The 55,209-nt window shown below is 73.2% G+C and carries 54 protein-coding genes (2 of these 54 running past the window's edge); 19 read left to right on the forward strand and 35 right to left on the reverse strand.

Annotated features, from left to right (window positions below):
• Nucleotides 1-301, forward strand: the end of a protein-coding gene (locus ACFVGW_RS22390) for a PP2C family protein-serine/threonine phosphatase (RefSeq protein ID WP_383224849.1). It extends 824 nt beyond the left edge of the window; the window shows 301 of its 1,125 coding nt (coding positions 825-1,125); its start codon lies off the left edge, out of view; it ends in the stop codon at nt 299-301.
• Here ACFVGW_RS22390 and ACFVGW_RS22395 read toward each other — a convergent pair.
• The 3 genes from ACFVGW_RS22395 to ACFVGW_RS22405 all read right to left on the reverse strand — a co-directional run bounded on the left by ACFVGW_RS22395 (nt 277) and on the right by ACFVGW_RS22405 (nt 2,784).
• Nucleotides 277-540 carry a hypothetical protein gene (locus tag ACFVGW_RS22395; protein WP_385853216.1) on the reverse strand — a complete coding sequence of 88 codons (264 nt, stop codon included), beginning with the start codon at nt 538-540 and terminating at the stop codon, nt 277-279. The genes ACFVGW_RS22390 and ACFVGW_RS22395 overlap by 25 nt on opposite strands.
• Before the next feature lie 145 nt (nt 541-685).
• A complete protein-coding gene (gene rox, locus ACFVGW_RS22400; RefSeq protein WP_385853217.1) occupies nt 686-2,113 on the reverse strand; it encodes a rifampin monooxygenase in 1,428 nt (475 codons plus the stop codon).
• Between the two features lie 239 nt (nt 2,114-2,352).
• On the reverse strand, nt 2,353-2,784 hold the full coding sequence (locus ACFVGW_RS22405; protein ID WP_385853218.1) for a helix-turn-helix transcriptional regulator: 432 nt from the start codon (nt 2,782-2,784) through the stop codon (nt 2,353-2,355).
• A 33-nt stretch (nt 2,785-2,817) separates the two neighbouring features.
• On the opposite strand from ACFVGW_RS22405, the gene ACFVGW_RS22410 reads away from it, so the two are divergent.
• The 4 genes from ACFVGW_RS22410 (at nt 2,818) to ACFVGW_RS22425 (ending at nt 6,780) form a co-directional block, all read left to right on the forward strand.
• On the forward strand, nt 2,818-3,606 hold the full coding sequence (locus tag ACFVGW_RS22410; RefSeq protein ID WP_385853219.1) for a YqjF family protein: 789 nt from the start codon (nt 2,818-2,820) through the stop codon (nt 3,604-3,606).
• A gap of 65 nt (nt 3,607-3,671) precedes the next feature.
• Nucleotides 3,672-4,217, forward strand: a complete 546-nt coding sequence (locus ACFVGW_RS22415; protein ID WP_385853220.1) for a hypothetical protein — start codon at nt 3,672-3,674, stop codon at nt 4,215-4,217.
• A 122-nt stretch (nt 4,218-4,339) separates the two neighbouring features.
• A complete protein-coding gene (locus ACFVGW_RS22420; protein ID WP_385853221.1) occupies nt 4,340-5,941 on the forward strand; it encodes an ABC-F family ATP-binding cassette domain-containing protein in 1,602 nt (533 codons plus the stop codon).
• A gap of 95 nt (nt 5,942-6,036) precedes the next feature.
• Nucleotides 6,037-6,780 (forward strand): DUF2071 domain-containing protein, encoded by a 744-nt coding sequence (locus tag ACFVGW_RS22425; RefSeq protein WP_385853222.1) that lies wholly within the window; start codon nt 6,037-6,039, stop codon nt 6,778-6,780.
• Here the strand turns inward: ACFVGW_RS22425 and ACFVGW_RS22430 are convergent.
• The 3 genes from ACFVGW_RS22430 to ACFVGW_RS22440 form a co-directional block, all read right to left on the reverse strand.
• Nucleotides 6,707-7,924 (reverse strand): methyltransferase, encoded by a 1,218-nt coding sequence (locus ACFVGW_RS22430; protein WP_385853223.1) that lies wholly within the window; start codon nt 7,922-7,924, stop codon nt 6,707-6,709. The genes ACFVGW_RS22425 and ACFVGW_RS22430 overlap by 74 nt on opposite strands.
• Nucleotides 7,925-8,021: 97 nt before the next feature.
• On the reverse strand, nt 8,022-8,597 hold the full coding sequence (locus ACFVGW_RS22435) for a histidine phosphatase family protein (protein ID WP_385853224.1): 576 nt from the start codon (nt 8,595-8,597) through the stop codon (nt 8,022-8,024).
• A gap of 248 nt (nt 8,598-8,845) precedes the next feature.
• The gene (locus tag ACFVGW_RS22440; protein WP_385853225.1) at nt 8,846-10,282 is read right to left on the reverse strand and encodes a PLP-dependent aminotransferase family protein; all 1,437 of its coding nucleotides are present in this window, start codon (nt 10,280-10,282) and stop codon (nt 8,846-8,848) included.
• Between ACFVGW_RS22440 and ACFVGW_RS22445 the strand changes: the two genes are divergently transcribed.
• Together ACFVGW_RS22445 and ACFVGW_RS22450 are read left to right on the forward strand one after the other, a co-directional pair.
• Entirely contained in the window at nt 10,281-11,204 is a 924-nt protein-coding gene (locus ACFVGW_RS22445; protein ID WP_385853226.1) for a DMT family transporter, read from the forward strand. The two genes, ACFVGW_RS22440 and ACFVGW_RS22445, sit on opposite strands and share 2 nt — an antisense overlap.
• 113 nt (nt 11,205-11,317) lie before the next feature.
• On the forward strand, nt 11,318-11,512 hold the full coding sequence (locus ACFVGW_RS22450) for a DUF1918 domain-containing protein (RefSeq protein ID WP_352186468.1): 195 nt from the start codon (nt 11,318-11,320) through the stop codon (nt 11,510-11,512).
• Nucleotides 11,513-11,522: 10 nt separating this feature from the next.
• Here ACFVGW_RS22450 and ACFVGW_RS22455 read toward each other — a convergent pair whose 3' ends face one another.
• Complete coding sequence (locus ACFVGW_RS22455) at nt 11,523-12,797, reverse strand: glycoside hydrolase family 10 protein (protein ID WP_385853227.1); 1,275 nt, start codon at nt 12,795-12,797, stop codon at nt 11,523-11,525.
• A gap of 170 nt (nt 12,798-12,967) precedes the next feature.
• Here ACFVGW_RS22455 and ACFVGW_RS22460 point away from each other — a divergent pair, with 170 nt between their 5' ends.
• A complete protein-coding gene (locus tag ACFVGW_RS22460; protein ID WP_352186466.1) occupies nt 12,968-13,828 on the forward strand; it encodes a 3-hydroxybutyryl-CoA dehydrogenase in 861 nt (286 codons plus the stop codon).
• 81 nt (nt 13,829-13,909) lie between these two features.
• Here ACFVGW_RS22460 and ACFVGW_RS22465 read toward each other — a convergent pair whose 3' ends face one another.
• From ACFVGW_RS22465 to infC, 13 genes are all read right to left on the reverse strand, one after another.
• Nucleotides 13,910-14,440 carry an NUDIX domain-containing protein gene (locus tag ACFVGW_RS22465; RefSeq protein WP_385853228.1) on the reverse strand — a complete coding sequence of 177 codons (531 nt, stop codon included), beginning with the start codon at nt 14,438-14,440 and terminating at the stop codon, nt 13,910-13,912.
• A gap of 51 nt (nt 14,441-14,491) precedes the next feature.
• A complete protein-coding gene (locus tag ACFVGW_RS22470) occupies nt 14,492-15,832 on the reverse strand; it encodes a transcriptional regulator (protein ID WP_385853229.1) in 1,341 nt (446 codons plus the stop codon).
• Between the two features lie 267 nt (nt 15,833-16,099).
• Entirely contained in the window at nt 16,100-17,179 is a 1,080-nt protein-coding gene (locus ACFVGW_RS22475; RefSeq protein ID WP_385853230.1) for a PP2C family protein-serine/threonine phosphatase, read from the reverse strand.
• Nucleotides 17,180-17,398: 219 nt separating this feature from the next.
• Nucleotides 17,399-17,806 (reverse strand): tetratricopeptide repeat protein, encoded by a 408-nt coding sequence (locus ACFVGW_RS22480; RefSeq protein ID WP_385853231.1) that lies wholly within the window; start codon nt 17,804-17,806, stop codon nt 17,399-17,401.
• A 27-nt stretch (nt 17,807-17,833) separates the two neighbouring features.
• On the reverse strand, nt 17,834-18,955 hold the full coding sequence (locus ACFVGW_RS22485; protein ID WP_385853232.1) for a flavin-containing monooxygenase: 1,122 nt from the start codon (nt 18,953-18,955) through the stop codon (nt 17,834-17,836).
• Between the two features lie 100 nt (nt 18,956-19,055).
• Nucleotides 19,056-20,714, reverse strand: a complete 1,659-nt coding sequence (locus ACFVGW_RS22490; protein ID WP_385853233.1) for a LuxR C-terminal-related transcriptional regulator — start codon at nt 20,712-20,714, stop codon at nt 19,056-19,058.
• Between the two features lie 164 nt (nt 20,715-20,878).
• Complete coding sequence (gene pheT, locus ACFVGW_RS22495; RefSeq protein ID WP_385853234.1) at nt 20,879-23,407, reverse strand: phenylalanine--tRNA ligase subunit beta; 2,529 nt, start codon at nt 23,405-23,407, stop codon at nt 20,879-20,881.
• Complete coding sequence (gene pheS / locus ACFVGW_RS22500) at nt 23,407-24,534, reverse strand: phenylalanine--tRNA ligase subunit alpha (RefSeq protein ID WP_137990416.1); 1,128 nt, start codon at nt 24,532-24,534, stop codon at nt 23,407-23,409. Before pheS ends, pheT begins: the two co-directional genes overlap by 1 nt.
• 138 nt (nt 24,535-24,672) lie before the next feature.
• On the reverse strand, nt 24,673-25,821 hold the full coding sequence (locus ACFVGW_RS22505; protein WP_352186458.1) for an ATP-binding protein: 1,149 nt from the start codon (nt 25,819-25,821) through the stop codon (nt 24,673-24,675).
• 82 nt (nt 25,822-25,903) lie between these two features.
• Complete coding sequence (locus ACFVGW_RS22510; RefSeq protein ID WP_385853235.1) at nt 25,904-26,743, reverse strand: TrmH family RNA methyltransferase; 840 nt, start codon at nt 26,741-26,743, stop codon at nt 25,904-25,906.
• A gap of 121 nt (nt 26,744-26,864) precedes the next feature.
• Complete coding sequence (rplT, locus tag ACFVGW_RS22515) at nt 26,865-27,251, reverse strand: 50S ribosomal protein L20 (protein WP_030493496.1); 387 nt, start codon at nt 27,249-27,251, stop codon at nt 26,865-26,867.
• Nucleotides 27,252-27,358: 107 nt separating this feature from the next.
• On the reverse strand, nt 27,359-27,553 hold the full coding sequence (gene rpmI / locus ACFVGW_RS22520) for a 50S ribosomal protein L35 (protein ID WP_019884943.1): 195 nt from the start codon (nt 27,551-27,553) through the stop codon (nt 27,359-27,361).
• 122 nt (nt 27,554-27,675) lie between these two features.
• Nucleotides 27,676-28,332, reverse strand: a complete 657-nt coding sequence (gene infC, locus ACFVGW_RS22525; protein ID WP_352186621.1) for a translation initiation factor IF-3 — start codon at nt 28,330-28,332, stop codon at nt 27,676-27,678.
• Between the two features lie 379 nt (nt 28,333-28,711).
• Between infC and ACFVGW_RS22530 the strand changes: the two genes are divergently transcribed.
• Nucleotides 28,712-29,071, forward strand: a complete 360-nt coding sequence (locus tag ACFVGW_RS22530) for a DUF1844 domain-containing protein (RefSeq protein WP_352186456.1) — start codon at nt 28,712-28,714, stop codon at nt 29,069-29,071.
• Here the strand turns inward: ACFVGW_RS22530 and ACFVGW_RS22535 are convergent.
• Nucleotides 29,068-29,811 carry an SseB family protein gene (locus ACFVGW_RS22535; RefSeq protein ID WP_383224802.1) on the reverse strand — a complete coding sequence of 248 codons (744 nt, stop codon included), beginning with the start codon at nt 29,809-29,811 and terminating at the stop codon, nt 29,068-29,070. The genes ACFVGW_RS22530 and ACFVGW_RS22535 overlap by 4 nt on opposite strands.
• 160 nt (nt 29,812-29,971) lie before the next feature.
• Between ACFVGW_RS22535 and ACFVGW_RS22540 the strand changes: the two genes are divergently transcribed.
• A complete protein-coding gene (locus ACFVGW_RS22540; protein ID WP_385853236.1) occupies nt 29,972-30,700 on the forward strand; it encodes a hypothetical protein in 729 nt (242 codons plus the stop codon).
• Here the strand turns inward: ACFVGW_RS22540 and mycP are convergent.
• Both mycP and ACFVGW_RS22550 read right to left on the reverse strand, forming a co-directional pair.
• Entirely contained in the window at nt 30,675-31,856 is a 1,182-nt protein-coding gene (gene mycP / locus ACFVGW_RS22545; protein ID WP_385853237.1) for a type VII secretion-associated serine protease mycosin, read from the reverse strand. The genes ACFVGW_RS22540 and mycP overlap by 26 nt on opposite strands.
• Complete coding sequence (locus ACFVGW_RS22550; protein ID WP_385853238.1) at nt 31,853-33,376, reverse strand: hypothetical protein; 1,524 nt, start codon at nt 33,374-33,376, stop codon at nt 31,853-31,855. The genes mycP and ACFVGW_RS22550 overlap by 4 nt, the downstream gene beginning before the upstream one ends.
• 126 nt (nt 33,377-33,502) lie before the next feature.
• On the opposite strand from ACFVGW_RS22550, the gene ACFVGW_RS22555 reads away from it, so the two are divergent.
• Nucleotides 33,503-34,705 (forward strand): amino acid deaminase/aldolase, encoded by a 1,203-nt coding sequence (locus ACFVGW_RS22555; protein WP_385853239.1) that lies wholly within the window; start codon nt 33,503-33,505, stop codon nt 34,703-34,705.
• A gap of 103 nt (nt 34,706-34,808) precedes the next feature.
• Here ACFVGW_RS22555 and ACFVGW_RS22560 read toward each other — a convergent pair whose 3' ends face one another.
• From ACFVGW_RS22560 to ACFVGW_RS22575, 4 genes are read right to left on the reverse strand one after another with little or no spacing between them, the layout of a single operon-like run.
• A complete protein-coding gene (locus ACFVGW_RS22560) occupies nt 34,809-35,723 on the reverse strand; it encodes a DUF2510 domain-containing protein (protein ID WP_385853240.1) in 915 nt (304 codons plus the stop codon).
• 30 nt (nt 35,724-35,753) lie between these two features.
• Nucleotides 35,754-36,545: a 3-oxoacyl-ACP reductase gene (locus ACFVGW_RS22565; RefSeq protein WP_385853241.1), complete on the reverse strand. Its 792-nt coding sequence runs from the start codon at nt 36,543-36,545 to the stop codon at nt 35,754-35,756.
• Nucleotides 36,542-37,915 carry an aldehyde dehydrogenase family protein gene (locus tag ACFVGW_RS22570; RefSeq protein WP_385853242.1) on the reverse strand — a complete coding sequence of 458 codons (1,374 nt, stop codon included), beginning with the start codon at nt 37,913-37,915 and terminating at the stop codon, nt 36,542-36,544. The genes ACFVGW_RS22565 and ACFVGW_RS22570 overlap by 4 nt, the downstream gene beginning before the upstream one ends.
• A gap of 8 nt (nt 37,916-37,923) precedes the next feature.
• Entirely contained in the window at nt 37,924-39,288 is a 1,365-nt protein-coding gene (locus ACFVGW_RS22575; protein ID WP_385853243.1) for a glutamine synthetase family protein, read from the reverse strand.
• 79 nt (nt 39,289-39,367) lie between these two features.
• Between ACFVGW_RS22575 and ACFVGW_RS22580 the strand changes: the two genes are divergently transcribed.
• From ACFVGW_RS22580 to ACFVGW_RS22590, 3 genes are all read left to right on the forward strand, one after another.
• Nucleotides 39,368-40,096 (forward strand): FadR/GntR family transcriptional regulator, encoded by a 729-nt coding sequence (locus tag ACFVGW_RS22580; RefSeq protein ID WP_385853244.1) that lies wholly within the window; start codon nt 39,368-39,370, stop codon nt 40,094-40,096.
• A gap of 159 nt (nt 40,097-40,255) precedes the next feature.
• Entirely contained in the window at nt 40,256-41,698 is a 1,443-nt protein-coding gene (eat, locus tag ACFVGW_RS22585; RefSeq protein ID WP_383224784.1) for an ethanolamine permease, read from the forward strand.
• Nucleotides 41,699-41,727: 29 nt separating this feature from the next.
• On the forward strand, nt 41,728-42,405 hold the full coding sequence (locus tag ACFVGW_RS22590; RefSeq protein ID WP_385853245.1) for a gamma-glutamyl-gamma-aminobutyrate hydrolase family protein: 678 nt from the start codon (nt 41,728-41,730) through the stop codon (nt 42,403-42,405).
• A 16-nt stretch (nt 42,406-42,421) separates the two neighbouring features.
• On the opposite strand, the gene ACFVGW_RS22595 is transcribed toward ACFVGW_RS22590, so the two are convergent.
• Both ACFVGW_RS22595 and ACFVGW_RS22600 read right to left on the reverse strand, forming a co-directional pair.
• Nucleotides 42,422-43,084: a response regulator gene (locus ACFVGW_RS22595; protein WP_383224781.1), complete on the reverse strand. Its 663-nt coding sequence runs from the start codon at nt 43,082-43,084 to the stop codon at nt 42,422-42,424.
• Complete coding sequence (locus ACFVGW_RS22600) at nt 43,081-44,208, reverse strand: sensor histidine kinase (RefSeq protein ID WP_385853246.1); 1,128 nt, start codon at nt 44,206-44,208, stop codon at nt 43,081-43,083. Before ACFVGW_RS22600 ends, ACFVGW_RS22595 begins: the two co-directional genes overlap by 4 nt.
• A 219-nt stretch (nt 44,209-44,427) precedes the next feature.
• Here ACFVGW_RS22600 and ACFVGW_RS22605 point away from each other — a divergent pair, with 219 nt between their 5' ends.
• A complete protein-coding gene (locus ACFVGW_RS22605) occupies nt 44,428-44,787 on the forward strand; it encodes a DUF6223 family protein (protein ID WP_385853247.1) in 360 nt (119 codons plus the stop codon).
• Nucleotides 44,788-44,927: 140 nt separating this feature from the next.
• Here ACFVGW_RS22605 and ACFVGW_RS22610 read toward each other — a convergent pair whose 3' ends face one another.
• Nucleotides 44,928-45,863 carry a LysR family transcriptional regulator gene (locus ACFVGW_RS22610; RefSeq protein WP_385853248.1) on the reverse strand — a complete coding sequence of 312 codons (936 nt, stop codon included), beginning with the start codon at nt 45,861-45,863 and terminating at the stop codon, nt 44,928-44,930.
• 70 nt (nt 45,864-45,933) lie between these two features.
• On the opposite strand from ACFVGW_RS22610, the gene ACFVGW_RS22615 reads away from it, so the two are divergent.
• Nucleotides 45,934-47,091, forward strand: a complete 1,158-nt coding sequence (locus tag ACFVGW_RS22615; RefSeq protein ID WP_385853249.1) for a TDT family transporter — start codon at nt 45,934-45,936, stop codon at nt 47,089-47,091.
• Here the strand turns inward: ACFVGW_RS22615 and ACFVGW_RS22620 are convergent.
• From ACFVGW_RS22620 to ACFVGW_RS22635, 4 genes are all read right to left on the reverse strand, one after another.
• Nucleotides 47,018-47,749 carry a helical backbone metal receptor gene (locus ACFVGW_RS22620; protein ID WP_385853250.1) on the reverse strand — a complete coding sequence of 244 codons (732 nt, stop codon included), beginning with the start codon at nt 47,747-47,749 and terminating at the stop codon, nt 47,018-47,020. The genes ACFVGW_RS22615 and ACFVGW_RS22620 overlap by 74 nt on opposite strands.
• Nucleotides 47,746-48,297 (reverse strand): cupin domain-containing protein, encoded by a 552-nt coding sequence (locus ACFVGW_RS22625; RefSeq protein ID WP_352186440.1) that lies wholly within the window; start codon nt 48,295-48,297, stop codon nt 47,746-47,748. Before ACFVGW_RS22625 ends, ACFVGW_RS22620 begins: the two co-directional genes overlap by 4 nt.
• Before the next feature lie 159 nt (nt 48,298-48,456).
• Nucleotides 48,457-50,262 carry an ABC transporter permease/substrate binding protein gene (locus tag ACFVGW_RS22630; RefSeq protein ID WP_385853251.1) on the reverse strand — a complete coding sequence of 602 codons (1,806 nt, stop codon included), beginning with the start codon at nt 50,260-50,262 and terminating at the stop codon, nt 48,457-48,459.
• Nucleotides 50,255-51,328 carry a glycine betaine/L-proline ABC transporter ATP-binding protein gene (locus ACFVGW_RS22635; RefSeq protein WP_385853252.1) on the reverse strand — a complete coding sequence of 358 codons (1,074 nt, stop codon included), beginning with the start codon at nt 51,326-51,328 and terminating at the stop codon, nt 50,255-50,257. Before ACFVGW_RS22635 ends, ACFVGW_RS22630 begins: the two co-directional genes overlap by 8 nt.
• A 273-nt stretch (nt 51,329-51,601) precedes the next feature.
• On the opposite strand from ACFVGW_RS22635, the gene ACFVGW_RS22640 reads away from it, so the two are divergent.
• Both ACFVGW_RS22640 and ACFVGW_RS22645 read left to right on the forward strand, forming a co-directional pair.
• Complete coding sequence (locus ACFVGW_RS22640; RefSeq protein WP_385853282.1) at nt 51,602-52,507, forward strand: 5'-3' exonuclease H3TH domain-containing protein; 906 nt, start codon at nt 51,602-51,604, stop codon at nt 52,505-52,507.
• Nucleotides 52,508-52,579: 72 nt separating this feature from the next.
• On the forward strand, nt 52,580-53,416 hold the full coding sequence (locus ACFVGW_RS22645) for a siderophore-interacting protein (RefSeq protein ID WP_385853253.1): 837 nt from the start codon (nt 52,580-52,582) through the stop codon (nt 53,414-53,416).
• Between the two features lie 97 nt (nt 53,417-53,513).
• Here the strand turns inward: ACFVGW_RS22645 and ACFVGW_RS22650 are convergent, their stop codons facing one another.
• Nucleotides 53,514-54,146, reverse strand: a complete 633-nt coding sequence (locus ACFVGW_RS22650) for a MerR family transcriptional regulator (RefSeq protein WP_385853254.1) — start codon at nt 54,144-54,146, stop codon at nt 53,514-53,516.
• Between the two features lie 114 nt (nt 54,147-54,260).
• On the opposite strand from ACFVGW_RS22650, the gene ACFVGW_RS22655 reads away from it, so the two are divergent.
• Nucleotides 54,261-55,209 carry the 5' portion of a hypothetical protein gene (locus ACFVGW_RS22655; protein WP_385853255.1) on the forward strand. The gene runs 23 nt beyond the window's last position, so 949 of the gene's 972 nt are visible here — the first part of the coding sequence; its start codon is at nt 54,261-54,263; its stop codon lies beyond the right edge, outside the window.

Here is a 55,209-nt window from a genome sequence, read left to right on the forward strand (position 1 = left end):
CAGCCTCGCGGAGCTGATCGGGGATCACTACAGCGTCGACACCTTCGACTTCACCCCCGGCGACCTGCTGCTCCTCTACACCGACGGGGTCGCCGAGACCCGCGCCCGCGACGGGGAGTTCTTCCCGCTGGCGGCCTGGATGCGCCGGCAGCCGCCGACGCCGCCGGGCGAGCTGCTCACGGCGCTCCACCGCGACCTCCTCCGGCACAGCAGAGGACGTCTCGACGACGACATCGCCGCGCTCGCGGTACGCCTGCGTGAGCCCGGCCCCAAGCCCTACGCCGCCGGTTCCGACGGGTAGGCCTCCGGCACGGGCCGCGACCGGACCGCGTCGGCGTCCCCGGACTCCGGCCTCAGCCCCGGCTCGCGGAGCTGGTTGACGGCCGTCATGGCCGTGAACATCGCGTTCGGGTCGGTGTCGCCGGTCCGGTGGACGAGGGCGTCGGCGACGTCCGGTCGGCCCTGCGCGAGAGCCGGCCCCTGCCCGAGGACCGGCCGCGTCCTGTCGTCGATCTCGATCAGATCACCGAGCGCGGCCATGGATCCTCCCGCGGGCTCGTTCTCCGGCAGCCCCGGGCCCGGCGGCCCGGCTCGTGCGGGTCCTGTTCGCCGGGGCCCTCGTCTTCGCCGGGGCCCTCTTCGGCCGAGCGTACGCCGCACCCGACGCGCTGTCGCCGCGGACCGGTCAGCCTGCCGGGGCGCCGAACCACGTGGGCAGATGGCGCACGAGGTCCTGCTGGTCCTCGCCCACCCAGGCCACGTGACCGTCCGGGCGGAGCAGTACCGCGGGAGCGTCCAGCTCCTCGCTGACCTCGACGACGTGGTCGACCCGGTCCGCCCAGCCGTCCACCGAGAGGCGGCCGGTCTGGTCGAGGAGCAGGCCGCGGCCGCCGTGCGTCAGCTCGTAGAGCCGGCCGCCCTTCAGCCGTACGTCCCGCAGCCGCCGGCCGAGCAGTTCGTGGCCCTCGCCGAAGTCGTAGCGGATCCCGATCCCGGTGATCTTCTCGATCAGGAACCGGTTCACCTCCTCGATACGTGTCAGCTCCGCCATCAGCCGGCGCACCGCCTGGGCCCCCGGCTCGGTGGACATCAGCTCCATCTGCGCGCGCGTGTTGTCCAGCACCTCGGCGGCCACCGGGTGCCGTTCGGCGTGGTAGCTGTCGAGGAGGCCCTCCGGTGCCCAGCCGGCGACCTCGGCGGCCAGCTTCCAGCCGAGGTTGAACGCGTCCTGGATGCCCAGGTTGAGCCCCTGCCCGCCCGTCGGCGGGTGGATGTGGGCCGCGTCGCCGGCCAGCAGCACACGGCCGCTCCGGTAACGCTCGGCGAGCCGGGTGGCGTTGCCGAAGCGGGAGAGCCAGCGCGGGGAGTGCGCGCCGAAGTCGGTGCCGCCGTACGCCCGCAGCTGCTGCCTGAACTCCTCCAGCGTCGGCGCGGTCGTACGGTCCTCGGCCACCCCCTCGGCGGGCACGATGACGCGGTACGTCCCGTCCGCCTGGCGCATGGCGCCGAACCGCAGGTAGGTCTTGCGGACTTCGGCCATGACGGCCGCCAGCTCCTCGGGCGACGCGGTCAGCTCCATCTCGCCCAGCAGCGTCTCGACCGTCGAGGGTTCGCCGGGGAAGTCCACGCCGAGCAGCTTGCGCACCGTGCTGCGTCCGCCGTCACAGCCCACGAGATGGCGCGAGCGGAGCCGGGTGCCGTCGGCCAGCTCGACGGTCACGCCGTCCTCGTCCTGGCTGAGCCCGACCAGTTCGCTGCCGCGCCGGATCTCGGCGCCGAGTTCGGTGGCGCGCTCGGCCAGCAGGCGCTCGGTGATCTGCTGCGGGATGCCGAGGACGTACGAGTGCGCCGTGTCCAGCCGCTCCGGCCAGCTGTCGCTGAGACCGGCGAAGAAGCCGCCGGCCGTGACCTGCTTGCCGAGCGGGAGGAACCGCTCCAGCAGACCGCGCTGCTCCATCACCTCGATACTGCGCACATGCAGTCCCTGCGCACGGGACTGGACGGTCGGCTCCGCCTCCTTCTCCAGCACGACCACCCGCACATCGTGCAGCCGCAGCTCGGCGGCGAGCATCAGGCCCGTCGGCCCACCACCGGCAATGATCACGTCCATCATCGGAAAACCGCCCCACTCGCCCGTTCACGTCTCCGGCCGGCCGCTGCTCCGCACGTCCACGCGGAGTCCGCACACACGCCTCGTTTGCGCAGGTCCCCGGCTCAGGTCGGCCATTCTGCGCCTCGACAGGGGCCTTGCCGCAAGGCCCCCTGTGCGCTATATCTTGAGAGTGGCAAGGAGTGCGAGACCTCCTTGCCTTTCGTTTTTCCGGCGCACGCCTCCACCGGCCGTCGTGGCGCCTACTGTCCGTCCATGGCGGCCGCGGGTCCGTTCCTGACCGGTCGGGTGTGGATCTTCGCCACGCAGGCGGGGACCGCGGCGGCGGCCTCGTGGGAGCGAGCGCGGTAGGCGCTGGGGCTCTCGCCGACCAGTTCGGTGAAGCGGGAGCTGAAGGAGCCGAGGGACGTACAGCCGACCTCGAAGCAGACGTCCGTCACGCTCAGGTCCCCACGCCGCAGCAGCGCCTTCGCCCGCTCGACGCGGCGCGTCATCAGGTAGCTGTACGGCGTCTCCCCGAAGGCAGCCCGGAAGCTGCGGGAGAAGTGGCCGGCGGACATCAGGGCGACGTCGGCCAGCGCCTGGACGTCCAGCGGCTGCGCGTAGTCACGGTCCATGGTGTCGCGGGCGCGGCGGAGGCGCTTCAGGTCGTCGAGCGTCACATGGTCCAGCATGGCAGAAGGGTCCGACAGGTCTGCGATGCTTGCGTGGTGCACCCGCAGTTCTCCGTCACGCCCGACACCGTCACGCCCGACACCCCCGCCCCCGTACGCACCCCGCTCCTCACCCAGGAATGGCTCGACCTCTCCTTCGTCCACTGGGCCGTCGACCCCGCGGTGGTGGCCCCGCTCCTGCCGAGCGGCACCGTCCCGGACACGCACGAGGGCGTCACCTACGTGGGGCTCGTCGCCTTCCGGATGCACCGGGTCGGCTGGCTCAGGCTGCCGGGAGTGCCGTACCTCGGCTCCTTCCCCGAGACCAACGTGCGCCTGTACTCGGTCGACGCCCATGGGCGGCGCGGTGTCGTGTTCCGGTCCATGGACGCGTCCCGGCTGGTCCCCGTCGTGATGGGCCGGGTCGGCTTCCGGCTGCCGTACCTCTGGTCCCGGATGAGCGTCCGCACCGACGGGGACACGGTCGACTACGCCAGCTCCCGCCGCTGGCCCGGCCCGCGGGGGGCGCACAGCCGGATCACCGTGGCCAGGGGCGAGCGGATCGAGGAGCCCACCGAGCTGGAGCACTTCCTCACCGCCCGGTGGGGCATGCACAACACGTTCTTCGGCGGGGCCGGGTATCTGGCCAACGACCATCCGCGCTGGCCGCTGTACCGCGCGGAGCTGCTCGCCTGCGACGAGAACCTGCTCATCTCGGCCGGCCTGCCCGCGCCTCGCGAGGCCCCGGTCAGCGTGCTGTACTCGCCCGGCGTGCCCGTACGGCTCGGCCGGCCGGCCCGCCCCGCGCCGCCCACCGTTCCGCACCCGCGCAGACCGCTCTAGCGGTCACATCGCCCGCGGCGGACGCGTCATGGCTTCGTACACGTACGAAGAGGAGTGATGCGCCCATGGACGACGGCGACGCGTTTCTGGCCCGACGGTTCGACATCCACGAGGAGCGGCTGCGGGGCGTCGCCCTGCGCATGCTGGGCTCGCGACGCGAGGCGGCGGCGGCCGTGGGTGAGGCCAGGTCGGCCGGGCTCGGGGGGATCGACGACTGGCTGACGACGGTCGTCGCGCGGGTGTGCGTGGAGCGGCTGCGGGCACGGCGGGACGGGTACGGACGGGACAGGTACGGGCCGGAAGGGTACGGACCGAACAGGTACGGGCCGGAGGGGTCCGGGCGGGACGCGGACGTGCGGGAGCGGGAGCGGGTGGAGTTCGCGGACGGGGTGCAGCTCGCGTTGTTCGCGGTCCTGGAGTCCCTCGCCCCGGACGAACGGCTGGCCTTCGTGCTCCACGACCTGTTCGCCCTGCCACTGCCCGGCGTCGCCCGCCTCACCGGCCGTACGACCTCGGAAGCGGCACGGCTCGTCCGTGCCGCCCGGGGGCGTGTGCGAGGTGCGGGTTCCCGGGGCGGCGGTGGTGGCACCCCCGGTCGGGCCGCCGTTTAATCCGGTGCGTTCCGGAAGGCGGCCGCGTAGCCTCGATCCCATGTCGACGCCCCGAATCTCCTAGCTCAGGACCCACTCCCACGCCACCCGTGTGTCCTTCTGCTTTTTCGGAGCGTTACCTCATGATCACCGTTCGTGGTGCCGACGTGCGCGTCGGCGCCCGGCTTCTGCTGGCCGATCTCTCCTTCCACATCGGCCCCGGCGACCGGATCGGCCTCGTCGGCCGCAACGGCGCCGGCAAGACGACCCTGCTCGACACCCTGGCCGGGCTGCGCCCGCCCGCCGCCGGGACCGTCACCCGTACCGGCGACGTCGGGCACCTCGCCCAGGACTCCCGCGCCGCGGACCCCGGGGTGTCGGTCACCGACCGCATCCTCTCCGCCCGCGGGCTCGACCGGGCGGCGCGCGAACTGAACGCGGCCTCCCTCGCGCTCGGCGAGACGCCCGACGAGCGGCGCATGGCCGCGTACGCCCGTGCCGAGGCCGAGTTCGAGGCCCGCGGCGGGTACGCCGCCGAGGCCGAGGCCGCCCGGGTCGCCGCCGGGATCGGACTGCCCACCGAGGTCATGGGGCGGGCCGTCGGCACGCTCTCCGGCGGCCAGAAGCGCCGTGTGGAGCTCGCCAGGATCCTGTTCGCCGGGCACGGCGGCACCGGCACTCTGCTGCTCGACGAGCCCACGAACCACCTCGACGCCGACTCGGCCGGCTGGCTGCGCGGCTTCCTCGCCGCGCACCGGGGCGGACTCGTCCTCATCAGTCACGATGTCGCGCTGCTGGCCGAGACGGTCAACCGGGTCTTCCATCTCGATCCGCAGCGCGCCGCTGTCGACGTCCACAACACCACGTGGGCCGGGTATCTCGCCCAGCGGGACGCCGACGAGCGCCGCCGGACGCGTGAGCGCGCCAACGCCGAGCGCAAGGCGGCCTCGCTGCACGCGCAGGCGGAGAAGATGAAGTCCCGGGTGGCGACGGCGACGACGGCCCGGAGCATGGCGCGGCGCGCCGACCGGCTGCTCGACGGGCTCGACCCCGTACGGCACGCGGAACGGGTCGCGCGGATCCGGCTCCCCGAGCCCGCGCCGTGCGGGCGGATGCCGCTCGGCGCGGTCTCCCTGGTCAGGTCGTACGGGGGCGGGCGCCCGGTCCTCGACGGGATCGACCTCGCCGTGGACCGCGGCAGCCGCCTCGTCGTGCTGGGCCTCAACGGCGCGGGGAAGAGCACGCTGCTGCGGCTCCTCGCCGGCGAGGAGGTGCCCGACGCCGGGCGGGTGGTGCGCGGGCACGGTCTGCGGACCGGTTACTTCGCGCAGGAGCACGAGACGCTCGACGCGGGCCGTACGGTCCGGGCCAACCTGGCCGCGGCGGCGCCGCATCTGACGGACGGTGAGGTACGGCAGGTGCTCGGGGCGTTCCTGTTCCGGGGCGACGACGCCGACAAACCGGCCGGGGTGCTGTCGGGCGGCGAGAAGACCCGGCTGGCGCTGGCCGGTCTCGTCCACTCGGGCGCGAACGTCCTGCTCCTCGACGAGCCGACGAACAACCTGGACCCGGCCTCCCGGGACCAGGTCCTGGCGGCCGTGGGCACGTATCCGGGGGCGATCGTGATGGTCACGCACGACGAGGGGGCGATCGACGCGCTGCGGCCGGACCGGGTGCTGCTGCTCCCGGACGGGGACGAGGACCTGTGGAGCGAGGAGTACCGGGACCTCGTCGCCCTGGCCTGAGGGCTCGGGGTTACGCTCCCCACGGGGTGACACCCGCCCGGGCGTCACCCCGTGCGCGCCACGCGCCCTTCCCGTACGAGCGGAGTCCCGGCCTCATGAACCACCTCACGCTGGCGAGCGTCATCGAGCGGCGACTGCTCGTCAACTACCGGGTCGAGCCGGAGGTGGCGGCCCGCCTCCTGCCGGAGGGCTTGCGGCCGCAGCTGGTCCGCGGGCACTCCGTCGCGGGGATCTGTCTGCTGCGGCTCGGCTCCGTCCGCCCTGTCTGGGCGCCTGCCGCGGTGGGTCTGCGCAGCGAGAACGCGGCGCACCGGATCGCCGTCGAATGGGACGGTCCCGACGGCGTCGAGACCGGTGTGTACATCCCGCGCCGGGACACCGCCTCACTGGTCAACCGCTGGGCGGGCGGCCGGCTCTTCCCCGGCGAGCACGGGCACGCGGACTTCGAGGTGAGCGAGAGCGCGGACGCCGTACGAGTGGCGTTCGCGACCCGCGACGGGGAGACGCGTGTGGACGTCTCCGCGGAGATCGCCGGGAGCCTGCGCGGCAGCGAGCTCTTCGCCGGTCTCGACGAGGCGTCGGCGTTCTTCCGCGGCGGAGCCAAGGGCTGGTCCGCGACCGGCAGCGGCCGGCGCCTCGACGGGATGGAACTGGACACGGACGCCTGGCACATCGAGCCCGGCCGGATCGTCTCCGCCCGCTCCAGCTTCTTCGAGGATCAGGAGCGGTTCCCGCCCGGCACCGCCACGCTGGACTCGGTCCTCGTCATGCGTCAGGTGCCGGTGCGCTGGCTGCCGCTGCCCGGGCGGGCCGCCGGGGAGCGCCGCCTGACCGCCTGACTGCCCTCAGGACCACGAACTTCGGGTCGCTGGCGACCAGTTCGCAGGAGCCGAAGATGCGGCGCAGCGTCACGTGGTAGCCGAGGTGCCGGTTGCCCACGACCCACAGTTCGCCGCCGGGCCGCAGGACGCGCCGCGCGTCGGTGAACATCCGGCGGGCGGTGCGGTCGGTGGTGGCCTGATGGCTGTGGAAGGGCGGGTTGTTCAGGACGAGGTCCACCGACTCCGTCGCCAGCCCGGCCGTCCCGTCCCCGACGACGAACTCGGCGGTGCGGCCGGGGGCGGCGTGCTGACGGAAGTTCTCCCCGGCGGAGGCGACGGCCTGGTACGACTCGTCGGCGAAGACCAGCTCGGCCTCCGGCTCGGCGAGTGCGACGGAGAGGCCGACGACGCCGTTGCCGCAGCCGAGGTCGACCACACGGGCGCGGCCGAGACCCGTCGGCAGGTGCTTCAGGAAGAAGCGGGTGCCGACGTCGAGGCGGTCGGCGCAGAAGATCCCGGCGTGGTTCACCACGGTCCGCCCGGCGACGGTCCCGGCGTCGGCAGGGAGTTCGTACCGGTACGGCCAGGGGTTGGCCGCCCGGTCGCGCGCGGGGTCGGGGGTGGAGAGGATCAGCCGGGCCTTCTTCGCCGCGAGCGAGGTGCGGGTGGGGCCGAGGATCGTCTCGAAGAGCTGGAGCGTGGAGGTGTGGATCTCCTTGACCATGCCGGTCCCGACGACCACGGTGCCCTCGTGCAGGGCGGGCGCGAGCCGGTGCAGCTGGTCCTCCAGGAGCGCGAGGCTCTTGGGGACCCGGACGAGCAGCACGTCGATCCGCTCGGGCGGCGCGTCCTGGGTGGTGAGGAGCCGGACGGCGTCCGGGGCGGCCCCGGAACGGGCCAGGTTCTCCACGGTCGCCCGGCGGCCGAGGTAGGAGTCGGAGATCTGCGCGAGCGTGCCGGGGCGGCGGGCCGCGAGGGCCGTCGCGAGGGCACCCCAGCGGTCGCCGACGACGGCGACCGTGCCGGAGAGGTCGGTGTCCGTCTCGGCGAGGTGGCGCAGCAGGTACTCGTCGGACGCGTCCCAGGCTCGGAGCGGGTCGCGCGGGTCCTCGGGGAATCGGGTGAGCGGGAACTCGCCCCATGACGTGGTCAAACGGTTCATCGTGCTCTCAGGCTAGCCGGTCGCGGTCCTTCCCCCGGCCGCGGCGGCGGGGGCGGCTCCGGCCTGCGCCGGGAACGCTGCTCCGCCGGCCGCAGGTTCAGCCGACCGCGGCCTGGAGGTGGAGGTGCCAGAGGCCGGGGCGGCCCGTGAGCGTGACGGTGGAGAGCGGGCGGACGTCCACGTTCCAAAATGTGGAGGGCGGTGCCTTCAGCGCGTACACCAGGGCGGCGCGGACGACCGCGGGTTCGGCGACCGCGACGATGGAGCCGTCGTCGGCGGGGCGCGTGTCGAGCCAGCCCCCTATGCGCGAGATGAAGGCGAGGAGCGTCTCGCCGCCGTGGGGGGCGATGCGCGGGTCGGAGAGCCAGGCGTCGACGGCGGCGGGTTCGAGGGCCGCCACCTCGGCGAGGGTCAGTCCGCGCCAGCGGCCCATGTCGCAGTCGCGCAGGGCGGGCTGCGCGAGGGGCGCGTAGCCGAGCGCGGTGCCGGTGGTGCGGCTGCGGGGCGTCGGGGAGCAGTAGCGCAGCTCGGCCGTGCCGAGCGGGACCAGCGAGTGCGCGGCGAGTTGCACCTCGTACCAGCCGGCCTCGTCGAGGGGCCGGTCGTCGTCGAAGCGCTCGGCGAGCAGCGAGGAGCTGCGCGCCGCTGCGACGAGCGTCACTCGAAGTCCCATGGGCGCGATCGTGAGGCCGGATGCCTGGCAGGTCAAGAGGGCATATGCACGAGCTCCGGCCGAGGTCGTGGCGGCGTGCGGGGGCCGGTACGCACCGAGAGCCGACCACTTGTCCGGGTTCCTCACTGGCGCGAATGCGACGATCCCGCACACAACCACGCGCTCCCCCGGTGGCGGGAAGGACGCGGCACGGGGCGCCGTCGGCGACCTGCCGACGACTCGGGCGTGCCCTCGGCGGCCGGAGCGGGTCAGGCCGTCAGTTCGTCGACGGCCGACCGCAGCCGCCGCACGCCCTCGGCGATCTCCGTCGGTCCGGCCACGCCGGCGAAGCTGAGCCGGATGTGTCCGGCGGGCGGTTCGGCGCTGAAGTAGGGGCGGCCGGGGGCGACGGCGACGCCGGCCCGCAGGGCGCCTGGCAGGAGCGCGGCCTCCGGGAGCCCGTCGGGGAGCCGGAGCCAGAGCTGGTAGCCGCCGGAGGGGATGTGGGGCAGCGCCAGCTCGGGCAGGTGGAGGGCCAGGGCGCCGGTCATGGCGTCACGGCGGCTCTTCAGCTCCTGGGACACGGCGCGCAGGTGGCGGCTCCAGGCGGGCGAGCCGACGAGCTCCAGGGCGGTCTCCTGGAGGGGGCGCGGGACGAAGAAGCTGTCGACGACGTGGATGGCGCGCAGCCGTTCCAGTACGGGGCCGCGGGCGGCGAGCGCGCCGACGCGCAGGCTGGGCGAGGTGGGCTTGGTCAGGGAGCAGACGTGGACGACGACGCCGTCCGGGTCGTCGGCGGCCAGGGGCGCGGGGAGCGGCCCGGCGTCCTCGTGGACGAGCCGGCGGGCGAAGTCGTCCTCGACGACGAAGGCGCCGGCGGCCCGCGCGATCCGGACCACCTCGCGCCGTCGTTGGGCGCCGAGCACGGCGCCGGTGGGGTTCTGGAAGAGCGGCTGGCAGACGAAGACCCGCGCGCCGGTGGCCCGGAAGGCCGCTTCGAGCAGCTCCGGACGCACCCCGTCGGCGTCGACGGGTACGGGCACGGGACGCAGGCCGGCCGCGCGGGCGACGGCGAGCATGCCCGGGTAGGTGGGTGACTCGACGAGGACGGGGGTGCCGGGCGGGGCGAGGGCCCGCAGGGCGGTCGTGATCGCGGGCTGCCCGCCGGCGGTGACGAGGACGTCGGCCGCGGTGACCGTGCCGCCGATCTCGCGGGCGAACCACTCGCGCAGTTCGGGGAGGCCGTCGGTGGGGGGCCTGCCCCAGGCGCCGGGGCGGCGCCCCGCGCGGGCCAGGGCCGCGGCCATGGCGCGTTCGGGCTGGAGCGAGGGGTGCAGGTAGCCGCCGTTGAACTCGACGACGCCCGGCGGCGGCGCCGCGAGCGTCACCAGGACGCCGGAGGCGTCGACGCTGCGCGGGACGAGTTCCGTCGCCGTGTCGGCGCTCAGTGCGACCTCCTGCCAGGAGGTGTCGCCCGCCACGGGCGTCCGGCCACGCGGCTCGGCGCGGTACGCCCCGGCTCCCGGCCGGGTGACGACGAGGCCCTCCGCGGCGAGCTGCGCGAGCGCCCGGGTCACCGTCACCGGGGAGACGCGGTACCGCTCGACGAGGGCACGACTCGACGGCAGCTTCCCTCCGGGTGAGTAGCGGTTCAGTTCCGCTCTCAGAGAGTTGGCCAGTTCACCGACACTGCTACGCTCGTGCATGACAGCACAGGATAGCGCTACTCCACTCTCCACGATAGCGGTCGGCGGCACCGGGACAGCCTCCCCCCGAGCCCGCGGCACGCTCCTCGCCGGTCTCGGCGTGGTCTCGTTCTCGCTCACCTTCCCCTCCACCGCCTGGGGCCTGGAGAACTTCGGACCGTGGTCGCTCGTCGCCCTGCGCTCGACGCTCGCCGCGCTCGTCGCGGGCGCCTTCCTGCTCGCGATGAAGGTCCCGCCGCCCGAGCGCCGCCACTGGGCGGGGCTCGTCGTCGTCGCCGGCGGTGTGGTCGTGGGCTTCCCGCTTCTGACGACCCTCGCCCTGCAGACCTCCACCACGTCGCACGCCGCCGTGGTCGTGGGTCTGCTGCCGCTCACCACGGCGGCCTTCGCCGCGATCCGCACGGGCCGGCGCCCGTCCCGGACGTTCTGGTGCGCGGCGCTCGCCGGTGCGGCGGTCGTCATCGCCTTCACCGTCCAGCAGAGCGGCGGCGCCCTCTCCACGGGCGACCTCTACCTCTTCGGCGCCCTCCTGGTCTGCGCCGCCGGTTACACCGAGGGCGGCAGGCTGGCCCGGCTCATGCCGGGCTGGCAGGTCATCGGCTGGGCGCTGATCCTCTGCCTGCCGCTGATGGCCGTCGGATCGGCCGTCGCGCTCGCCCTGGAGCCCGTCCACCTGGGCGCGCACGGCATCATCGGGCTGGTCTGGGTCGCGGCCGGCTCCACCTTCTTCGGCATGTACGTCTGGTACGGGGGCATGGCGGCGATCGGCATCCCCAAGGCGAGCCAGCTCCAGCTCGCCCAGCCTCTGCTCACCCTGGTCTGGTCGGTCTCGCTGCTCGGCGAGTCCCTGCCGCTCGCCGCGCCCCTCGCGGCCGTCGCGGTCCTGGTCTGCATCGCCGTGACCCAGCGCGCGAAGAGCTGACCGGGTGCGCGGCGAGGCCCGGGACTGGGCGCGCGCCCAGGGGTGATGCGGGTCACAATGGCGGACATAGGCTCCTAAGCAGGGACGAGCGCGGCCGCGAGGAGGTCACCCCGATGCAAGCGAGCGTGGGCGACAAACTGCTGGTGCACGGCCGGACCGTCGGTCAGCACGACCGTACGGCCGAGGTTCTTCAGGTACTGGGCGAGAACGGCAACCCCCCGTACCGCGTCAAGTTCGACGACGACGGCCACGAGGCCCTGATGGCTCCGGGCCCCGACACCGTCGTCCGCCACCACGAGAAGATGTGACGCGATCCGGCTAGCGCGCCGGCAGGGCCGGGGCCGGGTAGTGGTCGGCGACCACGGCGGCCATCGCCCCGATCCGGTCTGCCGTCACCTGCGTCGCCGAGAAGAAGCAGTGCCCGGCCACCCCCGGGTACCGGCCGGCGAGCGTCAGATGGCGGGAGAGTTCGTCCGGGTCCTGCCACGCGTCCGGCTGGCCGGGGTCGCCGCACTTGAAGAGGGCCTCGCCGATGTACAGACGGACGCCGGTGTCCCGTACCGCCGCCTCCCACCAGGGCACGAGTGTGGCGTAGTCCGCCTCGGCGTAGCCGATGTGCCAGTAGAGCTGCGGCACCACGTAGTCGATCCAGCCCTCCCTGATCCACTTCCTGGTGTCGGCGAAGAGATCGTCGTAGCTCTGCAGGCCGTCCGGGGTGTCCGAACCCGCGGGGTCGGCGGCGGTGCTGCGCCAGATCCCGAAGGGGCTGATCCCGAAGGGCGGCGCTCCGGCGGTCTCCTTGATCCTGGCGGACATCTCGGAGACCAGGAGGTCGATGTTGTTCCGCCGCCAGGACGCCCGGTTCGGGAAGTCCCCGCCGTACCGCGCGTACGCGTCGTCGTCGTCGAAGACCTGGCCCTCGACCGGGTACGGGTAGAAGTAGTCGTCCCAGTGCACGGCGTCGATGTCGTAGCGCCGGACGGCGTCGAGCATCGCGTCCTGGACGAAGCGGCGGACCTCGGGCAGTCCGGGGTTGTAGTAGAGCCTGCCGCCGTACGGGACGGTCCACCCCGGGTTGCGGCGGGCCGGGTGGGCGGGGGTCAGCCGGGAAGGATCCGTGTGGTTCGCCACACGGTACGGGTTGAACCAGGCATGCAGTTCGAGCCCCCGCCGGTGGGCCTCCTCGACGGCCGTCCCCAGCGGGTCCCAGCCGGGATCGCGGCCCTGCACGCCGGTGAGGCACTCGGCCCAGGGCTCGTACGGTGAGGGCCACAGGGCGTCGGCGCTCGGCCGCACCTGGAGGATCACGGCGTTCAGCCTGCGCTCGACGGCCATGTCCAGATGGGCGAGGAGTTCGGCCCGCTGCCGCCCGGGCGTGAGGCCCGGGCTGGAGGGCCAGTCGACGTTGAAGACCGTCGCCAGCCACATGCCGCGGAACTCGCTCCCCGCCCTTCGCTTCTTCCGTACCGCTCCGGCCGTACCCGAGATCGCGCCCGCCGGGCCGGAGTCCGCTCCCGCGCCGTGGGAACCGGTCACACCGAGCACCGCCAGTGCCGCGCCCGCCACGAACCCTCTTCTCCCGATACGTCCCATCCGCCTGCCCTCTCATGTCGGATACGTCACACCCCCTGGCAGAGCATGCCCGCCCCGGGCGATCGATCATCGGTTAATGAGCGGTAACGTCGTGGGGTCGAGGCGGACGCACCGGAATCACACGGGGCCCGCTGCCAGTGATGAGCGAAAGGCACGAGGTGACGGACTCCATGGCCGACATTGAGCGCGTCGGAGTGGTGGGCTGCGGCCAGATGGGCGCGGGCATCGCGGAGGTGTGTGCCCGCAGCGGTCTCGAGGTGAAGGTCGCCGAGACCACCGGCGAGGCGCTGGAGATCGGCCGTACGCGGCTCTACAACTCGCTCGCGAAGGCCGCCGAGCGCGGCAAGATCAGCGAGGAGGAGCGCGACGCGACACTGGCGCGCCTCAGCTTCACCACCGACCTGGGCGAGTTCGCCGACCGCGACCTCGTCATCGAGGCCGTGGTGGAGAACGAGCAGATCAAGACCGAGATCTTCCAGGTGCTCGACCAGGTGGTGACCCGGCCGGACGCCATCCTGGCCTCGAACACCTCCTCCATCCCGCTGGTGAAGCTGGCCGTGGCGACCTCCCGCCCGGACCAGGTCGTCGGCATCCACTTCTTCAACCCGGCGCCCGTGCAGAAGCTGGTGGAGCTGATCCCGGCCCTCACCACCTCCGAGGGCACGATCAGCCGCGCCCAGGTCTTCGCCGAGAAGATCCTCGGCAAGCACGCGATCCGCGCGCAGGACCGGTCCGGCTTCGTGGTGAACGCCCTGCTGGTCCCGTACCTGCTCTCGGCGATCCGGATGTTCGAGTCGGGCATCGCGAGCCGTGAGGACATCGACAACGGCATGGAGTTCGGCTGCGCCCACCCGATGGGCCCGCTGAAGCTCGCCGACCTGATCGGCCTCGACACGATCGCCTCGATCGCCGACTCCATGTACACCGAGTACAAGGAGCCGCTGTACGCCGCTCCCCCGCTGCTCCAGCGGATGGTGGACGCGGGCCGGCTCGGCCGCAAGACGGGGTCGGGCTTCTACCCGTACTCCTGAGCCCCACCGCCACCGTTCGGCCCGTACACCCGCACAGGTACGGGCCGTTCGGCGTTCTCCGCCACGCGCGTTCTCGGCCGGTCAGCCGAGACGCAGATGGTGGAGCATGAGCAGCCCGGCGGCCATGTTGGCGGCCGGTATCTCGCCGCGGGTGATCATGTCCGGGATCAGCTTGAGCGGTATCCACTCACGGCGTGAGGACTCGAAGTCGTCCTCGGGCGGGCCGATGTACGTGGCCTCCTCGGTCCAGTAGAGGTGGTGCCGTGCGTCGGTGAGGCCGTTGGAGGGCTCGACGGTGAGGAGATGGCGCAGGGGTCCGGGGCGCCACCCCGTCTCCTCCTCCATCTCGCGGGCGGCGGCGGCCGCGAGGTCCTCGTCGTCCTCGACGACGCCAGCGGCCAGCTCCCAGCCCCAGCTGTCGGTGATGAAGCGGTGCCGCCAGAGCATGAGGACCTCGTTGGCCTCATTGACGGCGGTCGCGACCGCGACCGGGCGGAGCCGGATCAGATAGTGGTCGAGATGGCGGCCGTCCGGGAGTTCGACGTCCGCGAGGTTCACCCGGAACCAGCGGTTCTCGTAGACAGGTTGTTCGCTCAGTTTCGTCCACTGCACGTTTCTGCCACCTTCCGATTGTTCGGTGGCAATATGGCAGCAGTCCGGGGCTCACAGGGGAACGCGTAGCGCCCCGTCGATGAGATCGGCCGCCTGTCTCGCGTCCGCGCAGTCGGTGGCCAGCAGGTACTCCCGGACCAGCCTCAGCCGGTCACGCAGCCGCTGCGACTCCATCCCGCGCGCCCGCTCGGTCATCTCGACCGCCGTCCGCGCCGCCGCGTCGGCCTCGCCCTGCCGAAGCTCGATCTGACAGAGCATCGCGAGCCGGTGCACCCGGCCCCGGTCGTGCGCCGGAGTCTCCACGGCCTCCCGCGCGTGCTCCCTGGCCGCGGGAAGATCACCCAGACTGAGCAGCGCCTCGGCGACCTGCACGTTGACCAGTCCCGGCTGGACGTAGCCGGTCTCGGCCGGCTCGTGGCCCGGCCGGATCCGCTCCGCCTCGGCCTCCGCGCGCCGGATGCACGTCAGCGCCGAGGCCCCGTCGCCGAGGTGGGCGTACGCCTTCGCCTGCATCGCGGAGAGATCGGCCGCGAGCGCCGGGGTGATCTGCCGTCCGGCCGACCGCAGCGCCGCCTCGGCGAAGGCCACCCCCTGCCGGTACTCCCCCATGAACAGCGACTGGTTGACGAGGAGCGCGACCACATAGGCGCCCAGACCGCGGTCCCCGCTCGCCTTCGCCAGCCGCAGCGCCTGGTGGAAGTAGCGCTGCGCGAGGCCGTGGGCGTCGGAGTCGTACGCGCAGATGCCGGCCACCGCCACCAGACCGCCCGTGGCGCGATGCAGCTGCCGGCCGAGGCTGTCGCTGTACGAGCCGCGCAGGAGCGGCGCGGTCTCGGCGTTGAGGAAGCCGACGATCCGCACCCGCGTCGCGACACCGCCCGCCTTGCGGTACATCTGCTCGTAGTGCGCCCGCGCGGCGCCGAGCATGGTGATGTCGGCCATCGAGACCCGGGTCCGGCCGTCGCGGGAGACGTCGGCGTCCTCCGGCGGGTTCTCCCACTCCCAGACCGGCATCACGGCGGGCGTGCCGGTGACGGCCTGCGCGCCGAGTATGTGCGGACGCTGCTGCTCGTCGGAGCGCCACAGGGCGGTGGCCCGCTCGACGAATCCGGAGAGCGGAGAGGTGGACGCGACGGTGTCGCCGCCGCCGACGCCGAGCCCGATGTCGTCGAGGGTGACCGCCCGGTGCAGCCGCGCCCCGAGCACCTCGCAGATCAGGTCGGGCACCTGGCCGCGCGGCCGCTGGCCCTTCAACCACCGTGCCACGGCGGTGTGTTCGTACCGCAGGGCGAGGCCGCGGCCACGGCCGGCGCGGTTCACGTGCGCGGCGAGGCCGGCCCGCGAGATCCCCGCCTCGTCCAGCAGGGCGTCCAGCAGGGTGTTGGGCATCATGGGCCCCTCCGATGTGACTCGGTCCGCGCCCGACCACCGTAGTGGAGGGCGGTTTCGCACGGGGTGTGAATGAAGTGCCCGTTCTTCCGCTCCGAGCGCTCTGCCGCCGCCGCCCCGCTGCCGGTTGACTGAGCGCCTCGCCGCAAGGCGACCGGGCCGCCGGGCTCCCCCCTCGTACAGTGCGGCGGCCCGCCCCGCGCCGCCCGCCCGCCGACCTGCCCGACACTCCGAGGCGGGACGGGCGGCGCCGGCCTCATGTCCCGTCGCTCAACAGTGAGGGGAGGGTGCAGGTCGGGTACGGCGCAGCCCGGGTTCGGCGGGCTGCGCCGGAACCCGCACCCGGTCGTTGCGGACGACCAGCAGGGCCACGTCGTCGGCGAGCCGGCCGCGGGTGTGCCGCAACAGGGCGCCGTGCACACGGCGGACCAGCGCGGCCGGGGAGACGGGCGCGTCACGGACGGCCTCGGCCAGGACCCGTTCGAGGGCGAAGAAGCGCCCTGCCGCGTCACGGGCGTCCTCCGCGCCGTCGGTGTGCAGGAAGAGCGCCTCGCCCGTCATGAGCCGGGCGCAGGGGTGCGCGGAGAGTTCGGCGGGCAGGGGGAAGGCTCCCAGCGGCGGAAGCGGGTCGCCGACGGGGACGCGCTCCACCCGGTGGGAGATCCGGTACGGGCCGGGGTGCCCGCAGTTGAGGGCGTACACCTCCCCGCCCGGGCGGATCTCCAGGAGCAGTACGGTGACGAACTCCTCGGCCGCGGGGTGCTCGGGCTCACGCCCGGCGCAGACCGCCGGGTGCTCGTCGCGGGCCCGCTCCCGCAGATGACGGGCGAGCGCACGGTCGAGCCGGCGCAGCACACCGCCGAGTTCGGGCTCGTCGTGGGCGGCCTCGCGGAAGCTGCCGAGCACGGCGACCACCGCGCCGAGGGCCGCGAGGCCGTGCCCCCGCACGTCGCCGATGACGACCCGTACGCCGTACGGCGTGGCCACCGCCTCGTACAGATCTCCGCCGACGGACGCGCCCCGGGAGGCGGAGAGCTGCCCGGCGGCGACGGAGAGGCCGTCGAGCCGGGGCGGGGGCGGGCGCAGCAGCACGCGCTGGGTGGCGTCCGCGATGGCCCGCATCCGCTCCAGCTCGCGCGAGAGACCGCGGCGGATGCCGAGGATGAGCCCGGTGCCGACGGTGAAGAAGAGCACGCTGGTGGCGATGCGCATGGGGAGACCGGGCTGTTGCGCCAGGGGACAGCAGAGTTTCCACGTCACGGCCGAGGCACCCCAGAGGGTGGGAAGGGCGAGTGGTCCCAGCCGGCGCAGCCGGGAGTCGTAGGAGAGCAACGTCCTGGTACGGATCATGCACGGCCCTTCCTGAGGCCCTGCAGCGCCCGAAGGCCCTGCGGCGCACAGGCCCGCCCCTGTGGCCGCGTCGATTCTCCCGACCGCACCGGGCCTGGGGGAACACGGCCCGGACATCTCACCCGAAGGAGTGAGAGCCCCCGGCGCGCTGCGGCGCGCCACTCGTGCGCCACCCGCACGCATGCGGGAACCCCGCACTGATGCGCCCCGGCTACGGGGTCACGCCCCGTGGGAGCGCCGGGGCGTGGCGGGCCGCAGGATGTCGACGACCCTGTGGGAGAGACGTTCCGCCTCGGTCAGCTCGCCGCGCAGGTGGAGGACGGCGCCCAGGGCGTTCAGCGGCGGAGCGAGACGGATGTCGTCGGGGCCGTAGGCGCGCTCGTAGAGGCGGACCGCCAGGCGCAGGGACTGCTCCGCCTCGGTGGTCCGGCCCAGCCCTTCGAGCAGGATGCCCAGGGCCGACGCGGCCTCGGCCGTCTCGGCCGAGGCGGGACCGGCCGCGCCACGCGCCAGCCGGAGGGCCTCGCGCAGCGCGCCCTCAGCCTCCGCGTAACGGCCGCCGGCCCGGTGCCGGTGCGCCCTGGCCAGGTGCTCGCGCACCCGCGTCCGGGGTGTCCGCGTGTCCACGGCGCGTCCCCTGCGTTCCGTCCGGCGCTAGGCGAGGGCCTTCGCCCTGGCCGGGCGGGACGCCCTGGACCCCGCGAGGTGCCGCACGACGTGCTCCGCGTCCCGGCCGGCGCCCCCGACGAGCATCGACGCGAAGGCGTACTGGAACGACAGCCCGACGAAGTACAGACCGGGTGACGAGGGCACCACTCCGCGCTCCTCCAGCGGCCAGCCGTCGTCGCCCGTGACGGGGAGGTCGATCCAGGAGAAGTCCTGCCGGAAACCGGTGCACCAGACGGCGTTGGCGACATCGAGCACGCGGCCCCCGTCGAGGACGGGAAGCCCGTCCCGCACGCCCGTCGTGCGTTCCGGCACCATCTCGACGCCCGCGCGGGAGAGGTCGGCGCGCTTGATCCGGATCAGCGGTCCGCCGTGCGCCCGGACCTCGGGACGCATCTTGCGGCCGATCGGTGTCCGGAGCGTCAGCAGGTGCTGCGCCACGAACCAGAGGACCGGGAAGACCACGTGTGCCGGCCGGCCCTCGATGTCGAACGGGATCTCACCGTGGATCGGGCCGCTGAGCACGGTGGGGTGACCCGCGGCTCCCACCTCGTGCGCGATGTCCCCGCCGGAGTGCGAGGCTCCGACCACCAGAACACCGCCGGGCCGCAACTGCGCCGGGTTCTTGTAGGCGCTGGAGTGCAGCTGGGTGATGCGCGGGTCGAGCGCGTCGGCGAAGGCGGGCACGTACGGGGTTCGGCCGAAGGTTCCCGAGGCGACGACGACGTTGTCGCACACGTAGACCGACGTGTCCGTCGTCACCACGTATCTCCCCTCCTCGCGGGCCAGGCGCCGCACGCGCCGGCCACCGCGTACGGGGAGCGCGAAGGTCGCGGCGTACGTCTCCAGGAAGTCGGCCATCTCGTCCTTGGTGGGGAACGACATCGGCGGCGCGGGGAAGCGCATCCCGGGAAGGGAGGCGACGCGGGCCGGGCTGAAGAGGCGCAGCGAGTCCCAGTGGCACCGCCAGTTGTCGCCGACCCGGTCGTTGCCGTCCAGGACGACGAACGGCAGGCCGCGCCTGGAGAGGTGGTACCCGGTGGCGAGACCCGCCTGACCGGCGCCGATGACGACCGTCTCGATGTGTTCCGCCCTGTCGGTGAGGTTCATCGTGGGCCTCCTCGTCCGTTCCCTGTGACCGACACTAGGAGCGGGGCGGCTCGTCGGCTTCGGGAGAACACCCCAACCGTGCCGTCCGCCCGGAGATGGGTCATTCTGCCCACTGCGCCGGCCCTCGGACCAGGTCGTGCTCGTAGGCGTACGCCGTGGCCGCGGAGCGGGAGGAGAGGCCGAGCTTGCCGTAGATGTTGCTCAGGTGCCGGGCGACCGTCTTCTCGCTGAGGACCAGTTCGGCGGCGATCGCGTGGTTGGTGCGGCCGGTGGCGACCAGCCGCAGGACCTCGATCTCGCGGGGGCTGAGCCCAGCGGTGTCACGGGGCCGGTCGCGGGTGAGCGCGTCGAGGCGGGCCAGGTCGTGTGCCGCACCGAGCCGCCGGAAGGTCTGACGCGCCGCGTCGAGTTCCAGCCGGGCCGTTTCGACGTCGCCGGTACGCTGCCGGGCCCGGCCGACCAGGACGCGGGACCGGGCCCCTTCGTACGGGGCGTCGAGCTCGCCCCAGATCCGGCTCGCGTCGAGCAGCGCCTCCAGAGCGGCCGGGGCGTCGTCCTCGGCCAGGAGTACGGCCCCGCGGGCGTGGGCCGCGACGGCGGACAGCAGCGGGGCTCCGATGTCGGCGGCGATCCGCGCCAGCTCGTCCACCGCGCCGCGGGCCAGGGGCACGTCGTCGTCGGCCAGCATGATCTCCACGTAGGCGGCCAGGACCTTCGCCCGGCCGAGCGGGTCCGGCGTCTCGTCGGCCGCGCCCCGGATCGCCGCGACGGCCGCGCCGGTACGGCCCTCGGCGAGCCAGAGCTGGGCGAGCCCCGGCTGGGGCGGGTGCCCGCACCGGGCGGCCTGCTGGTAGGCCTCCTCGGCCTCGGCGAACGCGCCGCGCACCCGGTGCAGTTCGGCCTGCTGGTACAGGGCCATGCCGAGCGCCGGCTGGTCCGGCGGCCCGGCGAGCCGCTCGCACGCACGCCGTGCCTCGTCCAGTGCGTCGGGCCATGCGCCGCGGGTCTGGAGCACCTGGGACCGGTGGACCAGGCACTGGCCGCGGTACGGGACGAGGTCCGGCTGCGAGGCGCACCAGTCGGACAGCGCCGCCGTCCACTCCTGCGCGCGGCGGAGGTCGAACATGTCGTGGCAGGCCTCGATGACACTGCAGTAGACGAGCCCGGTCACGAGCGGCGACAGCTCGCCGGACGTGACCGCGACCATGCTCTCGTCGAGCAGCGTCGCACCCGCGGCCGTCTCTCCCCCGGCGATCAGGGCCCGGCCCTGGCCGTGCCGCGCGAGAGCCACCAGCTCCGGGTCCGCGAACCGCTCGCCGATCTCGAGGACCCTGGTGAACAGCGCGTACGCCGCGGTGACGTCACCCTCGTAGACGAGCCGCACCCCGGAGGGGAACAGCACGTACCCCTGCTCCACGCAGTCGAGCCGCCCGTCGTCGATCAGCCGCTGCGCCCGGGCGAGCCAGCCGCCCCCGCGGGCCGTCTCGCCCTTCAGGATGAGCGGCATCGCCAGCCAGAAGGCGCACCGCACCGCGCGCGCGGGCAGACCGAGACGCAGGTACGCGTGATGCGCCCGCTCCGTCGCCGCGCCGCTCTCGGTGTCGTGTCCGACCAGGAAGGCGGCGGTGGCCAGGCGCACGAGGTCGTCGGGCCCGAGCGGCTCCTCCCGGTCGGCGTCCGACAACCGGGTGTAGGCGTCCCGCCACGCCCGGCGGCCGAAGGCCTCTCGTCCCCGTTCGACTTCCGCAGCGACGTCCATGGCGCCTCCTCCCCCTATTGCACCTCGCGAACACGGGGCCTGTCAGGCCGAGCGTCCTCGGGGTGTGCGGAGGGGCACCATGCGGAGACGGAAGGGCGCACCGGGCGACGACGGAGGGGGCCGGTCCGGTGGTCACCGGGCCGGCCCCCTCCGGGGAGCTGTGCTCAGGCGCCGCGCAGGACGGCGCCCGTGCGCTCGGACGCGAGGGCGACGGCCGCGTCACGCGCGGCGCTGGCCTCGTCGACCGTGAGGGTGCGGTCCGTGGCGCGGAACTTCAGCGCGTACGCCAGGGACTTCTTGCCCTCGCCCAGCTGGTCGCCCGTGTACACGTCGAACAGCCGGATGGCCTCCAGGAGTTCACCGGCGCCGTCGCGCAGCGCCGCCTCGACCGTGGCGGTCGGGACGGCCGTGTCGACGACCAGGGCGACGTCCTGCGTGGCGACCGGGAAGGAGGAGATGCCCGGGGCCTTCAGCGGCCCCTCGTTCGCCTTCTCCACCAGGTCCAGGTCCAGCTCCATCGCGCAGGTGCGGTCCGGCAGGCCGAGCGCCTTCACGACGCGCGGGTGCAGCTCGCCGCCGTGACCGACGAGGACCTTCTCGCCGTCCACGACCACGTGGAACGCGGCGCAGCGGCCGGGGTGCCACGGGGCGTGCTGGTCGGCGCCGACGATCAGCTCGACACCGGCCTCGGCGGCCACGGTGCGGGCTGCCTCGATCGCGTCGGCCCAGTCGGACGGACGGCCCTTGCCCCACCAGCCGGCCTGCTCGCGTGCGCCGGCGAGGACGACGGCGGCGCGACGCGGCTGCGCGGGCAGCGCGGCGGTGACGGTGGCGATCTCCTCGTCGGTGGGACGGCGGTCGACGGGCAGCCGTACGGCGACGCCCGGCTGCTCACCCGGCCGGAAGACGAGACCGGTCTCGAAGAGCGCCAGGTCGTGGCTGCCGCGCCCGTCGTTGCGGCGCAGCGCGCCGAGCAGGCCCGGCAGCAGCGTCGTACGGAGCGCGGGCTCCTCGTCGGAGAGCGGGTTGACGAGCGTGACGACCCGGCGGCGGGCGTCGTCGGCGTCCAGGCCGAGCTGGTCGAAGACCTGCGCGCCGATGAACGGGTAGTTCAGTGCCTCCACGTACCCGGCGCCGGCCAGTGCGCGGCCGACCCGGCGGTGGGTGCGCTGGCGCTCGGTGAGGCCACGCCCGGCGGGCGGCTTGGGCAGCGTCGAGGGCAGGTTCTCGTAGCCCTCCAGGCGGATGACCTCTTCGGCCAGGTCGTTCGGCACGTAGAGGTCGGGGCGCCACGACGGGACGGTGACGACGAGCTCGTCCTGCCCGTAGACGTCGCAGCCGATCTCCTGGAGGCGGCGGACGACGGTCTCGCGGCCGTAGGCGACGCCCGCGACCTTGTCCGGGTGGTCCGCCGGCATGGTGACCGTGCGGGGCGCGGACGGGGCGACGATCTCGGTGACGCCGGCCTCGGCCGTGCCGCCCGCGAGCAGCACGAGCAGGTCGACGCAGCGCTGCGCGGCGGCTGCCGCGGCCTGCGGGTCGACCCCGCGCTCGAAGCGCCTGGACGCCTCGGAGGCCAGCTTGTGGCGACGGGCGGTGCGGGCGATCGAGATCGCGTCGAAGTGCGCGGCCTCGATGACGACCTCGGTGGTCCCCGTGACGATGCCCGTCTCGGGGTCGGTCACCGGGTCGGCGATCTCCGTGTGGGCGCCGCCCATCACACCGGCGAGGCCGATGGGGCCGCTGTTGTCGGTGATCAGCAGGTCCCCGGAGTCGAGGACGCGCTTCACACCGTCGAGCGTCGTGATCGTCTCCCCGGCGGCGGCACGGCGGACGCCGATGGGGCCGTCGAGGCGGGTGCGGTCGTAGGCGTGCAGCGGCTGACCGAGTTCCAGCATCACGTAGTTGGTGATGTCGACGGCGAGCGAGACGGTCCGCATGCCGGCCTTCTGGAGCCTGCGCTGCATCCAGATCGGGGTACGCGCCTCGGGGGTGACCCCGACGACCGTACGGGCGGTGAACCGGTCGCAGCCGACCGGGTCGGCGACCTGGATCGGGTAGCCGTACGAGTTCGGCGCGGGCACGTCGAGGAGCGCCGGGTCGCGCAGCGGCAGGCCGTACGCGATGGCGGTCTCACGGGCGATGCCGCGCATCGAGAGGCAGTAGCCGCGGTCGGGCGTGACGGCGATGTCGAGGACCTCGTCGTACAGCTCCAGGAGCTTGGTCGCGTCGATGCCGATCTCGAGCTCCGGCGGCAGCACGATGATGCCGTGCGAACCGTCGTCGCCCATGCCCAGCTCGTCGCCGGAGCAGATCATGCCGCGGGAGACCCGGCCGTACGTCTTGCGCTCGGCGATCCGGAAGTCACCCGGGAGCACGGCGCCGGGCAGCGCCACGACGACCTTGTCGCCCTCGGCGAAGTTCCGGGCGCCGCAGATGATCTCCTGGGGCTCGCCGGTGCCGTTGGCCTGGCCGACGTCGACGGTGCAGAAGCGGATGGGCTTCTTGAACTCCGTCAGCTCCTCGATGGTGAGGACCTTGCCGACCACCAGCGGACCGGTGAGGCCTGCGCCGAGCTGCTCGACGGTCTCGACCTCGAGTCCTGCCGGAATGAGCTTGGCCTGGACGTCACGTCCGGTCTCCGTCGCCGGCAGGTCGACGTACTCCCGCAGCCAAGAAAGCGGGACCCGCATCAGATCTCCATCCCGAACGGCCGGGTGAACCGGACGTCACCCTCGACCATGTCTCGCATGTCTTCGACGTTGTGGCGGAACATCAGCATCCGCTCGATGCCGAACCCGAAGGCGAAGCCGCTGTACTTCTCCGGGTCGACACCGCAGGCGACGAGCACCTTGGGGTTGACCATGCCGCAGCCGCCCAGCTCGATCCAGCCCTCGCTGCCGCAGGTGCGGCAGGGGCGGTCCGGGTTGCCGACGGACTCGCCGCGGCAGACGTAGCAGAGCATGTCCATCTCGGCGGACGGCTCCGTGAAGGGGAAGAAGTTCGGGCGGAGCCGGGTCTTCATGTCGGGCCCGAAGAGCGCCTGGACCATGTGGTCCAGGGTGCCCTTGAGGTCCGCCATGGTCAGGCCCTCGTCGACGGCGAGCAGCTCGATCTGGTGGAAGACCGGGGTGTGCGTGGCGTCGAGCTCGTCGGTGCGGTAGACGCGGCCGGGGCAGACCACGTAGACCGGGGGCTCCCGGTCGATGAGCGTGCGGGCCTGCACCGGGGAGGTGTGCGTCCGCAGCACGACACCGGACTCGTCGCCGGTCGTCCCCTCCGGGCCCTGGACGAAGAAGGTGTCCTGCATCTGGCGGGCCGGGTGGTCCGGCACGAAGTTGAGGGCGTCGAAGTTGAACCACTCCGCCTCGACCTCGGGACCCTCGGCGACCTCGTACCCCATGGAGACGAAGACGTCGGCGACCCGCTCCATGAGCGTGGTCAGGGGGTGGCGGGCGCCGGCCGGGACCCGGTCGTACGGCAGGGTGACGTCCACCGCCTCCTCGACCAGGACGCGGGCGTCACGCTCGGCCTCGAGCTCGGTCTGGCGGGCGGCGAGGGCCTTGGAGACCGCGCCGCGGGCCTGGCCCACGAGCTTGCCGGCCGCGGCCTTGGCCTGCGGCGGCAGCGCGCCGATCTCGCGGTTGGCCAGCGCGAGCGGCGACGTGCCACCCGTGTGCGCGACCTTCGCGTGCGCGAGCGCGTCGAGGTCACCCGCGGCGGCGAAGGCGGCGAGCGCCTCGTCCCGCATGCGCTCGATCTCTTCCGGTTTCAAGGCCTCGACCTCAACCGGGTCGTACGACTTATTGGGTGCGGACATCTCTTCCCGTGCTTCCGTTTGGCTGGCTTGGGCGCGGCCCCGCTCGACGTCAAGGGCGCAAACGTGCCAAAGGTCGAGTCTAACGGGGCGCGGGGACGCGAATGAGCCCGTGGGCGGCCCGGGCGGCTCGTGATCTCGTCAGGCGAGATGGGCCGGGGCGCCGACGGGCAGGATAAATCGGAACTCGGCGCCGCCCCGGGGGCCGCGGCCGACGGTGATCGTGCCGCCGTGGGCCTCGACGATGCCCTTGACGATGTAGAGGCCGAGTCCGGTGCCACCGCGCTTGCTCCCCCGCCAGAAGCGGGTGAAGACACGTCCCATCGACTCTTCGGGGATGCCGGGGCCTTCGTCGCTCACGGTGACCGCCGTTCCCTTCTCTCCGTCGGGGGTGTCGCAGGTGGGTGCCACCTCGATGGTGACGGTTCCCTCGCCGTGGCGCACCGCATTTTCCAGCAGGTTACCGAGGACCTGGTCGACCTTGTCGGGGTCGGCCCAGAGGTCGGGCAGCTGGGGCCGGACGCGGACGAAGAAGCGGTCCGGGGACTGTCCGCCGGTGGTGTGGGCCTGGATGTGCCGGCCGACGGCGGCGGCGATGTCGACGGGCTGGCGGCGCACCTCCAGGCGGCCCGAGTCGATCCGGGAGATGTCGAGGAGCTCGGCGATGAGCCGGGTGATGCGGTTGGCGTCGGCGTCGACGGTCTCCAGCATGAGCCGCTTCTGGTCGTCGGTGAACCGCTCCCACTTGGCGAGGAGGGTCGCCGTGAAGCCCTTGACGGAGGTCAGCGGGGAGCGCAGTTCGTGGGCGACGGTGGCGATGAGCTCGGCGTGGCTGCGTTCGGTACGGCGCCGCGCCTCGGTGCCGCGCAGCGAGACGACGACCCGGCGGACGGGACCGGTGGGGTGCTCGCGGACGTAGCGGGCGGAGACGAGGACCTCGCGGCCGCCGGGCAGAAGAAGATTGCGCTCCGGCTGGCCGCGGCGGGTGGCGAGCCCGCCGTACGGGTCGGTGAGGGTCCACCAGCGGCGCCCCTTGAGGTCCTCCAGGGGCAGCGCCTGTTCGAGCGGGAGGCCGAGGGCCCGCTCCGGAGGTACGGAGGTGATGCGGGCGGCGGCGGCGTTGAAGCAGACGACGTGTCCGGTGGCGTCGGCGACGACGAGGCCGTCGGGCAGCTCGTCGGGGTCGACGCCGGGGATGTCCGGGGCGGGTCGGGAGGCGCCGTCCGGGCCCTCCGGGGCATCCGGCGCGGTGCTCCGTGCCTGTGCGGGACTGTCCGTGCCGACCGTCATCCCCGTACCCCACCCCTCCGTGTAGCGCAGTGGGCCCCCGAGTTGGTCACCCTACTAGGTACGGGTGACGCTTTGGAGCCCCTCAGCGGGAGGTTCGGGGGCGCTGGGCTCGCGCCGAGGCGTAGAGGCACACGGCGGCGGCCGTCGCGAGGTTGAGGCTCTCGGCCTTGCCGTGGATCGGAACGCGGACGACCGCGTCGGCGAGGGCGCGGGTCTCCTCGGGCAGACCCCAGGCCTCGTTGCCGAAGACCCAGGCGGTGGGCCCGCCCATCGTGCCGGCGTCCAGTTCGTCGTCGAGGTCGTTCTGCCCGGCCCCGTCGGCGGCGAGGATCCGTACGCCCACGCTCTTCAGACCGGCGACCGCCTGCTCCACCGGGACGCCGACGACGACGGGGAGGTGGAAGAGGGAGCCGACGGAGGCGCGCACGGACTTGGGGTTGTACAGGTCGACGGAGGCGTCGGTGAGGACGACGGCGTCGGCGCCGGCCGCGTCGGCGCAGCGCAGCACGGTGCCGGCGTTCCCGGGGTCGCGTACGTGGGCGAGGACGGCGACGAGCCTGGGCCTGGCCGCAAGAACCTCCTCGAACGGCGAGTCGAGGAAGCGGCAGACCCCGACGATGCCCTGCGGGGTGACGGTCTGGGAGACCTCGGCGAGGACGGCGTCGGGGGCGAAGTGGACCCGGGCCCCGGCCACGCGGGCGGCTTCGACGATCCCGGCGTACCGCTCGGCGGCCTCGACGGTGGTGAAGAGCTCGACGAGGGTGGGCTCGCCTGAGCCGCTGCGGTGCTCCACGGCCTCGCGGACGGCCTGCGGGCCCTCGGCGATGAAGAGACGGTCCTTGCCCCGGAAGTTGCGCTTGGCGAGCCGCCTCGCGGCGACGACACGGGGCGAACGCGGGGAGATCAGCTCGGGGGTACCCATGGGGTCGGTGGCTCTTTTCGGGGGTCCGGGCGGGTGAAGGGGCTCGGGGGTGTCCGAACACGACCGGACCCGCAGGCCCGAAGGCCTGCGGGTCCGGTGCGGAAGATCGGCGACCTGAGGATCAGGCAGCGGCCTTCGGCGCGTTGACGTCGGCCGGGAGGGCCTTCTGCGCGACCTCGACCAGCGCGGCGAACGCGTTGATGTCGTTGACGGCCAGCTCGGCGAGGATCTTGCGGTCCACCTCGATGTTGGCGGCCTTCAGACCCTGGATGAGGCGGTTGTACGTCATGCCGTTCTGGCGGGCAGCGGCGTTGATGCGCTGGATCCACAGCTGACGGAAGTCGCCCTTGCGCTTCTTGCGGTCGTTGTAGTTGTAGACCAGGGAGTGGGTGACCTGCTCCTTGGCCTTGCGGTACAGGCGCGAACGCTGACCGCGGTAGCCGCTGGCCTGCTCGAGGATCGCCCGGCGCTTCTTGTGGGCGTTGACTGCCCGCTTGACGCGTGCCACTTCTTAACTCCTTGTAGCGGGGTCGTGGTGGTACTCACACGACCCGGAAAACGGATGGGTCCCGGTCTTGGCCGGATGCCCTCGTCGCCGAGGGCGGGAGATCAAGCTCAGATGCCCAGCATCTTCTTGATCTTGGCCGCGTCGCCCGGGGCCATCTCGGCGTTGCCGGTGAGGCGACGCGTCAGCTTGGACGACTTGTGCTCGAGCAGGTGGCGCTTGCCGGCGCGCTCGCGCAGCACCTTGCCGGAGCCGGTGATCTTGAAGCGCTTCTTGGCACCGGAGTGCGTCTTGTTCTTCGGCATCGCGCCGTTATCTCCTCGTCAGTGGCGCTCCTCCGGTGCAGGCACCGGACATCCAGGAGCGTCAGTTCTCGTGTGGTGGTTCCGGGCGAGGCCCGGGGCTGCCTGGGTGGCAGCCCCTCGGGTCACGCCTCGGGGTTCTCGGCCTCGGCGGGAGCCTCGGCCGAAGCCTCCGCGGCCGGAGCCTCGGCGGTCTCGTCGGACGAACCGCCCTGACGCTCCGCCTTGCGCGCGGCCTGGGCCTCACGCGCCTCGGCCATGGCCTCGGTCTTCTTCTTGTGCGGGCCGAGAACCATGATCATGTTCCGGCCGTCCTGCTTCGGGTTGGACTCGATGAAGCCAAGCTCCTCGACGTCCGACGCCAGCCGCTGCAGCAGCCGGAAACCAAGCTCGGGGCGGGACTGCTCACGACCACGGAACATGATCGTGATCTTGACCTTGTCGCCCTGCTTGAGGAACCGGACGACGTGACCCTTCTTGGTGTCGTAGTCGTGCGGGTCGATCTTCGGCCGGAGCTTCATCTCCTTGATGACCGTGTGCGCCTGGTTCTTGCGCGCCTCACGGGCCTTCATGGCCGACTCGTACTTGAACTTCCCGTAGTCCATGAGCTTGCACACGGGCGGACGGGCGTTCGCCGCGACCTCGACCAGGTCGAGGTCGTACTCCTGTGCGAGCTCCAGGGCCTTGGCAAGCGGAACAATCCCGACCTGCTCGCCGCTGGGACCGACAAGTCGCACCTCGGGAACGCGAATCCGGTCGTTGATGCGGGGCTCGGCGCTGATGGATCCTCCTCGGTAGCACCACGCGACCGCCTGGCGGACGGACGCGTATGTCTATAACTGTTGAGACCAACCGCGCCGGGATATGAAAAATGCCCCGGACGGGACACAGGCGGGGCTCCACGGAAATACCGGAGCACCGCCGCGGTGAACCGCGGGGCGCACATCGGGCGGCTCCATCGTCCGTACGGAACGATGGGCGCCACCTGACCGGTGACCCGCCGCCCGCGAGGGCGGCCAGGTGGGAGATCGGAGCCTCCACTTGTGGGCCGGGCACACAGGTGTCCGGCCGGTCGTTACACAAGGTTAGCACCGACTGTCCCGGTTCGCTAACCGAGGACCGCGGGAAGGAGGGACGGCCCGCCCGGCATATCGTGTGGGCATGAGCGAGACGCCCCACACCGAGTCCCCCGACTTCGACGACATGACCCGTGACATCGCGGAGGTACCGGCCGTCGAGGTCATCGTGACCGTCGCGGTGAACCTGATGAGCGCCGCCGCGGTGAAGCTCGGGCTCACCGAGGACGGCGAGCAGCACAAGGACCTCGACGAGGCGCGCAAGCTGGTCCACGCGCTGGCCGGCCTCCTCGACGCCGGTGCGACGGAGATCAGCTCCTTCCACGCGGCGCCGCTGCGGGACGGCCTGAAGTCCCTGCAGCTGGCCTTCCGCGAGGCCTCCGTCATCCCGGACGAGCCGGGCCAGGGCCCGGGCGAGAAGTACACGGGCCCGGTGTACGGCTAGGACAGACCGTCCCGTACGTAGAAGGGCTCGCCCGGGGGCGTGACCGAGGCCGGCAGGAGTGCCAGGTCGAGGCCGCGCACCAGGCGGGCCCTCAGTGTTTCGTCGGCGGCCAGGCCACGGGCCACGCGCTGGGCGGCCTCCGCCGGGTCCGCGTCCTCGGACAGGACGAGGGCCAGGGTGCCGTCGGCGCTGCCGGGGCCCAGGTGGGCGCGCAGGACCGCGGGCTCGGCGGCGACCGCGTTCCGTACCGCCTCCCGTACCGCCGGGTCCTCCAGAGGGTCCGCACTGGTGCGGCCCTCGGCGAGGGCGAGCAGCGCCGGGCCGGTCAGCTGGTACGGGACCGGGCCCGCGAGGTCGAGGACGACGGTGTCCGCCTTCTCGTGCGCCGCGGCCTGGAGCGCCTGGTGCAGGGGGACGGCCACCGGCCGGGCCTCCGGGTCCCAGAGCGCGAGCGAGGCGATCGAGGTGAAGGCCGGCAGCGCCCGCCGGTCGCCGGCGGTGAGCGTGGGCACGGCCATGTCGCTGGTCTTCTCGCGGCGCAGCCCCGTCTCCGGGTCCTCCTCGACCTCGCCGAGGACGGCGACGACGGGGACCAGCAGACGCGCGTCCTTCAGCGCCTCCAGGACCGGCCCGTGCGCGGTTCTGTCCGCGGCCCAGGCCGCGAGGGCCTCGGTGAGCCGCGGGTCGGCGGTTCCGTCGTCGTCGGAGAAACCGGGGTCAGGGATGTTCTTGAGCGCCACGCACCGAGCCTATCCGCCCTCGGAGGGCCGCTTGCCCCGCGGGGGCCCGGCCGCCCGCCCGCGGGGCAAGCGGCCGGGCGCCGTTCCTGGCGTCCCACCCGCCGAGCGCCCCAGACTTGTCCCGTCCGCCGCACGACCCACCCGTGAGGAGACGACCACCGTGACCGTGGAAGCGGATCTCGACGCCGCGCTCGCCGAGGCCGTCGCGCCCGTGCTCGCCGGGAGCGGGGTGTCGTTGTCGGTCGCGGTGCTCGACCTGGAGACCGGGCGCTCGGCCTCGTACGGCGGCGAGGGGCGGACGTACGACACCGCGAGCGTCGTCAAGCTCGACATCCTCGCGGCCCTGCTGCTCCGCGCGCAGGACGAGGGCCGGGGGCCGACCCCGGCGGAGCGCACGGCCGCCGCCGCGATGATCCGGCGGAGCGACAACGCGTCGGCGACCACGCTGTGGCAGGAGATCGGCGGCGCTGAGGGCCTGGACGCCGCCAACGCGCGGCTCGGGCTCGTGCGGACGACCGGCGCGAGGGCATGGGGGCTGACGCAGACGACGGCGGCGGACCGACTGGTGCTCCTCCGCGCGGTGTTCGGCACGGACTCGCCGCTGGCCGAGGACTCCCGTACGTACATCACCGGGCTGATGGAGGGCGTGGCCGCCGACCAGGCCTGGGGTGTCCCGGCGGCGGGCACCGGCGGGGCGGTGAAGAACGGGTGGCTCCCCCGTGATGCCACCGGCCTCTGGGTCGTCAACAGCGTGGGGCGGGTGACGTCCGGCGGGCGGGTCTGCCTCGTGGCGGTGGTCTCCGACGGTCACGCCACGAAGGACGCGGGCGTGAGGTGCGTGGAGAAGGCCGCGCGGGCGGCGGTCAGCGCGGTGGGTGCGGCCTTGTAGCGCGGCTGCCGCGCCACAGGACGACCGCGGCGGCGAGCAGGAGCGCGCCGACACCGCCGGCGGCGGGGGCGAGCAGGCCGACCGGCCTGTCGTCCTCGGGGGCGGCCTGTGGTCCGGCGCCGAAGTAACGGCCGCGGTAGCCGGCGGAGGCGTTCTTCGGTTCGGCGGCCTTGAGCCGGGCGCCGGCCTCGATGGCGGCGGCCGGGTCGACGGTGCCGTACCCCTTGTCGTCGCTGCGGCCGTTCTTGGGCCGGTTGCGGGCGGTGTCGACGAGGAGCCGCTTGATCTGGGCGGGCGTCAGGTCGGGGTGCGCGGACCGGACGAGGGCGACGGCGCCGGAGACGAAGGCGGCGGCGGCGCTGGTTCCCCAGCCCTCGTAGTAGCGGCGGTCCGGGTCGGCGATGACGATGTCGACGCCGGGGGCGCTGACGGTGGAGTACCAGCGGCTGGTGGAGAACGAGGCGTGCGTGCCGTACCGGTCGACGGCGGTCACGGCGACGACACCGGGGTAGGCCGCGGGGTACGAGATGTGGTCGCCCTTCTCTCCGCCGTTGCCGGCCGAGGCGACGACGGGCACGCCCTTGGCGAGGGCGTACTGGACGGCGGCGTCCTCGCCCGCGTCGGGGTGGGCGGACTTGGAGTCGTCGCCGAGGGAGAGGTTGATGACGTCGGCGCCGTTGTCGGTGGCCCAGCGGATGCCTTCGGCGAGGGCGGTGCCGCGGGTCTTGCGGGCCTTGTCGCGGGCCTTGTCGGTGCCTTCGAGGATGACCCGGACGGGCAGGATCTCGACCTTCGGCGCGATGCCGAGGACGCCGTCCTGGCGGCCGGGGCCGTGGCCGTGACCGGCGATGATGCCGGCCATGGCGGTGCCGTGACGGGCCCATGCCCGGTCGCCCCGCTCGGCGCCGAAGCCGACGAGGTCCTTGCCCGTGAGGACGGAGCCGACGAGGTCGGGGTGGCTCCCGTCGACCCCGGTGTCGAGGACGGCGACGGTGATGCCCTCGCCCTTGGTGGTGCGCCAGGCCTTGGCCGTGTGCAGGGCTTCGAGACCCCACTGGCGGGCGCGGATGGTGTCGGCGTGGGCCGGGGTGGTGGTGGCGGGGAGAACCGCGAAGGCGGTCGCGAGCAGGACCGCGAGGGCGCGGGAGCGGGTCACCGGTCGTCGTCCTTCGCTGCGGTCGTGACCGTGGTGCGCAGGGTGCTCTCGATCCGGTCGGCGACGCCCTTGGCCTCGTGGCCGAGGCCGGACTGGGCGACGGGGCTGGTCTGCCCCTCGGCCATGGCGCGGTCGGCGGGCTGGGGGGAGGCGACGGGACGGCCGTCGGCGAAGCCGGAGACGGCGGTGACGACGACGGGGAGATCGGGGAGTGCCCGGGTCCACCAGCCGGCGCGCTGCGCGGCGCCGAAGCGGGCGGCCACGGTGCCCGGGGCGGAGAGCGCCGGGGGCACGTCGGCGCCGAGGCGTGCGGCGGACTCGGTGGCGAGGGAGCGTGTGGCGGTGGGATCGGCCTGGGTGAAGACCAGGCCGACGGTGATGACGCTGGAGGCGGTGGCGTCGGTGTACGTGGCGCGCAGGACGCGGTCGCAGCCGACGGGTTGCAGGGTGGTGAGCACGCTCTTGGGCAGGGCGGCCGCGGTGCAGGGGGCGTCGGGCGCGACGACGATCCGTGTCCAGGTGCGGTCGGCGGCGCCGGGGCCCTCCTTGGGGCCCGCGAGGGTGCGGGGGAAGAGGGTGTCGACGGGGACGCTGTGCCACACGGTCCTGGCCTCGGCGTAGCCCGCGGGCTCCTCGGCGGCACCGGCCTCGGTGGCGGCGAGGACGGCTCCGGCGGCGGCGCCGCCGACGAGGCCGACGCCGAGGACGAGGCAGGCCCCGGCCGCGACGAACCGGCCCACGCGGCGCTCGCGGATGGGCCGGAGGCGGGTGGTGGTCTCGACGACGGTCTCGGGCGGCGCGGTGTAGGGCCGGTAGGCGCCGTACGTTCCGTACGTCTGGGCCGGCATCCGCGGTGCGGGCGCGGTGGGCCGCGCCGGGGTCGCGGGGCGCGGCGGTATCGACCGGGTGCCCGTGTCGCGGATCGGCCGCAGCCGCGCGGTCGTCTCGACGGCGGGTGCGCCGGCGGAGCGAACGGGGCCTTCGGGCCGGGCGGGAGCGGTCGGCGCGGAGGCCGGACGCGCGGGAACGGAGACCCCGGGGCGCGCGGAGCCGGTGGCGCCGTCGGCGGCGGGCGGCGCGGGGGCCGGGCGCGCGGGAGCGGAGGCGGGGCGCACGGGCGCGGGCGGGGCGGAGGCGGGGCGCGCGGGCGCGGGGACCCCGGGGCGGGCGGCGCCGGTGGCGCCGTCGGCGGCGGGCGGCGCGGGGGGTTCCGGCGCGGGCCGGGCGGGAGCGGGTGTCACGGCGCGCGCGGGCGGCGCCGGGGCTTCCGGTGCGGGGCGCGCGGGGGGTGTTGCGGGGCGCGCCGGAGCGGGGGGTTCCGTCGGGCGCGGAGGGATTCCGGGCGGCGGGCCCGCGACGGTGGTGGCGGCCGGTGCTGCGGTCTCCGGGCGGGCCGCCGGAACACGGTCCGGCGCGGCCGGGCCGGGGACCCCCGGCGGCGCGGTGTCGGGCGCCGGCTTCGGGGGCGGGAACAGGGCCTCGCCGGTGCGGGAGGTGGGCCGGTGCGCGTCGGTGCTCATCCCCGCCCCCCTGGTCGTTCCGTCGTGGTGCCTGCTCTCGCAATGCCCGCCACTCTACGGGCTGTTCCCCTCCGCACGGGAACTCAGGGGCTACCCACCCGTAAACCCGTCTGGCAAGCTCGGGCCATGACTCCCCGCGCCGCCGACCGGGCCCGGTACGACCGGGCCACCGCCCACCTCGACGCGCCCGTCGCCATCGTCGACCTGGAGGCCTTCGACGCCAACGCCGACGATCTCGTACGGCGGGCCGGCGGCAAGCCGATCCGGGTGGCGAGCAAGTCCGTGCGGTGCCGGGCGCTGCTCGAGCGGGTCCTGGCGCGCGAGGGGTTCGCGGGGATCATGTCGTTCACGCTCGACGAGTCGCTGTGGCTGGCGCGCGCCGGGTTCGAGGACGTCCTGCTCGCCTACCCGTCCGCCGACCGGACCTCGTTCGGCGAGCTGGCGAACGATCCGAAGCTCGCCGGCGCCGTGACGGTGATGGTCGACGACCCGGCGCAGCTGGACCTGATCGACGCGGCACGCGCGGATGGCGGCGAGGAGATCAGGGTCTGTCTGGAGCTGGACACCTCGCTCCGGCTGCTGGGCGGCCGGGTGCGGATAGGTGCGCTCCGCTCCCCGCTGCGCGAGCCCGCGCAGCTCGCCGAGCTGGCCCGCTCGATCGCCCGCAGGCCCGGCTTCCGGCTGGTCGGGATCATGGCGTACGAAGGGCATGTGGCCGGGGTCGGGGACGCGGTCGCCGGGCGCCCGCTGCGGTCCCGGGCGATCCGGCTGATGCAGTCGGCCGCCCGCAAGGAGCTGGAGTCCCGGCGCGCGGCCGTGGTGCGCGCGGTCCGGGCGGTGGCGCCGGACCTGGAGTTCGTCAACGGCGGCGGTACGGGCAGTGTGCAGCACACGGCGGCCGAGGAGGCGGTGACCGAGATCGCCGCCGGTTCGGGGCTCTACGTGCCGCGTCTGTTCGACAACTACACGTCCTTCACCGGCCGTCCGGCCGCCCTCTTCGCCCAGCCCGTCGTGCGCCGCCCCGGCGTCGGCGTCGTGACCGTGCTCGGCGGCGGCTACCCCGCGTCCGGCGCGGCCGGCGTGGACCGGCTGCCCGTCCCGTACCTGCCGGAAGGGCTGGGCTACGACCCGCAGGAGGGGCCGGGCGAGGTGCAGACGCCGCTGCTCGGTTCGGCGGCCGACGATCTCCTCATCGGGGACAAGGTGTGGTTCCGGCACGCGAAGGCGGGTGAGCTGTGCGAGCGGTTCGACAGCCTGCAGCTGATCGAGGGCGACCGGGTCACGGCGACGGTGCCGACGTACCGGGGCGAGGGCCGCACGTTCCTCTAGGACCGAGCGGCGCCCGCTCCCGCCGGTGGGACCGGACGGCGCCCGCTCCCTCCGGTGGGACCGAGCGGCGCCCGCTCCGGCCTCAGGACCGGGCCACCGCCGCTCACGTGCCCGGGGTGATCGAGCTGCCCACTCCTCCGCCGGTGTCGCTGCCGATGGGGCGGATGCCTTGGGCGATCTCGTCCATGAGGGCGAGCGACGGTCCGTCCGTGCCCGCGTCGAAGACGAAGCGCACCACGACCGGGGACTCGCTGCCCGCCGGAGAGGGGAAGGCGAGCGACTGGACGTAGCCGCCGGGGCCCTTGTCGGTCGTGACCTGCCAGCGGACCAGGTAACCCGTGCGGCCGGCGACGGCGGCCTGCCGGGAGGCGACGACCTTGTGGGAGACCATCCGGCCGTAGGGGAGGCTGCCGAGGACGTCCTCCTCGTAGGTCTCCTTGGCGGCCAGGGCGATGTCCTCCTTGGCGATCGCCTCGGGGGTCGTGGCGTCGGTGCCCGAGACCGTGTGCGAGGAGACCGTGCCGTGGCGGCACTGCTTGGTGCCGGCCCCGTAGCAGGAGTAGGTGCCGACGGTCGTGACCGTCGGCGCCGGACCGGAGTAGTACTCCGGCTTCTCCCAGCCCTTGAGGACCGGGAGCGTGATGCCGTTGAGCTGGTCCACTACCTGGGTGGGGTTCTCGTCCTCCTCCTCGGCGGGCGCACCGCCGGTGGAGGAGGAGACCGTCGCGGTGGGGGTGCTCGTGGCCGCCGTCGGGCCCGCCGTGGGCGGGTCCTCCGGGTCGTCGCCGCGGAACACGACCACGCCCGCGACGACCGCCGCGACCACGGCCACCGCGACCGCGCCGAGGACGGCGGCCCGGCTCCGCCCGCCCCCGCGTCCGGGCAGAGCCGGTGAGACGACGGTGGGCGCGGCCGGGGCCTGCCGGGTGTGCGCGGTCCAGTTCGTACCGTCCCACCATCGTTCGACGGTGGGCACGGCCGGGTCCGGATACCAGCCGGGTGGCGTCGTCATGGTCATCCCGCAAGCCTAGGGCCCGCGCGACGGGCCCTACAGGGGGGTCACGTACGCGCCCGAGATGCCGCCGTCGACGAGGAAGTCGGTGGCGTTGATGAAGGAGGAGTCGTCGCTGGCGAGGAAGGCCACGGCGGCGGCGATCTCCTCGGCCTCGGCGAACCGGCCCACGGGGATGTGCACCAGTCGGCGCGCGGCGCGCTCCGGGTCCTTGGCGAACAGCTCCTGGAGGAGCGGGGTGTTGACCGGTCCCGGGCACAGCGCGTTGACCCGGATGCCCTCGCGGGCGAACTGCACGCCCAGTTCGCGGGACATGGCGAGCACGCCGCCCTTGGAGGCGGTGTACGAGATCTGGCTGGTGGCCGCGCCCATGACGGCGACGAACGACGCGGTGTTGATGATGGAGCCGCGCCCCTGCCGCTGCATGTAGGGCAGGGCGGCCTTGCAGCAGAGGTACACGGAGGTGAGGTTGACGTCCTGGACGCGCTTCCAGGCCTCGAGACCGGTGGTGAGGATGGAGTCGTCGTCGGGGGGCGAGATGCCCGCGTTGTTGAAGGCGATGTCGACGGAGCCGTAGGTGTCGAAGGCGACCTTGAAGAGGTTCTCGACCTCCTCGGGGTCGGTGACGTCGACCCGTACGAACGTCCCGCCGACCTCCTCGGCGGCGGCCTTGCCGGCGGTCTCGTCGATGTCGCCGCAGACGACGTTGGCGCCCTCGGAGGCGAGACGGCGGGCGGTGGCCAGGCCGATGCCGCTGCCGGCGCCGGTGATGACGGCGGTGCGGCCGACGAGGCGGCGGCAGATGGTGTCGTTGCTCTCGTTGCTCACAGTGCGGGGCCCTCCGTGCTGATGAAGACGTTCTTGGTTTCGGTGAAGGCGGTCAGTGCGTCGGGGCCGAGCTCCCGGCCGAGGCCGGACTGCTGGTAGCCGCCGAAGGGGGTCCAGTAGCGGACGCTGGAGTGGGAGTTGACGGAGAGGTTGCCGGCCCGGACGGCGCGCGAGACGCGCAGGGCGCGGCCGACGTCACGGGTCCAGATCGAGCCGGAGAGGCCGTAGTCGGTGGCGTTGGCGAGCCGTACGGCGTCCGCCTCGTCCTCGAAGGGCAGGACGACGGCGACCGGTCCGAAGACCTCCTCGACGGCGCAGGGGGCGTCCTCGGCGATGTCGGTGAGGACGGTCGGCGGGAACCAGAAGCCGGGGCCCTCGGGTGCCTTGCCGCGGATGCCGGGGAGGGTGTCGGGGACGTACGCCCGCACGCGCTCCAGCTGGGCCCTGGAGATCAGCGGGCCCATCTGGGTCTTCTCGTCGGCCGGGGCGCCGACGACGATCTCCTCGACGGCGGGGGTGAGGAGCTCCAGGAAGCGGTCGTACACGCTGCGCTGGACGAGGATGCGGGTGCGGGCGCAGCAGTCCTGGCCGCTGTTGTCGAGGAAGGACATGGGAGCGGCGGCCGCGGCTGCCTCGATGTCCGCGTCGGCGAAGACGATGTTGGGGCTCTTGCCGCCCAGTTCGAGCGTCACCCGCTTCACCTGGTCGGCGCACTTCGCCATGATGCTCTTGCCGACCCGGGTCGAGCCGGTGAAGACGATCTTGGCGATGCCGGGGTGTTCGACGAGCGCGTTGCCGGCGACGGCTCCCTCGCCGGGGAGGACCTGGAAGAGGCCCTCGGGGAGCCCGGCCTCCAGGGCGAGTTCGGCGAGCCGGAGCGCGGTGAGCGGGGTGGTCTCGGCGGGCTTGAGGATCACCGCGTTGCCGGCGGCGAGGGCGGGGGCGGTGGCCCAGGCGGCGATCGGCATGGGGAAGTTCCAGGGCGCGATCACGCCGACGACGCCGAGGGGTTCGAGGATCGTGACGTCGAGACCGCCGGCGACCGGGATCTGCCGGCCGCTCAGCCGCTCCACTCCGCCGGCCGCGTAGTCGAGCAGGTCGCGGACGTTGCCCGCCTCCCAGCGGGCGTTGCCCAGGGTGTGGCCGGCCTGGCGGACTTCGAGGAGGGCCAGTTCCTCGGTGTGGGCGTCGACGACGGCCGCGAACCGGCGCAGGAGCCGGGCGCGGTCGGCGGGGGCGGCGGCGGCCCAGCCGCGCTGGGCCCCGGCCGCCCGTACGACGGCGGCGTCGACGTCCTCCGGTGTGGCGGCGGGGACGGTGGCGACGACCTCCTCGGTCGCCGGGTTCAGGACAAGCAGTTCGTGCGGCAACTCGTTCCTCACATGCGTTCGAAGGAGCGGCGCAGCTCCCAGTCGGTCACCGCGGCGTCGTACGCGTCCAGTTCGACGCGGGCCATGTTGCGGTAGTGCGCGACGACCTCGTCGCCGAAGGCGGCCTTGGCGATGGGGCTGGTCTCCCAGAGCTCGGCGGCCTCGCGCAGTGTGGTGGGGACGTGGGCGTGGTCGGCGGTGTAGGCGTTCCCGTCGCAGGCGGCGGGCAGTTCGAGCCCCTGCTCGATGCCGTACAGGCCGGCGGCGACCAGGCCCGCGACGGCGAGGTGGGGGTTGACGTCCCCGCCGGGGAGGCGGTTCTCGAAGCGCATCGAGCGGCCGTGGCCGACGACGCGCAGGGAACAGGTGCGGTTGTCGACGCCCCAGGCGACGGCGGTGGGGGCGAAGGAGCCGGGCTGGAAGCGCTTGTAGGAGTTGATGTTGGGCGCGTAGAGGAGGGAGAAGTCACGCAGGGCGGCGAGCTGGCCGGCCAGGAAGTGGCGCATGATCTCCGACATGCCGGCGGGTCCGTCGCCGGCCATGACGTTGTGCCCGTCGGCGTCCTGGAGGGAGAGGTGGATGTGGCAGGAGTTGCCCTCGCGCTCGTTGTACTTCGCCATGAAGGTGAGCGAGACGCCCTCCTGGGCGGCGATCTCCTTGGCGCCCGTCTTGTAGACGGCGTGCTGGTCGCAGGTGACGAGCGCCTCGTCGTACTTGAAGGCGATCTCGTGCTGGCCCGGGGTGCACTCGCCCTTGGCGGACTCGACGGTCAGGCCCGCGCCGGCCATCTCGTTGCGGATCCGCCGCAGGAGGGGCTCGACGCGGCCGGTGCCGAGGACCGAGTAGTCGACGTTGTACTGGTTGACCGGGGTCAGGCCGCGGTAGTTCGCGTCCCAGGCCTGCTCGTAGGTGTCCTTGAAGACGATGAACTCGAGCTCCGTGCCGACGTGGGCGGTGTAGCCGTGTTCGGCGAGCCGTTCCAGCTGGCGGCGGAGGATCTGGCGGGGCGCGGCGACGACGGGCGAGCCGTCGTTCCAGGCGAGGTCGGCGATGAGCATGGCCGTACCCTCGTTCCACGGCACGCGCCGCAGGGTGGAGAGGTCGGGGCGCATGGCGAAGTCGCCGTAGCCGCGGTCCCAGGAGGACATCGCGTATCCGTCGACCGTGTTCATATCGGCGTCGACGGCCAGGAGATAGTTGCAGCCCTCGGTGCCGTGTTCGAGGACGTCGTCGAGGAAGAACGGTGCGGCGAACCGCTTGCCCTGGAGCCGTCCCTGCATGTCGGGGAAGGCGAGGACGACCGTGTCGATCTCACCGCTTTCGACGAGGGAGCGCAGCTCCTCGACGGAGAGCGGGGCTTTGCGGTCTGCCACGGGATGTACTCCTCCTTGGGTCAGCCGGAAGCCATAAGGTATTGCCGAAGACCATTGCTTGGGAAGGGGAAACGGGAACGTGTCCAGTACGAGTGAATCGGCGGACCGGCTGACGCCCGTGCTGCGGCCGGTCCGGGCGGGCAACGGCTTCGAGGAGGCGCTGGAGCAGATCCTCCAGGTGGTGCGCCTCGGGCTCGTCCCCGGCGGCGGCCGGCTGCCCGCCGAGCGGGAGCTGGCCGACCGCATGGGGATCAGCCGGGTCACGCTCCGCGAGGTGCTGAAGGTCCTCCAGGAGCAGGGGCTCGTGGAGAGCCGGCGCGGGCGGTACGGCGGAACGTTCGTGCTGCACCGGCCGCAGACGGCCGACGAGGACGAGCTGCGGCGCCGGATCGCGTCCGTCGACATGGAGGACACCCTGCGGTTCCGGGAGGTCCTGGAGGTCGGCGCGGCGGGGCTGTGCGCCGCGCACGGCCTGGACGACACGGGCGCGGACCGGCTCCGCACCGCCCTGGCGGCCACACACGACGCCACGCTGGACGACTACCGGCGCCAGGACACGCTGCTCCACCTCACACTGGCCGAACTCTCCGGCTCTCCGACGCTCACGGCGCAGTACGCCGCCGTGCGGGCGACGGTGAACGACCTCCTGGACTGCATCCCGCTGCTCGTACGGAACCTGGAGCACTCCCAGCACCAGCACACGGCCCTGGTGGAGGCGGTCCTGGACGGCGACGCGGACGGGGCCCGCGAGGTGATGCGCGAACACTGCGGCGGCACGGCGGCACTGCTGCGCGGCTTCCTGACGTGAGAGCGCGCACGCCCGGGCGAGAGTGCGCCCGGAGGTAACCGAGCCGGAGAAGCGGGGCACGCGTAACCCGAAAGTAACGCACGGGGGTTGCGTTCCCGCCGGGGCGGCGCAAAGGTATGGCACCAATCCATTGGGCCCGACGCGGGAGCTGACGCTGCCATGACGCTCGAAGACACCACCGGGAACAAGACAGCACCGGACGACTACCTCGAACGCCGCGCGCTGCGCCGCGGCAGCGCCGGCTGGCTGCTGCTCACGGGCCTCGGCGTCGCCTACGTCGTCTCCGGCGACTTCTCCGGCTGGAACATCGGCCTCTCCAAGGGCGGCTTCGGCGGACTGGCGATCGCGACGGTCCTGATGGGCGCGATGTACGCCTGTCTCGTCTTCGCGCTCGCCGAGCTCTCCGCCATCCTGCCCACCGCGGGCGGCGGTTACGGCTTCGCGCGCCGGGCGCTCGGCACCTGGGGCGGCTTCCTCACCGGCACCGCGATCCTCATCGAGTACATCCTCGCCCCCGCCGCGATCTCCATCTTCATCGGCGACTACGTCGAATCGCTCGGCCTCTTCGGCCTGGAGTCCGGCTGGCCGGTCTATCTCGCCTGCTTCGTGATCTTCATCGGCATCCACCTCTGGGGCGTGGGCGAGGCGCTCCGCTTCAGCCTGATCGTGACGGCGATCGCGGTCGCGGCCCTGGTCATCTTCGCGCTCGGCGCGCTCAGCGACTTCCACGTCGACGGCCTGAACGACATCCCGGTCGACACCGAGGCCCTCGGCTCCGGCTCCTGGCTGCCGTACGGACTCCTCGGGATCTGGGCCGCGTTCCCCTTCGGCATGTGGTTCTTCCTCGGCGTCGAGGGCGTGCCGCTCGCCGCCGAGGAGGCCAAGGACCCGGTCCGCTCCATGCCCAGGGCGCTCGCGATCTCGATGGGCATCCTGGTGCTGCTCGCCGTGATGACGTTCGTCGCCTCGACCGGGGCGCGCGGCTCGGCCGCCATCCAGGAGGCGGGGAACCCGCTGGTCGTGGCGCTGCAGGGCGACGGGGACCCGACGACGCTCAGCCGGTTCGTGAACTACGCGGGCCTGGCCGGGCTCGTCGCCTCGTTCTTCTCGCTGATCTACGCCGGCTCGCGCCAGCTCTTCGCGCTCTCCCGGGCCGGCTACCTGCCGCGCTTCCTCTCGCTGACCAGCCGCCGCAAGTCGCCCTACCTGGGGCTGCTCATCCCCGGCGCGATCGGCTTCGCGCTGGCCGCGGGGACCGGGAACGGCGCGCGGATGCTGAACATCGCGGTGTTCGGCGCCACCATCTCGTACGCCCTGATGGCGCTCTCGCACATCGTGCTGCGGCGCCGCGAGCCGCACCTGCCGCGGCCGTACCGGACCCCCGGCGGCGTCGTGACCTCGTCCGTGGCGTTCGTCCTGGCCCTGTCGGCGCTGGTGGCGACGTTCCTGGTCGACAAGGACGCGGCGTTCATGGCGCTCGGGGTGTACGCGATCGCCCTCGCCTACTTCGCGTTCTACAGTCGGAAGCACCTGGTGGCCAAGGCGCCGGAGGAGGAGTTCGCGGCGCTCGCGGCGGCCGAGGCCGAGCTCGAACGCGACTGACCACCGTCGTTCCTTCAGGAGGAGATTCCGTGTCCAAGCCGCTCATCGGCGTGACGACCTATCTGGACCAGGCCCGTTGGGGCGTGTGGGAGATGCCGGCGGCGCTGCTGCCCGCGCGGTACCCGCGCCTGGTGCAGGCGAGCGGCGGCCTCGCGACGATGCTCCCGCCGGACGACCCGTCCGCCGCCGCATCGGTGGTGGCGCGGATCGACGGTCTGGTGGTCGCGGGCGGGGCGGACGTCGAGCCGGTACGGTACGGGGCCGAGCCCGACCCCCGTACCGGCCCCCCGGCCCGGGCCAGGGACGCGTGGGAGCTGGCCCTGATCGAGGCGGCGCTCGCCTCCGGCACGCCGGTGCTGGGCATCTGCCGGGGCATGCAGCTGCTGAACGTGGCCCTCGGTGGCACGCTGGTCCAGCACCTGGGCGGCCATACGGAGGGGATCGGTGTGATCGGCCGCCACACGGTGAAGCCGGTCCCGCTGACGCGGTACGCCGCCCTGGTCCCGGAGACGACCTCGGTGCCGACCTACCACCACCAGGCGGTGGACCGCCTCGGCGAGGGCCTGTCCCCCTCGGCGTACGCGGAGGACGGCACGGTCGAGGCGATCGAACTCCCTTCCCCGGCCTGGGCCCTGGGCGTCCAGTGGCACCCGGAGATGGGCGAGGACCTGAGGGTGATGCGAGGCCTGATCGCGGCGGCCGGCTGACGGCGCCGGCCCGACCTCAGGCGGAGCCCGGCGTCACCAGGCCGGATTCGTACGCGAGGACGACGAGCTGGGCACGGTCACGGGCACGGAGTTTGGCCATGGCCCGGTTGACGTGGGTCTTCGCGGTCGTCGGGCTGATCACCATGCTGTCGGCGATCTGGTCGTTGGACAGTCCTCGCGCGACAAGGGCGACGGCCTCGCGTTCGCGGTTGGTCAGCTCCTCCAGACCCGTTCCGGCCCCGGTGGTGAGCGGCTGGGTGACGTAGCGGTGGATGAGTTTGCGCGTGATCGAGGGGGCGAGGAGGGCGTCGCCCCGCGCGGCGACACGTACGGCGTGCAGGAAGTCCTCCGGCACGATGTCCTTGACGAGGAACCCGGCGGCGCCGGCGCGCAGGGCCTCGAAGACGTACTCGTCGAAGCCGTAGTTGGTCAGGATGACGACGTGGACCCCGGCGAGTGCCGGGTCCGCGGCGATGCGCCGGGTCGTCTCGATACCGTCGACGACCGGCATCCGGATGTCGACGAGCGCGATGTCGGGCAGATGCTGCCTGGCCAGTGCCAGGCCTTCGTCGCCGTCGGCGGCCTCGCCGACCACCTCGATGTCGCCCTCCAGGTCGAGCAGCGCGCGGAAGCCGCTGCGGATCAACGGCTGGTCGTCGACCAGCAGGACTCGAATCACGACGCTCGCTCCACGGGCAGTTCGGCGCGGACGGTGAATCCGCCTTCGGTGCGGGGCGCGGCCCGCAGACTGCCGCCGAGCGCCGTGACACGTTCGCGCATCCCGAGCAGCCCGAGCCCGGGGACCGGTGCGGCGCCCGGCGTGGCCCTGCCGTCGTCGTCGACGCACACCGCGAGGGCGTCCGGGCGGTAGTCGATACGGACGGACGCCCTGGCCGCGTCGGCGTGGCGGGCGATGTTGGTGAGCGACTCCTGGACGATCCGGTAGACGGTCCGGTCCACCGCGGCCGGCACGTCGTGCCGCTCCCCCTCGATCGTCAGGGACGCCGCCAGGCCCATGGCCCGGGCACGGTCCACGAGCTCCGGAACATGGTCGAGCCCGCGCGGCGGGGCCGTGTCGTCGTCGCGCAGTGCCCCCAGCGTCGCGCGCAGCTCCCGGGTCGCCTCGCGCCCCGCCGTCTGGATCGCCAGCAGGGATTCCGGCACCTCTTCGCCGCGCTTGCGGGCCACGTGGACGGCGACCTCGGCCTGCACCTTGACGACGGAGATCTGGTGGGTGAGCGCATCGTGCAGCTCCCGCGCGATGTGCAGCCGCTCCTCGTCGGCGCGGCGGCGCGCGGTCTCCTCCCGGGTGCGCTCGGCCTCGTCCGCGCGGCGCTCGGCCTGCCGCAGGGCCTCCCCCGCCGCCGCGGCGGCGATCAGCCAGGCGAGCTGCAGCGCTCCCCGGGCCTGCGCGAACGCCTCGCCCGTGTCGTGCAGGCCCGCTGCCAGGGCGGCGAGAGGGAGGCCTGCCAGGACGGTCACGCTCGCCACCGCCGTGGCGACGCGGTGCCCGGCCCGCATCGCCGCGTACACCGCGAACAGGTACGCGACGGCGGGCACGTCGTAGCCGGCCGCCTGGGAGCTCACGGCGCACAGCCCGGTGACGGCCAGGACGGGAACCGGAGCTCGGCGGCCCGCCGCCAGCGCCAGGCCGCCGAGCGTCAGCAGACCCAGGCCGAGCAGGTCGAGACCGGTCGCGGGGCGCTCCTCGGAGAGCCCGGTCACCAGCAGCGCCGCCGCCACTCCCACGGCGACCGCCCAGTCCCTCGCAACGGCCGGGACACCGGACCACCGTCTGCTCATGTCCCGCACCCTAGCCAGATGTCGGAGTGGGCGACTCCTGCTCGCGGATGACCGTACGGCTACCGCATCGGCGGTAGCCGTACGCGTCTCTGCCGTGTCCGCGGTAGCCGACTGCGACGGCCGCCGCAGCGTGAAGTGTCCGCGTCCGGCGGACGACGGACCCTGGGGCCCGGGGACACCATCGCAGGACATCACGTCCCTCAGGAGAAGGAGCAGCTCATGTCTGCCGGATCCGTCCTTGCCCTCCAGCCGTTGGCCGCCGGTGTGTTCACCATGAGCGCGGGCCGGATCGGGGCCGTCGTGGCCGCGCTGGCCGGGCTGTCCGCCGTGGTCGTCGGTGGGCTGGCCCTGGCTCGCGCCGCCGGTCGCACCCGCCGCGGATCCGCCCGGAGGCGGGCGGTCACGGCCCTGGGCGCCGGACTCTTCGGGGTGGCCCTCGGCGTGCTGGTCGTGGCCACCTCGAGGGGTGCCATCGGGACCGGCAACGGGCTCGGCGGGGCCTACGTCGCCCTGGTGGTGGGGGTGGCCGGCGTCGTCCTCGGCTGCCTTGCGCTGGCCCGCTCCCGTCGCACCGGCTGACCCGCGCGGGCGTACGAGGTGACCGGCCGGCGGCCGCGGACGGAGGGCCGGAGAACGGGCCAGGGCCCGGTGCCGGCCCGTCTGCGTTCTCCGCAGGTCGGCGCCCTCACCCCGTCGGCGCCCTCAACCCCTCGGCGCCCTCACCCCGTCGGCGTCGCCCTCGTCAGGGAGAGGAGGTCCCGGGCCGGGCCCGTGGGGCGGTGGCCCGTGGGCCAGACCGCGCGGAGGTCGCGGCGGAGCAGGACGCCCTCCACCGGGACCTCGACCAGGCGGCGGGACGCCAGTTCCTCCGCGATCGCGAGTTCGCTCAGCACGGCCGGCCCCGCCCCGCTGACCGCCGCCGCCTTCACGGCCGTCGTGGAGGCGAGTTCCAGCAGCGGCTGCGCGAGCCCGCCGTGCGCGGAGAGCGCGGAGTCGAGGACCTGCCGGGTCCCGGACCCCCGCTCGCGCAGGATCAGCGGAGTCGCGGCCAGCTCCCCCGGGTCGAGCGGCCGGCGACGGCGGGCCCACACATGGGACGGCGCGGCGACCACGACGAGCCGGTCGCGGGCGACGACCGCCCCGTCCAGGCCCTCGGGCACGGCGAGCCCCTCCACGAACCCCAGGTCCGCCTCGTCCGCGAGCAGCCGCTCGGCGACCGCCGCCGAGTTCCCCGCCATCAGCGACACCGCCGTGTCCGGCCGGTCCCCGCGCAGCGCGATCAGCCATCCCGGCAGCAGGTACTCGGCGATCGTCATCGACGCGGCCACCCGCAGCCGCGAGTCCCGCCGCCCCCGCAGCGCCTGCGCGCCCGCGTCGAAGGCCTCCGCCGCCTCGACGATCCGCCGGGCCCAGTCCGTGACCAGCGCCCCCGCGTCCGTGAGCCGTGAGCCGCGCGGCGAACGGTCCACCAGGGCGACCCCGAGCTGGCGTTCCATCGAGCGGATCCGGCTGCTCGCCGCGGGCTGGGTGATGCCCACCTCGCGGGCGGCCCTCCCCAGGCTGCCGTGGCGGGCGACGGCCAGGAGCAGTTCGAGCGCGCCGAGGTCGGGGACCCGGTGGGACAGGGGTACGGGCGCGCTCGGCTCACTGCTCATAAAGTCAGCTTATGACGTCATAGCGGCAAGATCCCTGGTCGGGCCCGCGCGACCGCGCGAATCTGGGGCCATGGCAACACTCGCACCTCTGCTTCCGGCCCCCCTCGCCACCACCCCCGGCGTACGGGCGGCCGCGGTCCGTCACCTCGGCCCCAACTGGTACGCCTCGGTGATGGGCACCGCCATCGTCGCCAACGCGGGAGCGACGCTCCCCGTGCACGTCCCCGGCCTGCGGACCGCCTGCACGGCCGTCTGGGCCCTCTCCGCCGCGATGCTCCTCACCCTGCTCACCGCCCGTGCCGCGCACTGGATCCACCACCGCGACCGGGCCAGGGAGCACCTGATGGACCCGGCCGTGGCCCCGTTCTACGGCTGTCTGGCGATGGCGCTGCTCGCGGTCGGCGCGGGTGCGCCGCTCGTCGGCCGGGACTGGATCGGTGTGTCCGCGGCCGTCGCCGTCGACGCGGTCCTGTTCACCGCGGGCACCGCGATCGGCCTGGCGGCCGCCATGGGGATCCCGTACCTGATGGTGGTGCACCACAGGATCGAGGGCGCCTCCCCCGTGTGGCTGCTGCCCGTCGTCGCTCCCATGGTCTCCGCGGCGGTCGGCCCGCTGCTCCTGCCGCACCTGCCCGCCGGGCAGCCCCAGCAGACGCTGCTGATCGCCTGCTACGCCATGTTCGGCATCAGTCTGCTCGCGACGCTCGTCATGCTGCCGCTGGTCTTCGGCCGCCTGGTGACCAGCGGTCCGCTGCCGCTCGCGCTCACCCCGACGCTCTTCCTGGTCCTCGGCCCGCTGGGCCAGTCGACCACCGCCGCGAACAAGTTCGCCGACGTCGCGCCGGGCGTGCTGCCCGCTCCGTACGCGCACGGCTTCGCCGCCTTCGCCGTCCTCTACGGGGTCCCCGTCATGGGCTTCGCCCTGCTGTGGCTGGCGCTCGCCGGCGCGATGGTGCTGCGGGCCCGCCGTCGCGGCATGGGGTTCGCGATGACCTGGTGGGCCTTCACCTTCCCGGTCGGCACCTGCGTGACGGGCGCCGAGGGACTCGCCCTGCACACCGGCCTCGCCGCGTACCGCTGGCTCGCGATCGCGCTGTACGTCTTCCTCGTCGCGGCCTGGCTGGTGGCCGGATTCCACACCCTGCGTGGGCTGTTCAGCGGTGCGCTGCTCGCAGCTCCCGGGCGAGGACCCGCGGAGCCTCGGCCAGTGACGGCCCGTACCAGGTGAGATGACGCCCGCTGACGAGTGCGGCGGCGGTCCCGGGGAACGCCTCGGGGCCGTCGTCGCGCGTGAAGCGGTACGGCTCGTCCGGCAGGACCACCAGGTCGGCGCCCACCGCCCGGAGGTCGTCGAGCGGGACGCGGGGGTAGCGCTCGGGGTGGGCCGCGTACACCTGCCGTATGCCGAGGCGGGCGAGCAGGTCGCCGGCGAAGGTGTCCCGGCCGAGGACCATCCAGGGCCGGCGCCAGATCGGCACGACGGCCGTCAGCGGCGGGCCGGGGGCGTCGACGGCCGCCCACGCCTCCTCCGCCTCGTCCAGCCAGCGCGGCCGCCCGGGGATGCCGCAGGCCAGCAGCACGCGGTCCAGCTCGCCGAACGCCTGGTCCAGGGTGCGGACCTCGGTGACCAGGACCTCGATCCCGGCGGCGCGCAGATCGGCCAGGTCGGGGGCGCGGTTCTCCTCCTCGTTGGCGATCACCAGGTCGGGGCGGAGCGCGATCACGGCCGCGACGTCGGGGTTCTTGGTGCCGCCGATCCGTACGACGTCGAGGTCCGACGGGTGGCTGCACCAGTCGGTGGCGCCGACGAGCAGACCGGGCGCGGTGACGGCGACGGCCTCGGTCAGCGAGGGGACGAGGGAGACGACACGGGCCGCCGGGCTCATGTGTCGTCGGCCTCGATGTGCTCGGCGACGGCGACGACGAGGAGGCGGGTGCCCGGCTCGGTGGCGCGCCAGCGGTGCCGTACGCCTCCGGAGAGGTAGAGCGTGTCGCCGCGTTCGAGCCGGTAGGCACGGCCTTCGGCCTCGACCTCCGCGGCGCCGTCGGCGACGAACAGCAACTCGTCGTTGCGGTGCTGGAATTCACGGCCCGCGTCCCGCTCACCGGTGAACTCCAGCGCGTGCAGCTGGTGCCGGCCGCGGACCAGGGAGCGCACTCCGGGGGGCATCGCGTGGGGGTGCTCGTCGGCTCGTACGACGTCGACGGTGCGGGCCGCCTCGGCCGCGGCGAGGAGGTCGGCGGCCGTGGTCTCCAGGGCGCCGGCGACGAGGGAGAGGGAGCGGTCGCTGGGGCGGGCCCGCTCGTTCTCGATCTGGCTGAGGAAGGGCACGGACAGTCCGCTGCGCTTGGCCACGACGGCCAGGGTCAGCTGGAGGGCCCTGCGGCGCTTCTTGACGGCCGCGCCCACGCGTGGTGAGTCCTTCTCGTCCACGTCCGCTCCCTCCCGTGTATCGGTGCCGCGTACTGGTCGGTTACCTGAACCTTACGCAGCTTTGGCACGGGGTTTCGCGTCGTGGCGAAAAGGGGTGGCCGCCGAACACGTTCGGCGACCACCCCTGTGCGGTCGGGAGCCGGAATGCCCGCTTCGGTCCTACTGCGGAGCCAGCTTCTCGGCGAGGCCGGGGGTCTTGTCCAGCCAGCCGCGGACGGCCTCCTGCTCCTTGCCCTTGCCGGTCTTCTGGATGGCGGCTTCGAGGTCCGTGAGCTGCTTCTCGGTGAGCTTGAAGTTCTTCAGCCAGGCACCGACCTCGGGGTTGTCGGCGGTGAAACCCTTCCGTGCGAGGGTGTGCACGCCGTCGCCCTTGCCCCAGGTCCCCTGGGGGTCCTTGAGCTTCTTCAGGTCGTACGTCGAGTAGGCCCAGTGCGGCGACCAGAGCGTCACGACGACCGGTTCCTTCTTGTCGTACGCGCGCTTCAGCTCGGCGAGCATGCCGGGAGTGGAACCGTCGACGACCTTGTACTCGCCCTTGAGGCCGTACGCGTCGAGGACCTTGTCCTTGAGGATGCCCATCATTCCGGCGCTCGGCTCGATGCCGACGATCCGGCCCTTGAACTGGCCGCTCTTGCCCTTGAGGTCGTCGAGCGAGTCGATGCCCTTCATGTAGGACGGGACGGACAGCTCCAGCGAGGTCGGGCCGTACCAGGAGCCGAGGTCCTCCAGCTTGTTCTGGTACTTCTCCCAGTACTGGGCGTGCGTGACCGGGAGCCAGGAGTCGGTCTCGAAGTCGATCTGGCCGCCCGCCATGCCGGTGTACAGCGCGCCGGCCTCCAGCTGCTTGGCGTCGACCTCGTAGCCGCGCCGTTCGAGCAGTTCCTTCCAGAGGAAGGTGGAGGCGATGCCCTCGTCCCACGGGATGTAGCCCATGGTGATCTTCTTGCCGTGGCCGATGTCCTTGCCGCCGGCCGTGGTCGACGCCGCGCCGCCGCCGAGGAAGCCCATGCCGCCCGCGACGAGCGCGAGGACGACCACGCCCACGAGCGCGGTGACGGGCTGCGGACGGTGGCCCCAGAGCTTCGCGCCGGCGCGCGCGGCGCTCACGGCCCGCGCCTTGGCGAGCGCCCGGCGGCCGAGCGGCGAGACCTGGCGGCCCAGCGCGCCGGTCATCCGGTCGAGGTACATGGCGAGGATGACGATGGAGATGCCGGCCTCGAAGCCGAGGCCGATGTCGACGTTGCCGATGGCGCGGTAGACCGCGCCGCCGAGCCCGCCGCCGCCGACCATGCCGGCGATGACGACCATGGACAGGCCGAGCATGATGACCTGGTTGATGCCGGCCATGATCGTGGGCAGGGCGAGCGGCAGCTGCACGCGCAGCAGCGTGTTGCGCGGGGTCGTGCCGAACGCCTCGGCCGCCTCGACGAGTTCGCCGTCGACCTGGCGGATGCCGAGTTCGGTCATCCGGACGCCGGGCGGCAGGGCGAAGACGATGGTGGCGATGATGCCGGGAACCACGCCGACGCCGAAGAAGATGATGCCGGGGATCAGGTAGACCATGGCGGGCATGGTCTGCATGAAGTCCAGGACCGGGCGCAGCACGGCGCTGACGGTCTTGGAACGGGCCGCCCAGATGCCGAGCGGTACGGCGATCACGAGGGTCACGAGGGTGGCGACGAGCACCAGCGAGAGGGTCGACATGGCGTCGTCCCACAGTTCGACGGAGTCGACGAGCGCGAAGCCCGCGAAGGCGAGCGCACCGGCGGTGAGCCCGCGCAGCCACCAGGCGACGACGGCGAGCATGCCGGCGAAGAGGAGGGGCTCGGGCGCCGAGAGGACCGCGTCGATCCCGTCGTAGAGACCGGTGACGACGGTGGTGATGGCGTCGAAGAGCCAGGAGAGCTGGACCTGGAGCCAGTCGACGGAGCTGTCGACCCACTGGCCGAGAGGGAGCCTAGGCATGGGTGGCCACCTCCTTCTCGCCGGTGGTGCAGGCAATGGGCGGGCGCTGCTCGTCCCCGATGAAGCCGATCAGACGGGACTGCGGTACGACTCCGAGGACGGTGCCGTCGGCGTCCTTGACGGCCACCGCGTGCGGGACGCGCGCGCTGACGGCGCACAGCTCGGCGACGGGCGTGTCGGGGCCGACGGTCTCGCAGTCGCAGCCGTCGGGCCGCGGGTGGTCGGGCTCGGTCATCACGGCGGCGGCCGTCAGGACGCGCGAGCGGTCGACGTCCTGGATGAAGGAGGCGACGTAGTCGTTGGCGGGACGGATCAGGATGTCCTCGGCGCTGCCGAGCTGGACGATCCGGCCGTCGCGCATCACCGCGATGCGGTCGCCGAGGCGCATGGCCTCGTTGAGGTCGTGGGTGATGAAGACGATGGTCTTCTTCAGCCGCTTCTGCAGTTCGAGGAGCTGGTCCTGCATGTCGCGGCGGATCAGCGGGTCGAGGGCGCTGAACGACTCGTCCATGAGGAGCAGGTCGGCGTCGGTGGCGAGCGCGCGGGCGAGGCCCACGCGCTGCTGCATGCCGCCGGAGAGCTCGTCGGGCCAGGACTTCTCCCAGCCGGCGAGTCCGCACAGCTCCAGGGCCTCGGCGGCCCGGGTCTCGCGCTCGGCGCGCGGGACGCCCTGGACCTCCAGGCCGTACGCGGCGTTCTCGAGGACGCTGCGGTGCGGGAAGAGGGCGAAGTGCTGGAAGACCATGCTGATCTTCGTGGACCGCACGGTGCGCAGATCGCGGGGGCTGAGCGCGGTGAGGTCCTTGCCGTCGAACAGCACGCGGCCCGCGGTGGGCTCCAGCAGGCCGTTGAGCATGCGCAGGAGGGTGGACTTGCCGGATCCGGACAGACCCATCACCACGAAGATCTGACCGGGGTCGACGACGAACGACGCGTCGATCACCGCCGCGGTCGTGCCGTCGGCGCGGAGCTCGTCGCGGTCCGCGCCGTTCGCGAGCTTCCGCACGGCTTCGTCGGGTCGTCTGCCGAACACCTTGTACAGGTGATCGGCCTGGAGCCTGGACACATATACCTCACGCGTCGAAACGAGAAAACGGCCGGCCGCCCCCGCGGCCGGGCCGTGGAGCGGGGCGGTTTCGGCCCGCGACTCCCGTGACGTCCGGCGATGCGCATGCGAACCGCCGGACCGGGTCCGCTCCGGGCCCGCGCCTGCCCTGGGCTTCACACCGCAAACGCGAAGGTGACGGGGGTCACTGGAGACGGCGCCCGGGGGCGGCCGCTCGTCGCGGGGGCCGCTGTCGGTGGGGTGCGGCATGATCGGGGTGTGACCCGACGCCTGATGCTCCTCGACACCGCCTCCCTGTACTTCCGCGCGTACTTCGGCGTGCCGGACTCGGTCCGGGCTCCGGACGGCACGCCCGTCAACGCCGTACGCGGCCTCCTCGACTTCATCACCCGGCTCGTCCAGGACCACCACCCCGACGACCTCGTCGCCTGCATGGACGCCGACTGGCGCCCGCAGTGGCGGGTGGACCTGATCCCGTCGTACAAGGCGCACCGGGTCGCCGTGGTGACGGAGACCGGGCCGGACGAGGAGGAGGTCCCGGACACGCTGGCCCCGCAGGTTCCGGTGATCGAGGCCGTGCTCGACGCTCTCGGCATCGCCCGGGTCGGGGTCGCGGGGTACGAGGCGGACGACGTCATCGGGACGCTGGCCGGGCAGGCGAAGGGGCCGGTGGACATCGTCACGGGCGACCGGGACCTCTTCCAGCTGGTGGACGACGAGCGGGGCGTGCGCGTGCTGTATCCGCGCAAGGGTGTCGGCGACTGCGATCTGGTCGACGGCGAGATGATCCGTACGAAGTACGGGGTGCGGGCGGACCAGTACGCCGACTTCGCGGCGCTGCGCGGCGACGCGAGCGACGGACTGCCCGGGGTGAAGGGCATCGGCGAGAAGACGGCCGCGCAGCTGATCACGGAGTACGGCGATCTGGCGGGCGTGCGCACGGCGGCCGTGGACCGTACGTCGAAGCTGACCCCGGCCAAGCGGCGCGGGATCGTGGAGGCGGCGGCCTATCTGGACGTGGCCCCGACGGTGGTCCGGGTGGCCGGGGACGTCCCGCTGCCGGAGTTCGACCCGGCCCTGCCGGCGTCGCCTCGCGACCCCGAGGCGGTGGCGGAGCTGGTGACCCGGTGGGGGCTCGGCGGGGCGGTCGGGCGGCTGCTTCCCGTACTGGCGCGCTGAGCGCGGTGGGCCGACGGCGACCCGGGATGCTAGCTTAGGTATACCTAAGTTCGCCGAGTCAGGGAGACCGTCGTGGCAGAGCAGCCCGCGCGCAAGGCACCGCAGGCCCACGAGGCGCGGGTGGTGCGCACGGAGCGGATCACTCCGCACATGGTGCGGGTCGTGCTGGGCGGAGAGGGCCTGGAGGCCTTCACCGTGGGCGAGTACACCGACCACTACGTGAAGCTGCTCTTCGCTCCGGAGGGCGTCAGCTATCCGGAGCCGTTCGACATGGAGCGGATCCGCGCGGAGTTCCCGCGGGAGCAGTGGCCCACCACGCGGACGTACACGGTACGGAGCTGGGACCCGGTCCACCGCGAGCTGACCGTCGACTTCGTGGTCCACGGCGACGAGGGCCTGGCCGGACCGTGGGCCGCGCGGGCGGTGGCGGGCGAGACGATCCGCTTCCTGGGCCCGGGCGGCGGCTACACGCCGGACACCGAGGCGGACTGGCATCTGCTGGTGGGCGACGAGAGTGCGCTGCCGGCGATCGCTGTGGCCCTGGAGCGGCTTCCGGAGGGCTCCACGGTCCACGCGTTCCTGGAGGTCGCGGACGCGTCGGAGGAGCAGAAGTTCGCGACGGCGGGCGGCGTCGAGGTGACCTGGCTGCACCGGGGCGACCGTCCGACGGGAGCGGCCCTGCTGGAGGCGGTCCGCTCGCTGGAGTTCCCGGCGGGCGACGTCCACGCCTTCGTCCACGGCGAGGCCGGCTTCGTGAAGGAGCTCCGCCGCCATCTGCGCATGGACCGCCAGGTCGCACGTGAGCGTCTGTCGATCTCGGGCTACTGGCGCCTGGGCAAGACGGACGAGGCGTGGCGCGCGATCAAGCGCGAGTGGAACGACCAGGTGGAACGCGAGCAGGAGAACTAGCCGCCAGGGCGGCGGGGAGGCCATCGGCGCGCTGCCCCGCCCCTCCCTTGGCGTCGGTGCCGGGCGCCGAAGCGCCCGGCACCTTCACGGTGTTCGCTCACCCACCCGCGCCGAAGACCTTTCCCGACGCGTCCACGTGCGCCAGCCTCCGCAGCGCCGCGAACATCGCGTCGCCCAGCACCGTCCCCACCACGACGCTCTCCACGAGCTCCTCCCGCTCCACGTTGCCCGCGACGTACTCCAGGTCCGCCCGGGCCACCTGCTCCGCCGCCTCCGCGTACGTGTCGAGCACCTGGGCGAAGCCTCCGTGCCCGACCTCCGTCAGCGCCGCCAGGGCGACCGCGAGCGCCTCCGCCGCCGGACTCTCCGGGGACGTGCTCCAACCGCGCCGGGCGATCAGTTCGGCGACCGTCTTCCGGGCCACGACGACGCCTTCGCCCGGCTCCTCCGTGTAGCGCGGCACGACGCGGTCGGCCGCCGCGCCCAGCATCTTGTGCACGGGCCGTTCCCGGTCCTCGATCGCCGCGAGCACCTCACGGATCCCGGCGATCGACAGTCCGCCGACATCCAGAAGCGCCCGGATCAGGCGAAGGCGCCGCTCGTGCGTCTCGTCGTACGAGGCCTGGTTCGGGCTCGTCAACTCCCCGGCCGGCAGCAGCCCTTCCCGTAGGTAGTACTTGATCGTCGGTACCGACACCCCGGTACGGCGACTCAACTCTCCGATGCGCACCTGCGTTCACCTTTCCCGTTTCGCTCCGGACTTGCCGAGCGACCCCTCCATCCTAGATAGTGGCGCTATCAGATAGCAGCGAGTATTGCTATCCGTATCCAACGGGGGTAGCCCATGTCCTCTTCCTTGTCCTTCCCGCGTGTACGCGAGCTCCACCGGCCGCTGGTCTGGTTCTCCGCGTCCATGGCGTTACTCGCCGCGGTCGCCTTCGGCGGCGTGCTCTTCGACGACCGGATCCTGGTCGGCGTGCCGATCTGGACGAAGCCGTTCAAGTTCGCGGTGTCGTTCGTCGCGTACTGCATGACGCTCGCCTGGATGCTCACCCTGCTCCCCCGCGGCCGTCGGGTCGGCTGGTGGGCGGGAACGGCGGTGGCCGTGACGAGTCTGATCGAGATGGTACTGATCACGATGCAGGCGATCCGCGGCCGGCAGAGCCACTTCAACCACGAGACGTCCTTCGACTCCGCCGTCTTCCAGGTCATGGGCGCCACCGTCGCCCTTCTGTGGCTGGCCGCGCTGGTCATCGCGGTCCTGCTGCTGCGCGCCCGGATCCTGGACCGCGCCACCGCCTGGTCCGTACGCCTCGCCTCCCTGATCGCCCTGGTGGGCGCCGCGATCGGGTTCGTCATGACGCAGCCCACGCCCGAACAGCTCGCGGTCGGGGACGACGCGGGGATCGTGGGCGCGCACAGCGTCGGCGTCCCGGACGGCGGCCCCTCGATGGCCCTGACCGGCTGGTCCACGACGGGCGGCGATCTGCGCATCGCCCACTTCTTCGGCATGCACGCCCTGCAGGTGATCCCGCTCGTGCTGCTCCTGCTCGTCACGCTCGCCCCGCGATACGCGCGGCTGCGCGACGAACGGGTACGCCTGCGGCTGACGTTCGTGGCCTCGGGGACGTACGCGGCGCTCTTCGCCCTCGTCACCTGGCAGGCGTTGCGCGGTCAAGCGCTGCTCGACCCGGACGGCGTCGCCCTCGCGACGGCCGGCGCCATCGCGCTCCTCGGCGCGGGGGCCACGTGGGCCGCCCTGCGCACCCCGAACCACACCGTCACCGCCCCGA

It is taken from the genome of Streptomyces sp. NPDC127129 (assembly GCF_042671585.1).
GTDB lineage: Bacteria > Actinomycetota > Actinomycetes > Streptomycetales > Streptomycetaceae > Streptomyces.

Excerpts from the sequence above, each read along its gene's own strand:
- ACFVGW_RS22395 (WP_385853216.1), bottom strand. The coding sequence starts at position 540 with ATGGCCGCGCTCGGTGATCTGATCGAGATCGACGACAGGACGCGGCCG.
- ACFVGW_RS22415 (WP_385853220.1), top strand. The coding sequence starts at position 3,672 with ATGGACGACGGCGACGCGTTTCTGGCCCGACGGTTCGACATCCACGAG.
- ACFVGW_RS22620 (WP_385853250.1), bottom strand. The coding sequence starts at position 47,749 with ATGAGCCCGGCGGCCCGTGTCGTCTCCCTCGTCCCCTCGCTGACCGAG.
- ACFVGW_RS22455 (WP_385853227.1), bottom strand. The coding sequence starts at position 12,797 with ATGGGACGTATCGGGAGAAGAGGGTTCGTGGCGGGCGCGGCACTGGCG.
- ACFVGW_RS22640 (WP_385853282.1), top strand. The coding sequence starts at position 51,602 with ATGCTCCTCGACACCGCCTCCCTGTACTTCCGCGCGTACTTCGGCGTG.
- ACFVGW_RS22425 (WP_385853222.1), top strand. The coding sequence starts at position 6,037 with ATGAACCACCTCACGCTGGCGAGCGTCATCGAGCGGCGACTGCTCGTC.
- ACFVGW_RS22450 (WP_352186468.1), top strand. The coding sequence starts at position 11,318 with ATGCAAGCGAGCGTGGGCGACAAACTGCTGGTGCACGGCCGGACCGTC.
- ACFVGW_RS22470 (WP_385853229.1), bottom strand. The coding sequence starts at position 15,832 with ATGATGCCCAACACCCTGCTGGACGCCCTGCTGGACGAGGCGGGGATC.
- ACFVGW_RS22615 (WP_385853249.1), top strand. The coding sequence starts at position 45,934 with ATGGCAACACTCGCACCTCTGCTTCCGGCCCCCCTCGCCACCACCCCC.
- rpmI (WP_019884943.1), bottom strand. The coding sequence starts at position 27,553 with ATGCCGAAGAACAAGACGCACTCCGGTGCCAAGAAGCGCTTCAAGATC.
- ACFVGW_RS22530 (WP_352186456.1), top strand. The coding sequence starts at position 28,712 with ATGAGCGAGACGCCCCACACCGAGTCCCCCGACTTCGACGACATGACC.
- ACFVGW_RS22630 (WP_385853251.1), bottom strand. The coding sequence starts at position 50,262 with ATGCCTAGGCTCCCTCTCGGCCAGTGGGTCGACAGCTCCGTCGACTGG.
- ACFVGW_RS22460 (WP_352186466.1), top strand. The coding sequence starts at position 12,968 with ATGGCCGACATTGAGCGCGTCGGAGTGGTGGGCTGCGGCCAGATGGGC.
- ACFVGW_RS22405 (WP_385853218.1), bottom strand. The coding sequence starts at position 2,784 with ATGCTGGACCATGTGACGCTCGACGACCTGAAGCGCCTCCGCCGCGCC.
- rox (WP_385853217.1), bottom strand. The coding sequence starts at position 2,113 with ATGATGGACGTGATCATTGCCGGTGGTGGGCCGACGGGCCTGATGCTC.
- ACFVGW_RS22485 (WP_385853232.1), bottom strand. The coding sequence starts at position 18,955 with ATGAACCTCACCGACAGGGCGGAACACATCGAGACGGTCGTCATCGGC.
- ACFVGW_RS22550 (WP_385853238.1), bottom strand. The coding sequence starts at position 33,376 with ATGAGCACCGACGCGCACCGGCCCACCTCCCGCACCGGCGAGGCCCTG.
- ACFVGW_RS22505 (WP_352186458.1), bottom strand. The coding sequence starts at position 25,821 with ATGACGGTCGGCACGGACAGTCCCGCACAGGCACGGAGCACCGCGCCG.
- ACFVGW_RS22560 (WP_385853240.1), bottom strand. The coding sequence starts at position 35,723 with ATGACCATGACGACGCCACCCGGCTGGTATCCGGACCCGGCCGTGCCC.
- ACFVGW_RS22490 (WP_385853233.1), bottom strand. The coding sequence starts at position 20,714 with ATGGACGTCGCTGCGGAAGTCGAACGGGGACGAGAGGCCTTCGGCCGC.
- ACFVGW_RS22610 (WP_385853248.1), bottom strand. The coding sequence starts at position 45,863 with ATGAGCAGTGAGCCGAGCGCGCCCGTACCCCTGTCCCACCGGGTCCCC.
- ACFVGW_RS22600 (WP_385853246.1), bottom strand. The coding sequence starts at position 44,208 with ATGAGCAGACGGTGGTCCGGTGTCCCGGCCGTTGCGAGGGACTGGGCG.
- pheT (WP_385853234.1), bottom strand. The coding sequence starts at position 23,407 with ATGCGGGTCCCGCTTTCTTGGCTGCGGGAGTACGTCGACCTGCCGGCG.
- ACFVGW_RS22420 (WP_385853221.1), top strand. The coding sequence starts at position 4,340 with ATGATCACCGTTCGTGGTGCCGACGTGCGCGTCGGCGCCCGGCTTCTG.
- pheS (WP_137990416.1), bottom strand. The coding sequence starts at position 24,534 with ATGTCCGCACCCAATAAGTCGTACGACCCGGTTGAGGTCGAGGCCTTG.
- ACFVGW_RS22605 (WP_385853247.1), top strand. The coding sequence starts at position 44,428 with ATGTCTGCCGGATCCGTCCTTGCCCTCCAGCCGTTGGCCGCCGGTGTG.
- ACFVGW_RS22510 (WP_385853235.1), bottom strand. The coding sequence starts at position 26,743 with ATGGGTACCCCCGAGCTGATCTCCCCGCGTTCGCCCCGTGTCGTCGCC.
- ACFVGW_RS22445 (WP_385853226.1), top strand. The coding sequence starts at position 10,281 with ATGACAGCACAGGATAGCGCTACTCCACTCTCCACGATAGCGGTCGGC.
- ACFVGW_RS22475 (WP_385853230.1), bottom strand. The coding sequence starts at position 17,179 with ATGATCCGTACCAGGACGTTGCTCTCCTACGACTCCCGGCTGCGCCGG.
- ACFVGW_RS22555 (WP_385853239.1), top strand. The coding sequence starts at position 33,503 with ATGACTCCCCGCGCCGCCGACCGGGCCCGGTACGACCGGGCCACCGCC.
- ACFVGW_RS22440 (WP_385853225.1), bottom strand. The coding sequence starts at position 10,282 with ATGCACGAGCGTAGCAGTGTCGGTGAACTGGCCAACTCTCTGAGAGCG.
- ACFVGW_RS22435 (WP_385853224.1), bottom strand. The coding sequence starts at position 8,597 with ATGGGACTTCGAGTGACGCTCGTCGCAGCGGCGCGCAGCTCCTCGCTG.
- eat (WP_383224784.1), top strand. The coding sequence starts at position 40,256 with ATGACGCTCGAAGACACCACCGGGAACAAGACAGCACCGGACGACTAC.
- ACFVGW_RS22430 (WP_385853223.1), bottom strand. The coding sequence starts at position 7,924 with ATGAACCGTTTGACCACGTCATGGGGCGAGTTCCCGCTCACCCGATTC.